The organism is Myceligenerans crystallogenes (assembly GCF_039529775.1).
GTDB lineage: Bacteria > Actinomycetota > Actinomycetes > Actinomycetales > Cellulomonadaceae > Myceligenerans > Myceligenerans crystallogenes.
On sequence record NZ_BAAANL010000006.1, the window covers coordinates 228,740 to 285,268 of the forward strand.

A 56,529-nucleotide genomic window follows, 5' to 3' on the forward strand; every position below is an offset into this window, starting at 1 on the left:
TGCGGGGCGTCCGGCGGCAGCGTCTGCACCGCGGCCACGGTCACCGCGCCGCGCATCCCCGCCCACACGACGACGACGCCGTCCCGCCACCCGAGCGACTCCCGGCGGAAGTACTCGATGTTCGCGAGCCCCCGGGTCAGGCGCGTGGCGAACCGGTCCAGGTCGCGCTCCGACACCTGCCGGCGCGGCGTGCTCACGGCGTCCACCGTCCTGCGCCTGCCCTCGGGGGTACTCAGCTTCTCCTGCAGGTTCTCGAGCCGGGGCTGCAGCCTGTCGTGCCGGCGCCCCTGCGCCGCGAGCGCCGCCAGCAACGGCACGACGTAGGCGGCGCGCACGAGCACGACGAGCACCAGCGCCCCGGCCGCGACGAGCACCGCGGGCCCGACCCCGGCGTGCTCCCGCTCCACCTCGCCGACGATCGCCCGCACCTCCAGCCCCATCATCAGGAACACCGCGCCCTCGAGCACGACCTCGACGGTGCGCCAGTTCTGCGTGTCCGACAGCCGGTGCTGCGGCGACAGGTCGCGCGGTGCGCGGAATCCGGTGACGAGCCCCGCGGCGACGGCCGCGACCAGCCCGGACGCCCCGAGCGCCTCGGCGGGCAGGGACGCGACGAACGGGACCGTGAAGGAGATGACGGTGTTCACGGTGGAGTCGGTGACGCGCCGCCGGACGAACAGGTTCCCGAACCCGGCGGCGACGCCGATCGCGACCGCCACGACGACCGCGTAGGCGAACGTCCCGGCCACGTCCCAGAACGTGACGGCCGCGGCGGTCCCCACGATCGCCGTGCGCAGCAGCACGAGCGCCGTCGCGTCGTTGAGCAGGCCCTCGCCGTCGAGCAGCGCGACGACGCGCGGCGAGACGGGCTGCCGCTTGATGATCGACGTCGCCACGGCGTCCGTCGGGCTGACGACGGCGCCGAGCGCGCAGCCCCAGGCGAACCCGATCCCCGGGAACACCAGCATGAAGAACAGCCCGAGCACCAGGGAGCTGACGACGACGAGCAGCACCGACAGCCCGCTGATCGCCCCGAACTCGCGGCGGAAGTTCATCGTCGGCATGGACACCGCGGCCGAGTAGAGCAGCGGCGGCAGCACGCCCTCGAGGATCAGGTCGGGCTCGATCTCCAGGCCCGAGAACACCGGCAGGAAGCTCGCCCCGACGCCGATCAGCACCAGCAGCAGGGGCGCCGCGACCCCGAGACGCGGCCCGGCGACCGTCGCCCCGGCGATCACCAGGAGCGCGCTCAGGGACACCACGAGGAGTTCGGCCACCCCGTCATCCTGCCAGGGTGTCCGTGATCCTTCGCGGGCGGGCGGGTGGGGGCACCCGAGGGCGCCCGCACCCGCCCGCCTCGCGGCGGATCAGGCGTCGTCGCGCGCCACGGCCGCCGCCCACGAGAGCACGGGAGAGCGGCCGTTGGTCCCGCGCAGCCGGATCGTGACCGGGCCGTCCTGGGCGAGGTCGACGTCGTACGACAGGACCTCCCCGGGATTCGCGGCGTCGAGCGTGACGGTCCCGGCCTTCCGGCTGGTGCCGTCGTGGTCGAGCAGCACGTCGGCGCTGCGCGCGTCGTCCGGCCACCAGGAGTGCGAACCCGCCGCGACGGTGTACCGCCCCGCCGGGAGGGTGAAGGTGTACGACACCTCGGCGCCCACCTGGTTGGCGGTGTAGATCCCAGTGGTCGTCGTCTTGTCGTAGTCACCGGCGACGACGCCCTTGTACCGCAGGTCGCCCGCGCCGGAGGCGGTCCGGCCCCAGTGGCCCCACGTGGCGCCCTCGGTGCGCACCTGATCGGGCGCGTCGTTCACCAGGGCGTCCCCGACGAGCCCGGCGACGGCCGCCCAGGACGGCGAGTCGTACCCGAGCGCGGTCGACCGGGTGGCGTTCACGTCACCGAAGGCGATCGTGCCCGCGGGCACGACCTCCACGTGCGCGGTCGCGGCGACGGGCCCCGCGGACCCCGGGACCTCGACGGCGGCCCAGGCCTCGTCGAACGACACGCCCCGGGTGTCCCACGCGACCGGGACCTCGCGGGTGGTGCCGTCGGTGAGCTCGGCGGTGAGCGTGGCCGGCAGGGCGGGCGCCTGCCCGGCGTAGGTTGCCACGCGCGCGTCCTCGAGCCGCACGACCCGGTTCAGCACCGGGTCGGCCGCCGACTCCAGCCGGGACACCAGGGCCGCCGCCCCCTGGCCGTCGAGGCGGTACGACGCCGGGTCCGCGAGCGCCGCACGGGCGTCGGTGAGGGTGCGCCGCAGCACCGCCCAGTCGGTGTCGGTGAAGTCGCCGGTGCGTTCCACGGCCTCGGCGGCCTCGGCCGCCCGCTCGAGCGCGCGGTCGTCGGCGGCGTCGGACGCGGGGGCGGAGATCACGCCGACGGCGTCGACGTTCAGGGTGCCGGACGTGACCGTGAGCCGTACGGTGTGGCGGCCCCACGGCAGCCCGCGCAGCTCGTACGCCTGCTGGTAGTGACCGGCGGCGCGGACCCGGGCGTTGGTGGCCACGGGTTCGCCGTCGACGTGGACGTCGAGGCGGGCGGATCCGTCGTTCGGGCCCAGCACGTCGAGCCCGGATCCGGTGAACGTGTGGCTCACCGACGCGCCCGCGGCGTCGTTGACCGAGGACGTGCGGTTGTACTCGTACATGCCCTTGCCGTGGTCGTGCGACCAGGCGCCGGCGTAGACGAGCTTGCGCACGGCCGGGTCGCGCGGGTCGCTCATCTGCATGCCGTCGAGGTACTCCCCGTAGTACGGGATCTCGTCGTCGACGCGCTCGATCCTCAGGTCGTCGAACTGGGTCCAGTGGAAGCCGCTGGCGAGGTCGACCCAGCCGGACAGGACGGGCGCGTCGTCGGTCCAGGCGACGACCTGCTCGCCGTCCACGCGTCCGGTGACGCGGTTGCCCGCGACCTGCACGGACAGCTCGTGCCAGGCGCCGGCGTCCCAGCCGTCGCCCGCCACGGTGCCGGAGTCGAGCTCCTTGCCGTAGCGCAGCAGCTGCCAGGTGCCCTCGGAGCTCAGCTTGAGGGCGTAGGGCGTGCCGTTCAGGTGGTGGGAGCTGCCGCCGCCGCTCGACCGGGCGCCGAGCGCGGCGTAGTTGCCGGCCGCGGGCCCCCGTTCGAAGCGGACGTCGACGGTGGCGCGGTAGTTGCTCCAGCGCCGGTCGCCGACGGCGGTGACGGGCTCGCCGTTGTTCCACGCCCCGCCGACGCCGGTGCCCTCACGGTCCACCTGCTGGCGCAGCACCCATTCGCCGTCGGCGGCACGGTAGGCCTCGAAGGATCCGTTGCGGTCCCAGGTGTACAGCGGGATCGCGCCGGTCGCGCCGCCGCGTGAGGCGAGGAAGTCCTCGGTCTCGCGCGTGGGGCGGCCGTCGGCGCCGATGACGGGCACCGTGCGGCCCTCGTAGTCGAAGTCGTCCTCCCAGAGCACGCCGCGTTCCGGGGCGGCGTCGAGCACGGTGCGGGTGCCGCCGGAGGGCAGCGGCGTCGTCCAGCCCGCGTCGCGGGACACGTCGAGGGTCGTGGCGGTCGCGATCGAGAAGGGCGCGACGGTGACGGTGTAGCCGCCGCCGGCGTCGGCCGCGACGTCGCCCGCGTGCCGCTTGTGGCGCGCGTCGAACCGCTCGCCCGGCCCGGCGGCGCGGGTCTCCCAGACGGCGAGCTCCGGGCCCGCGCCCAGGGCCATGTCCCGGGGCGTGATCCGGTAGGTGCGCGGCTTCTCGGAGTCGTTCACCAGGACGGTGGAGAAGCCGGAGCGGTCGGGTGCCGCCAGCGTGAGGTAGTTCGGCCCGCCGTTGCGGCCGTTGACCGGGTTGGTCCCGGACGCGGTGCTGGCCGACGCCTGCGGCACGGCCCGCCAGATCCCGGCGGAGTTGCCGTCGTTCTCCCAGCCGGTGACGGCGAAGCTGGAGAAGTGCTGGAGCACCGCGAGCCCGGCGTCGTACCGGATCCAGCCCGACCACGGGTCGCGCGCGCCGACCAGCTCCTTGTACGAGTACTGCCCGCCCTCGTAGAACGCGCCGATCGCGGGCTGGTAGACGAAGTGGGTGCGGCGCGAGTTCACGAAGCCCTTGACGATGGTGTTGGCCATCTCCAGCGGCCCGCCGGTACCGCCCAGGCCGGTGCCCGCCACGCCCGGGTCGTTGGTGTTGTTGTGCGGCCGGTGCGCCGAGTCGCTGAACGTGGCCTGGGCCTCGCTGTTCCAGATCTCCTCGTCGAACCGGTCGGCGAGGCGCTTGAAGTTCCCGGCGGCGTCGTCGTTCGTGTTGTAGTGGAAGCCCGACGCCGCGACCGCGTCGCGCAGGGCGGCGTCGGCCACCATCTCGTCGCCGAACGTGCCCGTGCCGACCTCGTCGGAGATGACGACGCCGATCCGGTGGAACAGCTCGGCCTCCCCGTCCCGGAAGCCCGCGAGATCCGGGTCGTCGTGGACGTAACCGGTCCGGTCCGTGCGGACGCGCGCGGCGTACTCCTGGACCCAGGCCAGGTCGGCCGTGTGCTCGTTCACGCCCGGGTTGACGTAGTCGACCATGTACCCGTACTCGCGGTACGCGGCCAGGATCGTGTTCTTGTACCAGTCGTAGATCTCGTCGTCCGTGTCGGCCCACGGCACGGCGTTCCAGCGCAGGATCGACACCTTGAGGTCCGGGTTGACCTTCCGCGCGTCGGCGGCAAGCTGGAAGCCCGGGTGGCGGCGCACGTTCGCCGGCTCGTCGGGGGTGCGCATCGTCGCGACGTCCGAGCCGGTCGAGTTGTTGCGGTCGTCGCCCATCTCGATCTTGACGTGGTCCATGACCGGGCGGTCACCGCCGAACAGGACCCGCAGCATCTCCGCGTACCTGTGCGGGTGCCGCGCCTTGTAGTCCATCAGCACCGCGCTGGTGGAGTTGGCGGTGAGCACGCCGAACCCCTTGAACGTCAGGCCGTTGACGTTGTCGGCGCGCACGTCGTCGCCGTCGACGACGATCTGGGTGACCTCCTCGGCGGCCGACGCCGCCGGGAGGGTCGCGAGCGAGGTCGCGACGAGGCCCGTCGCGAGCAGGCCCGCCACGACGGCGCGGGGCAGGTGTGGGTGTCTCATGGATCTCCTTCGATCACGCGAGGCGGTCGTCACCGACGCGCCGTGAACCCTTTGAACGATCAGCTTCGATCATATGAAGCCTCGATCGATCACGTGCCGATTCTTCCCGCGCCGCTCCTGCGATGTCAAGGCGGTTTCTGATTTCTTCTGATCCTTCACGATCAGAACCACGCACCTGCGTCGCGGCGGCGGCGCGTCACACCGGGAACTCGACGCCCGTCAGCTCCTCCGAGACCGCCCAGAGCCGGCGCTGCACCTCCAGGTCGTACGAGGCGGGGCTGGAGGTGACGAGGCGCGGATGTCCCGTCACCTCGCCCCTGCCCCCGGGGCCGTAGTACTGGCCGCCGAGAACAGCCGGGTCCGTCGCGGCGCGCAGGGTGGGCAGGGCGCCCGCCGCGGCCTCCTGGGTCATCAGCGGCGCGAGCCAGGTGATCACGGTGCGCAGGGCCGCCGGGCTGTTGCGCGCGAGCTCGGTCCTGGCCACCCCGGGATGCGCGGCCAGCGCGACGGTGCCGCCGTGGGCCGCGAGCCGTCGCTGCAGCTCGTAGGTGAACATCAGGTTGGCGAGCTTCGACTGCCCGTAGGCACCGACCCTGCTGTACGACTCCTCCCAGTGCAGGTCGTCGAAGTGGATCGCCGCCTGGATGCGGTGCCCCATGCTGCTGACCGTCACGACCCGGGACCCGGGCACCGGCAGCAGCCGGTCCAGCAGCAGCCCGGTGAGCGCGAAGTGCCCCAGGTGGTTGGTGCCGAACTGCAGCTCGAAGCCGTCGGAGGTGGTCCGCCGCGGCGGGTACATCACGCCCGCGTTGTTGACGAGCAGATCGATCCTCGGGTGCCGGCCGCGCACCTCGGCGGCGGCCGCGCGCACCGAGTCCAGCGACGACAGGTCCAGCGGCTGCACCGTGACGTCACCACCCATCCGGGCGGCCGCCTGCTTGCCCTTCTCGATGTCGCGGACGGCCAGCACCACCGACGCGCCCCGCTGGGCCAGCACCCGCGCCGTCTCGTAGCCCAGGCCGGTGTTGGCTCCGGTCACCAGCGCCACACGTCCCCGCTGGTCAGGCACATCCCGCTCGCTCCAGTTCATGACCGCTCCCTAATATCCCATCGGTACATTACGTCGTGGAGCATAGTGGACCGCCGGTACATTGACAAGAGGCCACCGGTCGATTAGCTAGCCTGGGGGCATGACCTTCCAGCGCGCACGCAACGACGAGCAACGCGCGATCCGGCGCCGGGCGATCCTGGACACCGCCGCGACGATGCTCGACGAGATGCCCGTGGCCGACGTGAGCCTCAACGAGCTGAGCCGGCGCGCGGGCCTGGCCAAGTCGGCGCTGGTGCGGTACTTCGAGTCCCGCGAGGCGGTCCTGCTCGAGCTGCTCGACCACTTCCTCGCGACCTGGCTGGAGGAACTACCGGGCGAGCTGGCCTTCGGCGTGAACGCGAACCTGCCCGCCGAACGACGTGCCGCCCGCCTGGCAGAGGTGCTCAGCGCCTCGCTGGCCGCCCGCCCGGTGCTCTGCGACCTGTTCGCGGCGCAGGGCGCCGTGCTGGAGCACAACGTCTCCCTGGAGGTCGCCCTGCGGCACAAGCGCGCGTCGCTCGAGGCCCTGGCGACCCTGACCGGCGTCGTCCGCCGGCACCTGCCCGAACTCGGCGACGACGGCGCCCGGACCTTCTGCCTGCACGCCCTGGTCCTGGCGGGCGCGTTGTCGGCGTACTGCCCGCCGCCCGCCGCCGTGCAAGCCGTCTACGACGCCGATCCGTCGCTCGAGGTGCTGCGCCTCGACCTGCGTGAGGCCCTGCAGCTGGGCCTGGAGTCGGCGCTGCTCGGCACCATGCCGCGGTAGCCGTTCACGCCGGGAGGGACGCCGCGGCCAGCTGCCGCCGGACGGCGAGGGCCGCCGCGCGGCCCGCCCGGTTGCCGCCGATCGTACTGGCCGACGGCCCGTAGCCGACCAGCTGCACCCGCGCGTCCCGTACGGCGGTCACGGAGGTCTGCACGTCGCGCGTACCGGGCAGCAACGGGATGCCGCCGCGTTCGCCGCGCAGGCCGAGCGGTGCCAGGTGCGTGACGGCGGGCCGGAACCCGGTGGCCCACAGGATCGAGTCCACCGGCTCGAAGGCGGGCTCCCCCGGCCGGGTCGCGTCGTCGGCCCACCTGACGCCGCCGGGTTCGATCCGCGCGAACATCGGCCGGCGCCGGTCGTAGACGCCGAGCCGCGCCGCCTCCAGCTCCTGCGGCCGCAGGGCCAGGCCGGTCACGCTCACCACGCTGGCCGGCGGCAGGCCGGCCGCGACGCGTTCCTGCACGTGCGCGACGGCGTCCCGGCCGGCGTCCTCGTCGAACTCCTCCCGCCACACCGGCTCGCGGCGGGTCACCCACAGCACGTCCGTGACGGGCGCGAGCTCGCCGAGGAACTGCACGGCCGACGCGCCTCCGCCCACCACGAGCACCCGCTTGCCCCGGAAATGACCGGCGCCCGGGTAGTCGTGGGTGTGGAACTGCTCCCCGCGGAACGTCCCGATCCCGGGGTAGGCCGGGACGAACGGCCGCTCCCAGGTGCCCGTCGCGTTGACCAGGGTCCGGGTCAGCCACGTCCCGGCGTCGGACCGCACCTCCAGCAGACCACCGCGGTCGCGCACCGATGTCACGCGCACGGGCCGTCGCACCGGCAGACCGTGCTCCGCCTCGTACCGCTCGAACCACGCGGGCACCACCTGGTTGGCACGGTCGCCCGAGCGCCCCGGCGCCGGCCCGTCCGGCAGGTCGGCCACCCCGTGCACGTCCCCCATGGTCAGCGAGTCCCACCGGTGCTGCCACGCCCCGCCCGCACGTGGCGCGCCGTCGAGCACGACGTGCTCGATCCCGAGCCTGACCAGGTGGTACGACGCCGAAAGACCCGCCTGGCCGGCTCCGATCACGATCGACTCGTACACGCTCACGAGAGTCCCAACCACCCGGCCGGGCGTTCCATGCCCGCTGTGACGAACCGGTCAGGGGTAGCTGACCGGCTTGCCGCACTCGGACGGCGTGACGCCGTCGTCCCAGCGGGCCGCGCCGATGCACGCGGTGACCTCGACGCGGTCGATCTGCGGCGAGGGGTACCACGGGCTGTCCGGCGTCAGGGTGAGGGACACCTTGCCGCTGCTGGTGGTCGAGACCAGCTCCCGGTCCACCACCCGCTCGCCGCTGTAGGCGGTGAAGACCGCCACGGCGGTGGGCGCGACGAGGAACGCGCAGATCCCGGGGTCGGAGAGCTTGACGTAGCCCTCCACCCCGACGGCCGACGGCTCCGGCGAGTGGGTCGCGTACCAGTGCAGCGTCCCCTCGGTGGCGCTGACCACACCGCAGACGCCGGTGTGCTCGGCCTGGAAGGGCTGCAGCCGGTCAGGGTGCGTGGCCGACGCCGGGACGGGCGCGGCCAGCAGCGCGGCGGCGAGGGCGAGACTTGCGACGAGGCGTGCAGAAGTGGTTCCCATCGTCCGAGGACTCCCTTGTACTCGTGTGGGTGGAGCGATCACGGCGGGCCGGGAACACCGCCCCGCCAACCGGAGTCTCCCAGCGCGCGGGACCCGGCTCAAGGAAACGGCAGCATCCGAATCGCTTGGGGTCCGACGCCGGCCTCGCGGAGGCTTCCGGCACACGGCAGGTGACGCCCGACCAGCGACCTCGTGGAGGGGCGGCATGCCGTCGCGATCCCTGCATTTGTCACACTCAGCGTTACAATCGCACCATGAGCAGTGCGACGCCACGTAGCACCATCGCCACCCTGGCCGCAGGCCAGTGGGGGCTGTTCAGCGCCGCCCAGGCCACCTCACTCGGCGTGACCCGGATGACGCTCAGCCGCATCGTGTCGTCGGGCGAGCTCGTACGTGTCGTTCACGGCGTGTACGCGACGCCGTCGGCGGTGATGGACGCGCGCGTGGACACCCGGGCGGCATGGCTCGCGACCGATCCGTCCCGGACCACCGACCAGCGTCTGGCTCAGCCGCACCTGAGCGGCGTCATCTCGCACGCCAGCGCTGCCGCGCTGCACCAGATCGGGAACATCCTTGATTCCCGCGTGGACATCACGTTTCCCGGGCGGCACCAGTCCCGGCGCATCGAGGTGCAGCTGCACAGGGCAGAGCTGCGCCGCGACGACGTCACGCACATCGACGGCCTCCCCGTGACGACGCCCGAACGAACCCTCGCCGACCTCGTCGTCGCAGGCCATGACCGCGAGCACATCTCACAGGCCCTGGCCGATGCCGTCGACCAGCACCTCACCTCGCCGGAGCGCGTGCGCTCGGCCCTTGCCCGGCAGATCGGCGACGCCGCCGCCGACGGGGTGATGGACGATCTGCTCCCCTGGGCCGGGCTCGACCAGGAATCGCTGGTCGAAAGGCTCTTCACATCAGCGGTCGTCCAGCGGGCATTCGCCGACGCGTTCGCACTTGGCGTGGAGCGATTCTCGAAGGCTGTCAATTCGAACGACGATCCGCTCGGACAAGAAATGACAGACCGCAGGCAGCGGTCAAGCATGGACGCCGCCACTGTGGCACGCACCCTTGCCTCACCTGCTGTCCGCGACCTCGTCGTCAACCTTGTCTTCAAGCCGACGAAAGACCTGACCGACGACTCCCTGAGACGCGCCCTGCAGACAATGCAGATCGCCTGAGATCAGCCGTCCTGTCGTGAGGCACGCGTGCCGCCACCGGATCTCACAAGGGGACTGCACTCATGACGACGACCAAGCCCTACGCCACCCCTACCGCGATCTGGGCCGCGGCTCGCGACCGCGCCAGGACCGCCGCGCACCTGTACGGCCGCCCTGCCCCGGAGCTGCTGCGACAGTTCACGTTCCAGCGCATGCTTGCCCGCGTTTTCACGGAACCTGAAACACCTTGGGTGCTCAAGGGCGGCAACGCACTGCTCGCACGCATCCAGGATGCCCGGCACTCCAGGGACATCGACCTGCTCGCACGGATCGACGCCGTCGATGACGCGCTGGAGAACTTCCGGAACACGATCTCCTGCGACCTGGGAGACCACTTCGCGTTCGCGGTCACCAAGGTCCGGCAGATCGGCGGAACCGACCAGCAGGCAGAGGTCACGGGACGCAACCTCACGATCACTCCGCGAATCGGCAGCAAAAAGCTCGATCCGTTCCCTGTCGACCTCGTCACGGGATCCCTGATGACGAGCGAGCCGGAGATTCTCACCGCACGCCCGCTCGTCGAACTTCCCGGGCTCGATCTGCCTCCGTTCCGGCTCTACCCCGCCGTCGACCACGTCGCCGACAAGCTCTGCGCGACCGAGACCGTCTACCGCGGGCGGCCCTCCACCCAGATCCGCGATCTCGTCGATCTCGTCGTGATCGCTCGCACCCAGGGCATGGGCCTGTCGGATCTCCGCTCGGCGATCCACCAGGAGCGCGTCCACCGGAACCTTCCGGCCACCGACACGTTCCAGGCCCCTGACGGATGGGCCGCCACCTATCCGGCGGCCGCGGCCGCAACGCCGCTCTGCGACGGACTCACCTTCGACGATGCTGTCGCGCTCGTCTCCCATCTGCTGGCACCCGCATTGACCGACACGACGGACGACGCGAGCTGGAACCCCATCAGCACGACATGGGACAGCGCGGCGGTGAAGGGCCCCTCCGACATGAACACGTCCGACGACGCCGGCGACGAGTTTGAGGGTACGGATCGATCGCGACAAACAGGTCGATGCATGCAGGATGCGTCCCGGTCGTGTCCGTCATGACCTCGGCGCAGTCACCGTGAAGGTCAGCCAGGTGTCGGGGCCCTGGACGCCGCGGCGGCTGTCCTTGTCGAAGGCTTGCGCCAGGCGTGGCCAGAACGCGGCGGCCGCCGCGTTGCTCTCCTGGTAGGCGACCGACCACTCGCCCGGTGCCGCCTCCAGGACGGCGCGGGCGAACGCCGTGCCGAGTCCTCCCCTGCGGACCGGAGCCACGAGGAAGAAACTGCTGAGGACCCGCGTCGGCTCGTCGAGTGCGCGAGTGATCGCCAGACCCACCGGCTGCGGGCCCGCACTGAGCAGCCACGGCTGCCACGACGGCTTCGCCGCATCCAGGGCGGCGTCGAGCCGCTCCGAACGGTACGTGCCGTCCGGACCGGGCAACGTTCCCGTGACGCCGGACATGTCATGCCGGAACAGCAGCCAGAGGTGCCGCAGCGCGGGCTCGTCGGCTGCGGTCGCGATGCGGGCGGCGACCGGCGTCGGAAGGTCGAGGTCGGTGTGCAGGATCGTCATACGCAAGAGCCTCGGAACGCGATGGCGTGCCGAGGCTCTGGTCGAATTCTCTCACGCCTCACGCCTCACGCCGCGCAGCTCGGTCGGCAGTCCGTGCGGTCCGGATCTGGGCCGAGACGCACGTCCCCGACATCCTCGAGGCCCGGGCCCGCATCGAGGCGGCCGATGAACCAGACGGTCACGAACGGGCGTAGCGAGCACGGGCGCCGGCCCAAGGGGTGACGGCGCTCGAATCGATCGGATCCGACGCCGTATCCTCTGCCTGCGGGTGAACGGGATTCACGGACAGGGGTGGCGTATGAGCGAGAACACGGTCGACGACGAGGCGAAGGCCGGGCTCGGCAACGCCCAGGCGGGGCTGCTGGTGCTGGCCTTCTCGGTGTTCGCCGCGGTGGCCACCGAGATGCTTCCGGTGGGGCTCCTCCCGGAGATCGCGGACAGCCTGGAGATCTCCGAGGCGCGGACCGGCCTGCTGGTCTCGCTGTACGCGGGGATGGTCGCCGTGCTCGCCGTCCCGCTGACCATCGCCACCCGGCGGATCCCGCGCAAGCGGCTGCTGCTGATCGGCATGGGCGTCTACGCGGCGAGCAACCTCGTCTCGGCCCTCGCGCCCGGCTTCGCGGCGCTCGCCGTGGGGCGCGCGATCGGCGGGGCGACCCATGCGCTCTTCATCTCCGTGGCCATCGGGTACGCGGCCCGGCTCGTGCCGCCGCGGCTGACGGGGCAGGCGCTCGCGCTGGCCTCGGCCGGGGTGTCGCTGGGCTTCGTGCTCGGGGTGCCGCTCACCACCGCGCTGGGCAACGCCGCCGGGTGGCGGGTCGCGTTCGGGGCGCTCGTCGTGCTCATGGTGGTCGCGCTCGTCCTGATCGCCGTCGTGCTGCCCGACGTCGGCGAGCGGGCCGCCGCCGCGGCCGCCGGGTCCGGGCACCGGCGCAGGATGACCACGGTCATCGCCTCGAACACCCTGGCCTGGATCGGGCACTTCACGCTCTACACCTACATCAGCGTGCTGCTGCTGCGCGCCGGGGCGCCGAGCGGCGCCGTCGGGCCGCTGCTGCTCGTGTTCGGCACGTTCGGGCTGCTCGGGGTCTGGCTGGGTGCGCCCTGGCTGGACCGCGCCCCCCGGCACAGCGCGCTGGTGATCCTCGCCCTCGTCGCGCTCGGCATCGGGGCCGCGGGTGCGGCGTCGGCGCATCTCGGCTGGGTCGTAGCGGCCGGAGTGGTCTGGTCGCTCGCCTGGGGGCCGGTCGCGTCGCTCTACCAGTCGGCCGCCGTCCGCTCCCACGCCACCACCCCCGAGCTGGCCGGCGCATGGATCAACGCCACCTGCAACATCGGCATCGCCGTCGGCGCGGTCCTGGGCGGCCAGGTCCTGGAGGTCGCGGGCATCCGCGAGGTCGCGTGGCTGGCCCTGGCGATCGTCCTCCCGGCGATCGCCGTCATCGCCCTCGGCAGACGGGCGTTCCCCGCGAGGGCGTGAGCGCGGGCGGGTCACAACCAACCCTCCTCCGCCTCGCTCAACGCTGCCATGTGATGCCTCGGGTCTCTCCGGTCTCGATCAGTTCGTCGACGACGTCCAGCAGCCGACGTAGGAACACGTCCAAGCCGGCCGCGACCTCGCCGGGCGGCTCGTCGCCCTGGAGCCAGGTGGTCCCGTGGACCTGTGCTCTCGGCAGGTGCACGATCCGGCCGTCCTCGGGCACCAGTGCGAAGAAGCCCACGCCGTCCGCGCCGAACGGGACCACCGGGAAGGTGCCGGTCCTGGTCCGGACGGCCACGGGAAACCCGCGACGGCCGGCGTCAGCAAGCCAACGGGCAGGATGGATGGCGTAGCCAGTGTGCACATCGGGTAGGGAGACCTCCTGCACGACGACGTAGAACCGAGCGAGCGGCTCCGGCAGATCGGGGCGGGACTCGCGCGGTCCGGCGTCGTGGAAAGGGACGACCGTGTTGGAGCCGAGCTCCGGAACATGGCCGGGACTCTTCTCGAAGGTGGTCTCGAAGCTGCGGGCAGAGGCTGCCATCGCATCGCGCCACCATCCCGGGTCGACCGGAGGAAGATAGCCGAGCGGGACCTCGTCGGGTTCACCTGCCAGTTCGGCGTACTGGTCGAGGTCCAAGGACACACCTGCTCGGGCCATCCAAGCGAGCGCCGCCGGTTCCAGTGCCAGGCCGCACGACCCGATCGGATCCAGCCCGTCCAGCTCCTGGACGATGACGAGGGACGCCTTGTCGCCGGCCTCGACCCGACGGCGGATCCCGTCCGCCATCTCAGCCGGGAGAGCAACAAGGGCACGGTTGATGCCGTCGACTCCGGCGTGGCGGGAGGCCCGCCACGACAGCCTGTGGCGCCAGAAGCTCGACGTGCAGGTCTTCTTGTGCGGAGGCCTGGACCGAGCACGCGGGTGCGCGTCGCCGACGGAGTACCCGCCGTCGGACGGCACCCCGATCGTGGCCTCGACCTCGGCCAGCGGCGCATCGGAGCCGACCTTGAGATAGGCGTACCAGCTCATGCCGCGCTCATCTCCGGGTTCGTGGCGCTACCGGGCCAGGGACCCGCGCAGGCTGGACGCCCGGGGCGTGACCGACGTGCGGCTCGGGATGCCGGCTCATGCCCTAGTCCTGGAAGAAGGTGTCCGGCTTGGCGAGGAATCTGCGCCAGAGGGCCACCGGGACGAGGTCGGCCCACTTGCGCTCCGCGATGCCGTCCTGGGTCAGCTCCAGGATCTGCGCTCCTGGGATCGCGGCGACCAGGGGTGAGTGCGTCGCGTAGATCACCTGGGCGTCATGATCGGCGACCAGGTCCTGGAGCCGGTACAGGAGCTGGAGGGTCGACTCGAACGACAGCGGGCCCTCGGCCTCGTCGAGCAGGTAGAGGCCCGGGCCCGTGAAACGCCCTGCGATCGCCTGGAGATAGGACTCGCCGTGGCTCACCTCCCAGGAGGGCAGGTCGCCGTAGCCGGGAACGCCGTACATGTGCGCGAGCATCCCGTAGGCGGTCTCGGCTCGCAGGAGAAAGCCCTTGGCCTTGCGATGGCCGAGCATGCGAGAGCCCGCGGCCGTGCGGTCGAGGAGGATCGCCTCGCCGAGCTCGCTCCGTTCGACGTTGCTGGCGTACTTCCGGCCGCCGTGCCCGCCGCGGACGTCGATGCCGTAGCCCTCGGCTATCGCCTCGAGCAGGGTGGACTTGCCGCTCCCGTTCGCGCCCACCAGGATCGTGATGCGGCTCGCCAGTTCGATGCCCTCGGCGACCAGGTCGGCGACCGACGGAACCGTCCAGGGCCACCGCCCTTCCTCGACGAGAGACGGGTTCACGCGGATTCGCTCGATGAGCACCGGGCCAGCGTAACGAGATCACCAGGCATGCTGTACCCATGCCGAAGACCTTGCCCACGGGCCCCACCCTGATCCACGACGACAGCGAGGTGCGCTTCGTCGCCGGGACCGACCAGTTCGCGATCCGCCTCAAGGACGGGCACGTGCACGTGCGCGCCATCGACGCCGAGGGCGGCGAGGCGCAGCTCGTGGTGATCCCGACGTCGCGCAGCACCGTCAACCTGCAGATCGAGCACCCGGCCGCGCACGGGCCGGTCGACCTCGAGGGCCCGACGGTCCGCTGAGCCGGGTCGCGGCCCGCCGGGGCGGGCCGCGACGCGGTTCTCACACGAAGCGCCAGAGGTGGTCGTCCGTGCCGTTGTCGTCCCAGAGGAGAACCTGCGCCCCCTGCGTCGTCGACATGTCCCGCACACCGAGCACGCGTCCTCCTGCTGACTGGAGGCGGAACGTGTCGCGCCCGGCGTACCGCAGGCGCCACTGCTGGCTCGTGGCGCCGGTGTCGGTGACCTGCACGGCACGCGTGCCGTTGGCGGTCCCGCCGGACTCGGCCGCCAGCACCTTGCCCGAGTGCTGGTTGCGCAGCCGCAGGTACCCGCCGCTGCCGGTCACCGCGGTCCACAGGTGGTCCGCCGTGCCGGTGTCGCCCCACTGGATCGCGAGCGCGCCGTCGGCGGTCGACATGCCGGTGACCCCGAGGACGAGGCCGCTGTGCACGTTCTGGATCCGCCTCGTGCCGGCCGGCACGAGGCGCCAGCGGTTGCCCGCGGTGCCGTTGTCCGGGTCCATCACGACCGCCGCACCGCGCGCGGTCGAGCCGCCCGCGGTCCCCAGCAGCTTTCCGGTGTGGTTGTTGCGCACCCGGTGCGTGCCGTCGCCGTCGTCCAGGATCGTCCACAGGTGGTCGGCGGTGCCGGTGTCGCCCCACTGCAGCACGCGGGCGCCGTCGGCGGTGGACATGTCCTGCACGCCGAGCACCTTGCCGCTGTTGACGCAGCGCAGCTTGACCGCCGTGCCCGCCACGACGGGCACCCAGTCGTGGTCGGCGGTGCCGTTGTCGTCCCACTGGAGCGCTCCGGCGCCGTCGGCCGACGAGGCGTCCTGGATGCCCAGCACGAGCCCGCTGGCGGCGTTGACCAGGCGGAACGGACCGCTCCCGCCGCCCTGTACCGCACGGGTCGCCCAGTACACCGTGTAGTTGAACCCGTGCGCGTCGTGGAACGGCACGAGGCTCACGGACGCGCCGTTCGCGGTCGCCGTGAAGGCGAGCGCGCTGGTGCTCGTCCGGGTGACCGACGACGGCGCCAGGACCGGCAGGCTCGAGAGCCCGCTGCTGCCGTAGTTCCCGGCCAGGACCACCGGCCCGTAGCAGACGGCGGCCACCGCCGGGTCGTCGTTCGACGGCTCGAGGCGCACCGCCATGGGCAGTCGCACGGTGACGACGTCGCCCGAGGTCCACGACCGGGTCAGGCTCGCGTACGCGCCCGGCGTGGTGGAGATCTGCTGCACCGTGCCGTTCACCGCGACCGTGGCGCCCGTGGCCCAGGCGGGGATGCGCACGCGCATCGTCCACGAGCCGGCCACGGAGCCGGTCACCGTGAGCGTCGTCGTGTCGCTCGCGGGGTACGACGTCGCCTGGGTGACGGTGATCCCCCGCTCGGACCAGCTCAGCACCGACGGCACGAACAGGTTCACCGTCAGCGTCGTGCCCGAGCGGAAGTACACCGAGTCCATCAGCTTGGTGTTCGTCTCCAGGCCGGTGCCCTGGCAGCACCAGAACGACGCGTAGTCGGTGCTCCACGTCCCCCCGCCCCACGCCGGGCCGACGCCGCGCCGGCCGCCCGGCTGCAGCGGCGTGAAATAGGTGATGTGGCCGTGCGCGCTGCCCGGGTCCTGGGCACCGATCAGGTGGTTGAGCAGCGCGCGCTCGTAGTAGTCGAAGTAGGCGGCGTTCGAGGGGTCGAGCAGCCACAGCTCACGGGTGAGCTTGAGCATGTTGTAGGTGTTGCACTGCTCGCAGGTGTCGTTGCGCAGGTAGCCCGAGATCGCGTTCGGGGCACGGAAGTGCTCCGCCTGGCTGTTGCCGCCGATCGCATAGGTGTGCGCGCCGACCGTGAACGCCCACGCGTTGCGGGCGATGTCCCGGTACCTCGTGGTGCCGGTCGCCTTGTACTCGCGGGCCGCGCCGATCCACTTCGGGACCTGCGTGTTCGCGTGCAACCCGTCCAGCCGGTCGAGGTTGCCCGCCAGCGGGTCGAACACGGCGGCGTGGTCGAACCGCTGCGCGACGGTCAGCCACCGCGAGTCGTTCGTCATCAGGTACAGGTCGGTCAGGACCGCGTTCATCCCGCCGAACTCGACCCGCAGCGTCGTCTGCATCTGCGAGTAGGAGAGGCGCGCGGTGCGCGCGTCCACCCACGCTGCCATCCGCAGCAGCACGTCCCTGGCCTGAGTGCTCTCCAGGTAGCGCCACGCGTCCAGCAGCCCCGCGAGGGTCTTGTGCAGCGCGTAGTAGACGACGGTGCCGGAGCCCGTCTCGACGACGTTGAACTCCGACTCGGGGAAGCCCGACAGGTACCCCGCCGCGAAGCCCCGGGAGCCGTTGTTCGCCTGGCATCTGGCCAGTTCGGCGACCATGTACGTGGCCTTGTCCCGGCACACGGTGTCGCCGAGCACGGCCCAGGCCTGCGCCCACGCCGTCAGGAAATGGCCCTGGCTGTGGCTGCGGAACGGGAAGTCGGGCGCCTCCCACCCACCGAGCGGGGCGGCGCCGCCCGTCGACAGGCCGTGGTTCGCCCGGAAGGTGTACAGGAGGCGGTCGACGTCGACGAACCGCAGGTACGCGAGGGTGCGGTCCTGGTTGCCCAGCCAGCGGCCGGCGGTGAGCCGGACCTGACCGAGCGGGAACTCCGACGCCGCGACGCCGATCTCGGTACGGGCGGGCGGGATCACGGCGGACGCCGGTGGCGCCGTCAGGAGGTCGGGGCCGACGGCGGCCGCGGCCGCGGCGAGCGCGGCGCCCTGGAGTACGGTACGGCGCTTCATGAGCGGCTCCACTTCATGTCGTCGGCGGTGCCGCAGGTGCGCTGCTCCAGGGCCGCGCCGGAGGTGGTCGCGGCGCCCGTCACGGCGAGGCACTTGCCGCTGTTGAGGTTGACCAGCTGGTGGTAGCCGTCGCCGGTCGAGCGCCAGGTGAAGACCTGGTTGGGGCGGTCGTGGCACGTGTACTGGATGATCGACGCGCCGTCGGCGACGGAGGCGCCGTTGACGTCGAGGCACTTCCCGCTGCTGACGTTCTGCAGGCGCACGTTCCCGCTCCCGGCGTCGGCGAACCGCCACTGCTGCCAGGCCGCGCCGGTGGACGGCCACTGGATCACGGCCGCGAGGTCGGCGGAACTGCCCTCGGTGACGTCGATGACCTGCCCGCTGTTGCGGTTGGTGATCCGGTACGCCTGCGCGGCGCCGTCGTCCCCGCGACCGAACTGCCACCAGTTGACGTTGAACAGGTTGCCGCTCCCGCCGGTGAAGCGCAGGTACAGGTCGTGCGTGCCGGTCGCCCCGGTGACGGGACACGTCGTCGTCGTCCAGGCCTGCCACCCGCCCGTCCCGCCCACCGTGCACGTCCCGACGACGGGACCGGTGGCGCCGTCCAGGCGTACCTCGATCCGGCCGCCGCTGGTCGCCGAGGCGACCCGCGCGGAGAACGACGCGGCCCCGGTGCCGAACGCGACGCCCTTGACCTTGACGTAGTCACCGTTCTCGATCCACCCGACGTTCATCCCGCCCTCGCCGGACGGCTCCGTCTCGATGCCGGAACCCCAGGCGATCGTCTCGGCCTCCTGCCGCACGTACGGGTCGAGCGTGCCGATCTGGGGCGCGCCCGTCGTCGTCATGTTCATGCTCGGGATGGAGCCGTCGGCGCCGTAGCTGAACTTCTCGACCGCCACGGACCGGGTGTAGCCGCCACCGCCCGGCAGGGCGCCGTTGTGGTAGAAGAAGTAGGAGCCGCCCTTGTAGTCGATGATGCCCGGGTGGTTGGTGAAGCTGCTGCCCTGCGTCGGCATGACCGTCCCGCGGTAGGTCCAGGGTCCGGTGGGGCCGGGAGCGGTCGAGTACCCGATGAACTCCGAGCAGCACCTGGCCGCGAACACGTTGTAGTAGGTGCCGTTGCGCTGGTAGACCCACGGACCTTCCTCGTAGAGGGTCGGGCGGTCCGGGTTGCCGGTGCGCGTGCCGAAACCCGCGGTGGTCAGCGGGATCCTGGTCGGGCTGCCGGAGTAGGAGATCATGTCGGCGTTGAGGCGGACGTACCAGAGGTTGGGGTTGCCCCAGTAGAGGTAGGCCTGGCCGTCGTCGTCGATCATGACGTGCGGGTCGATCTCGCCGTTGCCCACCAGGGGGCGCCCGATCGCGTCCCGGAAGGGCCCGGTCGGGCTGTCCGCGACGCCGACCCCGATGACCCGCTGCCCTGTCGAGCGCTGCCGCACCGGCACGTACCAGTAGAACTTGCCGTTGCGTTCGACGACGTGCCCGGCCCACGCGTCCGCGTCGGCCCAGGCGAAGGTCGACAGGGACATCGGGGTGCCGTGGTCGGTCCAGTTGACCATGTCGGTGGTCGAGAACACGCGCCAGTCGCGCATCGTGAAGTAGGTCGATCCGTCCTCGTCGTGCCCGGTGTAGAGGTAGACGCGGCCGTTGTGCTCCAGGGGCGCGGGATCGGCGGTGTAGATGTGCTGGACGATGGGGTTGTCCGCCCGTGCGGGGGCGGCCAGCAGGGAGACCGCGCAGACGGTCGCGGCCAGCACGGCCAGGGCGGACCTGAGTCTCGCCCAGGTCCTGCGTGCGCTGTGTGACTTCATGTTTCCTCCCAGAAGCTCGGGGGCCGGCCCGCGCGCTGGGGCGTCGGGCGCGCGGGCCGGCCGTCAGGGGGTTACCGGCGCGTCCAGACCTGGTTCGCCGCGCCTGTGCACGTCCAGAGCAGGACGGCGGTGTTGTTGGCGGTGAGGTTGCGGTCGACGTCCAGGCAGAGCCCGGATCGCGTGCCGCGGATGGTGCCGTTGGACTGGAGCGTCCACTGCTGGTTGGTGCCGCCGTTGCAGTCCCAGAGCTGGACGCGGGTGCCCGCCGTGGCGTCGAGCGGGGCGTCGAGGCACTTGCCCAGCGACCGCAGCGTGCCGTCCGTCTGGGTCCACGTCTGGTTCGGCGCCGAGTTGCAGTCCCAGATCACCAGCTGGGTGCCGTTCGCGACGGCGCTGTTGGGCACGTCGAGGCAGCGGCCCGACGCGGAGCTGACGAGCGCGGTCCCGTCCTCCGGAGGCTGGGACCCGCTGCCCGGGGTCACCTTGAACAGCGCGACACCGTGCTGCGCGACCGAGGCGGTGAGCTGGCCCGTGGTCGTGCCCGTGGCGCCGGTCCACAGCTCGCGGTAGTTGTGCGTGCCGGAGCCGAGCCCGATCTGGCCGAGCGTCGTCGAGATCTGCCGGGTGCCGGAACCGCGGTTGAGCAGGGCGACCGCCACGGAGCCGTCGGCCAGCGGCTTGGCCCAGACCTCGGCGTCGCCGTCGTCGCGCACCCGGTCCGCCTGCCGCACCAGCGCGTCCTGGTCGATCGCGAGGACGTCGGGGTTGGTGAGCACGGAGCGCACGTCGGCGCTCATGTTCCGGATGTCGTTGCCCGCGATGAGCGGGGCGGAGAGCATCGCCCACATGCTCTGGTGCGCGCGGTTCTCCGTGAGCGTCAGCGAGTTCCGGACGCCGACCATGAGCATGTCGGGATCGTTGTACTGGCCCGGCTTGGTCCACTCGCGCATCGGCTCGATGATGTCGAGGGCCTCGGTGATCCCGACGAAGCAGTCGGCCGACGGCGAGCAGCCGGTCGACCAGGCGTCGTCCAGGTCCTCCGAGGTGCGCCACATGTCCGAGAACGCGCCCCAGCCGGAGTAGGTCGGCGCGGTGTTCCAGTGCGCGCTGTTCGGGTTGATCGAGTAGACGATCGGGCGGCCGGTGGCCTTGAGCGCGTCGCCGAACTTCTTGAACACCGCCGCCTGCTCGGCCGCGGTGCCGCGGGGGTCGCACCAGTCGTGCTTGACGTAGTCGACGCCCCAGGACGCGAACAGGTTCGCGTCCCGCGTCTCGTTGCCGTACGACGACGTGCCCGGCAGGTTCGAGAAGTACTGGTTGCAGGTCTTCTCGCGCGGGGCGTGGTAGATCCCGAACTTCAGGCCCTTGGAGTGGATGTAGTCGCCCAGGGCCTTCATCCCCGAGGGGAACCGGTCCGTGCGGGCGCGCAGATTGCCGTTGGAGTCCCGGGTGTCCTGCATCCAGCAGTCGTCGACGACGACGTACTGGTACCCGGCCGCCGCCATGCCCGAGCTCACCATGGCATCCGCCGTCTGGCGCACCATCTGCTCGTTGATGTTGCAGTAGAACGTGTTCCAGCTGTTCCAGCCCAGGGGCGGCAGCGGCGCCGGCTCCTCGACGGTCGGGGCGGGCGCGGCGGCCACCGAGGCTGCGGCGGCCGGAGCGGCGGCGGGGGCCGGTGCGGCCGCGGCCGGCCCGGCGGTGAGCACGGAGGTGATCAGGGCGGCCGCGGCGAGCAGCGAGAGCCGGCCGCGACGAGTCAGAGCTTTCACGAGCACTCCTTTGTGCGAGGCGATGAGATGCGGTGGACGGTGCCGGGGGTGCGGGACACGAAACGGCGGACCCGGTCGAACCGAGCCCGCCGTTCGTGGCCCGCCGCGCGTCAGCGCTGCAGGGTCAGCAGCCCCGGCCGGTAGGGCAGGAGGCCGTAGTCGCCCCCGGAGTTCGGGGAGCGGCCCTGGTAGAGCAGCTGGAGGTTGCAGGGGTCGATGGTGTTGGTCTGGTCCGCGCTGGTGCGGATCAGCTCACCGTGGCTGATGTCGTTGGTCCAGGTGGCGCCGCTGTTGGCCTTGCCCGCGAAGGGGTTGGACTCGGTGGCGGCCTGCGGGGTCCACGAACCGGAGAGGCTGGTGGCGGTGAACGAGCGGAAGTAGCGGCCGTTCGCGCCGATGGCCTCGACGATCATCAGGTACTTGTTCTGGTCCTTGAGCTTGTACACCTGGGGGGCCTCGAAGAGGTTGTTGGTGGTGTCGCTCATGATGGTGGTGTAGCTGGAGCCGAAGTTGCCCGGGAAGTTCCCGATCGGCATGCTGGCGCGGTAGATCTTGCCGTTGTCGCCGGCGAAGAACAGGTACATGTTCTGGCCGTCGCCGATGATGGTCTGGTCGATCGGTCCGGTGCCGGAGCCCGAGATGGAACCGGTGAACAGCGGCTGCGGGGCCGACCAGCCGTTGGGGTTGGTGGGGTCGTTCGAGGTGCGGTAGATGAACGGCCACGAGCCCCACTGGTAGGCCAGGACCCAGATGTTCTTCGGCGCGAAGTAGAACAGCGAGGGCGCCACGGTGGAGTTCGACATCGCGTTCTGCGAGGCCGAGCCGAGCTCGGAGAAGTTCGACACGAGGCCGAAGTTCATCGAGCCCCACGAGGTACCGAAGTCGTGGGTGGTCGCGTACACCAGGTGCCTGCCGTTGTACGGGGCGGTCGTGAAGTCCTTCAGCGACGCCCAGCCCGACCGCGGCTGCGCCAGCGCACCCGTGGAGCTCCACCGATAGCTCGACGGCAGATCACAGGTGCCGCCGGTCGGCGAGGGCGTCGGGGTGCCGCCCACCTTGACGAGCTGCCACTGCTGGTTGGAGCCGTTCCAGTCGGAGTACTGGACGATGTTCGCGCCGTCGGCGGTGGAGGCACCCTGCACCTCGACCGCCTTGCCGCTGTGGCGGGCGATCAGCTGGATGTAGCCGTCGATGTCCTGGATGCTGAACTGCTGGTTGGTCGAGTTGTTGTCGGTGTACTGGACGATCGCGGCGCCGTCGGCCGTGGACCGGCCGGAGACGTCCAGGACCTTGCCGGACAGACGCGACTTGAGCCGGTAGTAGCCGCTGCCCGAGTCGACGAACTGCCACTGCTGCTGGTTGCCGTCGTTGCGCGACCACTGGGCGATGCGCGCGCCGTCGTTCAGGCTGAGGTTGTAGACGTCCAGGGCCTTGGCGCTGTTGCGGTTGACCAGCACGTACCACGCCGTCGTGTCGATGGTCGCGGCCGAGGCCGCGGGCGCCGTCGCCACGACGCCCAGGGTGGCGACCAGGCCGGCCAGCAGCGCGGCCACCAGTCCCAGCCGAAGTCGGCTGGCGGGTCTCTTGCTCATGATGTTCCTTCCGGTGAAAAGGACGGCCGGAGATCCGGCCCGGACGATCTGCCACGGTGCAGTCGCCTCGTTCAAGGGGCGCCGCGGGCGGGCCACGACGCGGTAGGTGGGGGTTCTGCTACGGGGCGGTCAGGTCGAAGCGGCGCACGGTGACGGCACCGCCGAGCGAGCTGGTCGCGTAGTTGAAGATGCCGAAGCGGTAGCCCATGAAGAACTGCCAGGCGTTGCCCAGCGTGAAACCGGGTCCGAGCCGGGTGAACGTCACCCCGTCGGTGCTGTAGGAGAACGTGGCCTGGCGGCCGGTGCCCGGCCGGATGTCGGCGGTGGCCCGCAGCCAGATCCGGCCGCCGCTGACGGGGGCGCTCGCGACCTCGGTCCCGGTGCCGGTCGTGTTCCAGCTGCTGTCCATCGTCAGCCCGTTGGTCATCGAGACGCGGGTGACGCCGTTGTCGCGCCGGACGCCGATCCACGCCGAGGAGTCCCGCAGCATCGCCAGCCCCGCCCGGTCGCCGTCGCGCATCGTGCTGTAGTCGAGCTCGATCGTCGCGGTGGACGACGGGCCCTGGATGCGGTGGGTAAGGGTGTTGCGGGCGTTGTAGAGGTCGTTCGTCACGGTGGCGGTCTGCAGCCGCAGCCCGTTGTTCACCGTGAACCTGCTGGTGTCCGGGTTGTGGTTCCATTCCCAGCGGTGGCCGAGCGTGGGCCCGGCGAACGTGTCCGGGCCGATCATCGACGCCACGGTGCGCGACGTGGTGATGTTCGGTTTCGGGTAGGTCGTGCCCCAGGCGCCGTTGACGGTCTGCACGGTGGGCCAGCCGTTGCTCCAGGTGATCGGGGCGAGGGCCGGGACCCGGCCGCCGGGGTAGGCATCGACGAACGCCATGTAGTACCAGTCGCCGTTCTGGGTCTTGACGAGACCGCCCTGGTGCGGCACGCCGCCGCCCGAGATCGGACCCTGCATGTCGAGCAGCACCTGGCGCATCTCGTACGGCCCGAACGGGGAGGTGGACCGCAGCACGTACTGCCCGTTGGCCGGCCGCGTCAGCCAGATGTAGTAGTAGCCGTCCTTCTTGTAGAACCGGGCGCCCTCGAGGGTGCCGACGCTCGACGGCGTGCTGAAGACCTGCTGGCTGCGGACCTGGCTGAACCCGTCCGACGAGAGCTCGGCCACGTGGATCGTGCCGTTGCCGTAGGCGACGTACATCTTGTCGTTGTCGTCGACGAGCAGCCCGGCGTCGTAGTAGCAGCCGGGGATCTCGGCGCGCTTGGTCCAGGTGCCGTCGACCGCCGACGCGGTGTAGACGTACGTGCGGTTGAACTCGATGCAACCGATCCAGTAGTACGTCTTGTTGCTGGGCCGGTAGTTGAGGGTGGAGGCCCAGATCCCCTTGACGTAGGCGCGTCCGCCGCTGAGGTCGTACCGGCTCGACCCGAAGTCGAGCTTCGGAACGGAGTGGCCGGCGTACTCCCAGTTGACGAGGTCGTACGAGCGCAGGATCGGGGCGCCCGGGGAGTAGTGCATCGTGGAGGCGGAGTAGTAGTAGGCGTCGTCGACCCGGATGATGTCGCCGTCCGCGAAGTCCTGCCACACCACGGGGTTGGTGTAGCTCCCGGTGCCCGGATCCGTCCCGCCGCCCACCTTGACGAGCTGCCACTGCTGGTTGGAGCCGTTCCAGTCGGAGTACTGCACGATGTTCCCGCCGTCGGCCGTGGAGGCGTTCTGGACCTCGACGGCCTTGCCGCTGTGGCGGGCGATCAGCTGGATGTGACCGTCGACGTCCTGGACGCTGAACTGCTGGTTGGTCGAGTTGTTGTCGGTCCACTGGACGATCGCGGCGCCGTCGGCGGTGGACCGTCCGGAGACGTCCAGCACCTTGCCGGAGTGCCGCGACTTGAGCCGGTAGTAGCCGCCGCCGGAGTCGACGAACTGCCACTGCTGCTGGTTGCCGTCGTTGCGCGACCACTGCGTGATCCGGGCACCGTCGTTGGTGGCGAGGTTGTAGACGTCCAGGGCCTTGCCGCTGTTGCGGTTGACCAGCACGTAGTACGCCGTGGTGTCGATGGTCGCCGCCGCGGCCGGGGGAACCGGAGCGAGCGCCAGGGTGGCGCCGACGGCGACGGAGGCGGCAGCGGCAACGAGCGCGATGGTGCGACGACCGAACCGGCCGGGTCCTCGGGAAGGCATCGTTGACTTCCTCCTGTCATGTGAGCGCTAACATTTCTCCTAGAGTGCCCCGCGCGTGCCCGTTCCGCAATGGACGGGAGACGGCCGAAACGCTTAAGTTTTATCGATATTCTGGTGGACGGGCGAGGGCACCCGTACCGTCGATGGCGGACCATGGGTTCATGCCCTCCCCCGATCGCCCCGGTCTCGCCGTCACTCCTGCGCTGACGATCCCGCGGGCGGAGCTCCAGCAGCGCTTCTCGCGCTCCTCCGGCCCCGGGGGACAGGGTGTGAACACGACGGACTCGCGTGTCGAGCTGTCCTGGGACATCGCCCGGTCCGCCGTCCTGAGCGACCGGCAGCGCGCCCGGCTCCTCGAGCGGCTCGCGAACCGCCTGGCCGACGGCGTGCTCACCGTCGTGGCCGCGGAGCACCGCGAACAGCGCCGCAACCGTGACGCCGCGGCCCGGCGCCTGGCGACCCTGATCGCCGACGCCCTGTCCCCCGACCCGCCGAGCCGCCGCCCCACGCGCGCCACCCGCGGCTCGCACCAGCGGCGCCTCACCGCCAAGAAACAACGCTCGGAGACGAAGCGCCTCCGCACGTCAAAGCCGAAACGCGACGACTGAGCATCTGCCGGTGCCGTTCAGTCGTCGTAGTTTCCGAACCAGGCAAGAAACAAGGTCAACACCATCCACAGCGCCCCTGCAAGAACTGGGGCAAGGACGACGCTTCGCACGTCGTGGTCCCATGCGCTGGAGCTTCGGAGCAGAGAGACGACGGCTAGGGTTGCAGTGATGGCAAGCAGACCGCCGTCAGCCAGTACCGCGAAACCCTGTACAGCGACAGCCATCTCGTGTCTCACGCCGGCGGGGAACCACAGGACCGGAACCGTTCCGTCACCAGCGGCGGGCCATACTCCAGCCAAAGTCTCGTAAAAAACTGGGTCCAGCGACGCCGCCAGCAGCAACAGCCCGACACCGGCGCCGATGCCCGCAGCAGTGTCCAGGCAACTCCCCCGCCCCGCCCCAGCTCGCCACGCGGTGAATACAGGCCCGAGGGACATCCGGCCTGCATTGTGGGCCAGCGACCACGCATACCCGAGCACCACGATCCCGAAAAGGAACGCCGCCACGGCTAGCACGAAACCCCATGCGAGCAGAACAACGCCAACCCCCACCGCGCCGAGGACGAGGACGAGGACGGTCCTGCTCCCCGTCGCATCGACCAACGCCACGTGAGCGGCAAGCCAGGCGGCGTACAGCCCGGTCAGCACCGCAGCCACCGCCCGCGGATGCGCCTGCACGAACTCCGCAATCTCAGGAACAATCAGCCACAAGGCGCACAGCCCGAGTGTCCCGGCTTCTGCCAGCACCACACCCACACGCACCTGCGCCGCCATGAAAAAGTAGGTCGCCTGAATGCCCAGCACGATAGTCCCGTACACCATCAGGGCCAGTCCCGGATGAGCCACCACGAACTCCCATACCTGAACCGCAAACCACCCGAACCACGCTGCGCCGGGCACGAGCGCCAGCCCCAGCATGCTCCCGCGGACCGCTGTGGCTACTGGCCGCACCGACCTGACCCGCAGCGACCGGACACCGGCCGCGACCCACAGCACAGGCAGCGCCGCGAGCCCGACAGCGATTAGAACATCCCCGAGCGGCGAGTCGCTCCCGGCCCCGGCCGCCGCCGCCAGATTCTTCGCCAGACCGCCCAGCCATTCAAGCACTCCACGCGCGAACTCAGGCATTCCTGGCAGGACCGTTGCGGCACCGAAGACCCCTGGCAGCGTCGCCATCACGTAAACCAGTCCGAGCGACCTCAGGACGACACCGATCACCCACGCCCAGAAAACGCCTCTAAAGCCCCCATCTTGATACGAACTGGCAAGTTCTTCAGGCACATACCTGTTCGCCTCGAGTTCGTCCATGTCTACAACACAGTCATCGTCGCCGATGCGGCCGGGCACGGTCGGTCCTTATCGCTGGTCTGGGTGAAATCAGGACAAGGAGATCATCCCGGGGCCGATCATCTCACTTCCTAAGAAGCGCCGCACGCTTACAGTCGCCTTGCAATGATTCAATTGACCATCCACGCGACCGCTGACACGCTTGCCCGCGTGCGAGCGCTGCGGATCGAGCCGGTGATCGAGGTTCTCGGTGACGCCGAGTTCGACCTGTGGCCCGTCGTCGGGCAGGACGGATTCTGGTACCAGACGCTGCACGGCCCCGCCCGTGCTCACGAACCCTCCGACGCCGTCGCCCGCGCCCTGGAAACCGACGGGTCAGCCTGACCACGAGACGCGAGGCCGCGCTTCCGCGGCGCGGCGGGCCGGGTCCGTGATGCGGTGCATCATCGTGACCGCCGTGCGGCGGGGCAGGAGGCGGGCGGCGGCGGCGCCGGCCCGGTTGGCGGGGCCGTCGACGACGCTCGGGCCCGGGCGGCGTCGGGCCAGGTGGGTCATCGCGGTCGCGACGACGTCGTCCGGCGTGCGCATGCGGGCGCCCGCGGTGGCGTCGTCCGTGCCGACGACGGCGTTGAACTCCGTGCTGGTCGCGCCCGGCGAGAGGGCGAAGACCGTGGCGCCCGTGTCCCGGAGCTCCGCCCAGAGCGACTCGGTGAAGCTCAGGACGAAGGCCTTGGCGGCGCCGTAGACCGCCATGCGGGGCGTGGGGGCGTAGGCCGCCATGCTCGCGACGTTGATCAGGAAGCCGCGCGCCTCCACGATGCCGGGCAGGAACGCGTGGCTGAGCTGGACCGGGGCCGAGACGTCCACGGCGATCTCCTGCGTCAGGCGCTCCGGGTCCTCGTCGCGAAACTCGCCGAACGTGCCGAAACCGGCGTTGTTGATCAGGCTCGTCGCGGTGACGCCCGCCTCGGCGAGGGCGGCCTTCAGCTCGGCGGCGGCCGTCGGGGCGGACAGGTCCAGGGGAACCGTCGTCACGGTGATCGCCCGCCCCTCCCTGAGCTCGGCCGCCAGGCGATCGAGACGCTCGCGCCGGCGGGCCACGAGCACGAGGTTCGCGCCCCGGCTCGCGAGCGCCCGGGCGAACGCGGCCCCGATGCCGGAGCTGGCGCCGGTGACGATGACGGTCTGGCTGCTGAAGTCGTGGCGAGGCATGCGAACTCCTGACGTAGGAACCTGTGCGTGCACGCTATGCCCGTGTGGCACCGAGTGTCAATCAGGCGTCCGGTGTAGGCTCATCGGCATGCCCGACGACGACGGACTCTGGAAGCGCTCGCGACGTGCCGTCTACGCGGAGATCACGCGGGTCGCCATGGAGCTCTTCCTGGACCAGGGGTTCGAGGAGACGACGATCGACCAGATCGCGTCCACGGCCGGGATCTCGCGGCGGTCGTTCTTCCGCTACTTCGGCACCAAGGAGGACATCGTCCTCGGCGACCTCGTCGACCAGGGCTCCCTGGCGCGCGAGGCGCTCGAGGCGATCCCTCTGTCGGTGCCGCCGTGGCAGGCGCTCCAGGACGCGCTGTGGCAGGTCGACCAGCGCACCGACCAGGCCGTCATGCTGGAGGTCGCGAAGATGATGTACGGGACGCCCTCGCTCCGCGCCCGCAGCATCGAGAAGCACCTGCGCTGGCAGGAACAGCTCGTCCCCAACATCCGCCTGCGGCTCGGTGCCGATCCCGGCGACGCGAGCGATCCGGCCGCCGACGCCATCGTGGCCACCGCCATCACGTGCCTCGACGTCGCCGGCCAGATCTGGGTACGCGGCGACGGGAAAGACGACCTCAAGGAGCTGTACCGGCGCGCGGTCGACTCCGTGCGCTCCCCGGGAACCTGATACTCAGGCGGGCACCACCGATCCAGCCGACCCCAGGGCATGGACGTGGCGCCGCCGCGCCCGTAGTGTGTTCATGTCACTGAATACAGGTCGCATCCGTGAACTACGAGGTTCGCGGGAGCGGCAACCCGGAGGGAAGCCCATGCCCAACATCACCGTCGAGCTGCTGCGCGGCCGGACCGTCGAGCAGCGTCGCGAGTTCGCCAAGGCCGTGGCCGACAGCGCCGTCGAGATCCTCGGAGCCCGCCGCCAGGACGTCCGGATGGTCTTCCAGGAGATCACCCCCGACATCGTCGCCAACGGCGGCGTGCTCGCCAGCGAGGACGACAGCCGCGCCGGCGTGGTCGCGGCGCTCGCCGACAACTGAGCGGTACCCAGGCAGCGCCGTCGGCCCGGAGGACGCATCCTCCGGGCCGACGGCGCTCTCACTCCCCCGGGCCGGCTACGTGACCTTGACCGTCACCTTCGTCTCGGCCGCGAGCGCCAGCTCGCTCCCGAGGTACGACGCCGTCACCGTGAGCCCGCCCTTCTTCGGCGCCGGCACCGCGAACCGCACCCGGCCGTCCTCGACGGTCCCGAGCTGGGTCGGCCCGCCCTGCACCGCGAGCCGCACCTGCCCGGAGACCGGGACGTCGTTCGCGGCCGCGAGCGCCACCTCCACCACGGCCTGCCGCCCCGAGCGTGCGGCGGTGATCTCCATGGTCGGCACCACCTTCTCCACGACGAACCGCACCGTGGACGACGACGCCCGGTGGTCGGCGTCGCCCAGGTACCGGAGGGTCAGGTCGTGGGTCCCCGGCCGGAGCGACCGGGCGGGCACCACGAGGGTCCCTCGCCCGTCGGCGACCGTGGCCCGCACGGCGAGCTCTCCGCCGTCGCTCAGCTCGACCTCGCCGGTCGCGGTGCCGGGCGACACCGCCACGGACACGCTGCCCGCTGTCCCGTACGTGACCGGCAGGGAAACCCCCGCCACCGCCGTCACGGCGGGTGACCGCACGGTGATCGTCACGGTCGCGGGCTCCGAACGGCTCTGCCCGTCGTCGGCCCGGTAGGTGAACACGTCCTTGCCGGAGAACCCGGCGTCGGAGGTGTAGGTGAAGGATCCGTCCGCCGCCAGGGTGACCGTCCCGTTGGCGGGCTGGGTCACCCCGGTCGCGGTCAGGACGTTGCCGTCCGCATCGGTGTCGTTGGTCAGGACGCCGGGCGCCGGCAGCGTCAGCGGCTCCCCGCCCACGGCCGACCACGCGTCGTCCCGCGCCACCGGGGCGGTGTTGACGGGCTGCTGCGCCTCCTCCACGGTGATCCGCACGGTCGTGTCCGACGACGTCGCGGCGCCGTCGGACACCTTGTAGGTGAAGGTGTCCAGGCCGGAGAACCCGGCGTCGGGCGTGTACGTGAACGACCCGTCGGCGTGCAGGACGACGTCGCCGTGGGCCGGCTGCACCGCCCCGGTCGCCGTCAGGTCGTCCCCGTCCGCGTCGGTGTCGTTGGCCAGCACACCCGGCGCGGCCACGGTCAGCGGCTCGCCCTCCACGGTGCCGTAGGCGTCGGCGGCCCCTACCGGCGCCGCGTTCACCGCCGTCCCCGCGGCCAGCTCGCCCACCTGCTCGGCGGTGAGCTCGTACCCGAACATCCGGAAGTCGTCGACCATCCCGTCCCAGCGGGCGTCGGGCCAGCTCGTCCCGCCGATGAGGTTGGCCGTGGTCCGGCCGTCCACCCCGATGTCGCCGATGTCGAGGGTGAAGTCGTTCCGGGTGGCCTGGAGCACGCCGTCGAAGTAGATCTTCCCGACGGAGCCGCTCTGCGTGAACACGACGTGCGTCCACTGGTTCAGCGGCAGATCCTTGCCCTGGCCGAGGACCAGGCGCTCCTGCGCGCTGCCCGGTGTCCCCGGCGCCTTGAACGTCGCCGCGAAGCCGGTGGCGCCGCTGGTCTGGGTGTTGGACTGGAGCAGGAAGAACGTGTCCGTGCTGCTGCCGATCTGCAGCAGCGGCACCCAGGTGGGCAGGCTGTCCGGCCGGGCCCACAGCGAGACGCTGAACTGGTCGTCCATGCCCGCCTCGACGTCGTCGGGCAGCTCGGCCTGGTTGCCCGTGCCGGCCGCCCCGCCGGGGAGGTGCAGCGCGGACCCGAACCGGCCGTCCGGTGTCCAGCCGGCCGCCCCGGTGAGCGTGGCCGCCCCGATGGAGCCGTCCAGCCCGGTGTTGGCCGCCGTCGTGCCCTGGCCCTCGTCGAAGGTGTAGTGGACCGGCGTCCCCTCGCCGGGCGGCGGCCGCTCGACGGTGTGCCGCACCGTGTGCTCCGAGTCCCGCCAGCCGTCGTCGGCGAGGAAGCGAACCGTGACCTCGTGCTCCCCCGGGGAGAGCGCGACGCCGGTGAACCGCGCCGCCCCGTCGGCGACGTCGGCCTGGCCGCCGACGCGTGAGCCGTCGGCCCACAGCTCGGCGACGCCCGACGGCGCCGGGCCCGTCGCGGCCGAGACCGCGGCGGAGACCGTGACGGGTTCGCCGAACGGCGACGGGGAGCCCGGCGTGACCGTGACCGCGGTGGTCGTGGCGAGCGCCGTCCCGTCGGCGTGCAGCGCCGCGATGTCCGCGTCGCCGAGCGCGGTGGTGTAGAGCCGCACGTCGTCCATCAGGCCGTCGAAGGCCGGATCCGGGAACCCGTTGCGCCCCAGCCAGTTGTCCGACGTCGGCCCGACGTCCGCCATGTCGATCGTCAGGTCGGAGCGGGACGCGATCGGCCTGCCGTCGAGGTAGAGCGTGCCGGTCGCACCCTGCCGCGTGAACGCGACGTGGTTCCACCGGCCCGTCGTCACGTCCTGGGCGGGCGTGGCGTAGACGCGTTCCTGCAGCGCGGCGCCCTTGGCCTTGAACGTGGCCGCGAGCCCGGTCGCGCCCGCGGCGTTGGTCCGCATCTGGAGCTGGAAGAAGCTGCCCGCGTCCCCCGTCCCGTCCCCGAGGTGGAGCAGGCCGGTCCAGTCGGTCAGCGTGTCGGGCCGCACCCAGAACGAGGTGGTGAAGTCCGTCTCGCCCTGGAGCAGGTTGTCGGGGAGGTCGACGGCGTTCGCGTTGCTCCCGCCGGGCAGGTCGAGGGCGTGTCCGACGACGCCGTCCTCGCTCCACCCGGTCGCGCCCGTGAGGGTGGCGTGCCCGGCCGACAGGTCCGTCCCGCTGTTCTCCGTTCTCGTGCCGGTGCCCTCGTCGAGCTCGTAGTGCACGGCGACGTCCGACGTGCCGGGGTCGGAGCTGACCACGACGAGGTCGTCGACCATCACCCCCGCGCCGGAGTCCCCGGCGGAGATCATGAGGTCCTGCGAGCGGGCGCCCGCGACGAAGGTGCCGGCGTACGTGCCGAACTTCGTCTGCGACGACAGGTCCGCCCCGGCGCTCAGCGTCGTGGACAGGTCGCCGACCGAGAGCCGCGCCGTTCCGGGTGCGGTGCCGGACGACCGGCTGTCGCGGGCGTAGCGGAGCGAGATCCGGTACTCCCGGCCCGGGTCGAGCCCCTTGACCGTGCGGGTCAGGCTGCCCTGCGCCCCCACGCCGAGGTGATAGCCGGTCGCGCCGAGGCCGCCCTGGCTCGCGGCGGCCGCCCGGACGAGCTGGACGGCGTCGTCCACCTCCCACGGGGACATGCGGCCGTCGCCCGGCGCGACGTCCACGACCGCCGGCGGGTTGGCCGACCGCCACTCGGCCGGGATGCGCGGGTACTCGAACTGGTCCACCAGGTGCGGGGTGCGGGCGTCCGTCTCGACCGTGGGGTCGATCTCGACGATGTCGGCGACCGACGGCGTGCCGTCCTCGTCGAACACGAACAGCATGTACGCGCCGGGCGGGGCGTAGGTGCCGTCGGCCGGGGTCTCGATCCGCAGCGTGCCGCCGTCCTGCACGAACGCGAGGTCCTGGAAGTTCTGGTCGTTGTTGAAACCGTGCGTCACCGAGCCGTTGCGGACCAGCGTGACGCGGGAGACGGGGCCGTCCGCCTGGACGTCGAACGTGCCGTCGTAGCCGACCTTCCTCGGGACGCCCGAGACCTGCGGGCGCACCGCGGGCTCGTCGCCGTCGAACAGGTAGGCCGGGGAGTAGAACTCCACGTCCGTGTAGTTGCGCGGGCCCGGCGTGCCGCCGCCGCCCACCATCACGCGGCCGTCCGGCAGGAGCAGGGCCGTGGAGTGGTAGAGGCGGGCGTGCTCGTAGGGCACGTCGACGGCGGTCCACTCGCCGGTGTCCGGGTCCCAGATCTCGGCGGTGGTGACGTAACCGCCGTTGCCGTTGTTGTCGCGCGCGCCGCCGGTGACGATGACGTCGCCGTCGGGCAGCACGGTGGAGGTGGCCCAGTGCCGGGCGTACCGCATCGGGCGGGTCCGCTCGACGACGGGCGACGCCGTACCGCCGGTGATGTCGACCGTGAAACCGGCGCGGGCGCCGTCCGGGCCGCCGCCGTTGGCCCACCAGCCGCCGCCCACCTGCAGGATCTTGCCGGGACGGTACATCGTCGCCGTCGAGGTGGCGCCCACAGGGTTACCGAGGGTGCCCTGGTTCGCGACGTCGTCGGGCAGCCTGCCGCGCAGCGTCACGCTGCCGTCGCCCGACGGGTCGAGCTCGAACATCTGCGTGCCGGTGATCGTGAAGACGTTGCCGTTGCCCGGCGCGACGAACGCGCGCGGGTACCACCAGCGGTTCTCGTCGGGGCCGAGGTCTCCCCCGCCGTCGCCCCAGGCCGCGGCGCTGGTGGCGCCGTCCAGGAGGCGCCACGAGCTGCCCTCGTCGGGGGTGTAGAGCTCCGGGGTGAGCACGCCCGGGCCGCCGGGGCCGCCCTCGAGGCTGCCGCCCTGGACCACGATCGAGCCGTCGGGGAGCGTGGTGCCCGTGGGATACCAGCGGGGGTGGTTCAGCGGGGCCTCGGTGCGCAGGCCCTGGTTGGTCGTGTAGCTGGTGACGCCGATGGCGGCGTCGTTGGGCGCGTTGCCGCCCAGACCGTCGTCGCCGCCGACGGTCATCGTGGCGTGCTTGTGCGGCATCTGGACCTGCATCGAGCAGAACAGGTCGGTGTACGTGGAGTTCTCGACGATCCCCGAGCGGACGTTGGCCACGGTCCGGGGCTCGGCCGGGTCCCAGACGTCGGTCTCCATCTGGCCGCCCTGGGTGACGCACGAGTTGCCGCCGAAGTCGTACGGCGTGGCGTCGGTGCAGCCCGAGGAGACGCTGCCGAAGCTCTGGACGCGGCCGTCGGACGTCAGGGCCGCGTTGATCGGGACCAGCGGCCACGGCGTGACACCGCTCCACGAGCCGTGCTCGGCCTTGTCCGGCGGGGAGCAGTCGGCGGGCAGCAGGCCGGCCGCGTACGCGAGGCCGTTCTTCAGCTGGGTGCGGATCGGGGCCTCGGAGTAGGCGGTGCCCTCGTGGCCCATGCCGGTGTACCAGGAGCGGCCCGCGTCGATCTCCTGGCACCAGGTGATCGGGTGGCTGGTGCCGTTGCGGCCCATGCCGTAGGAGGTCTCGTCGGCCTCCAGCAGCGTGCGGACGTTCGGGGCCGGGTTGACGACCCAGTCGTACCACTCGTCGCTGCGGGTGAAGTCGGCGGGCAGGCCCTGGGTGAGCGGGTGCGCGGTGTCCTTGACCACGACCCGGCCCGGGCGGACCGCCGGGTTCTCGGGGTGACCCTCCGAGACCGCGCCGACGAGCCGGGCGTAGAACGGGTTGACGTCGTGCTCGCTCTGGCCGACCGACCAGCCCGCGTAGTGCATGCCGAGGTAGCCGCCACCTGCGCGGATGTACGCCTCCAGCGCCGCGCGCTGGTTCGCGTCGAAGAGGATGCCGCCGGTCTGGGCGAAGACGACGGCGTCCTTCGTGGCCAGGTTCGCCGTGGTGAAGGCGCCGGCGTCCTCGGTCTCCTGGATCTCGACCGGCTGGGAGTACTGGGTGCCGAGCTGCGTGGCGAGGTCGCGCACGGCCTCGCGGGCCTGGACGTGGGAGGCGTGGAAGTTGGGCTTGTAGAAGAGCAGGACCCGCAGGACGCCGTCGTCGGCCGCGGCCGCCTGCGCGGGCAGCGCGGCGGCGGGGAGGGGAACCGCGATCGTCAGGGCGGCCAGCACGGCCACCAGGCGGGTCCGGGAGAAGCGGCGCGCGGGGCGCCTCCGGTCTGGTCTGCGCAACAGGTTCATCGTTGAATCCCTTTTCGCATGTGGTTCTTGAGGTGTCTTGCGGGCGCGCCCGCGCAGGCCCGGCCGCCCGGATCGCGGAGATCCGGGTGGCCGGGGGCAGTTCAGCGGAGCTCGGCGACGACCGTCTTGAGCTCGGTGTAGTCCTCCAGGCCGAACGAGCCCAGCTCGCGGCCCCAGCCGGACTGCTTGTAGCCGCCCCGCGGGAGGGTGACGTCGTCGGCGTGCCACGTGTTGAGCCACACCGTGCCGGCCCGCAGCCGGCCGCCGACGCGGTGGGCGGTGCCGAGGTCGCGCGACCAGACGCCGGCCGCCAGGCCGTAGACGGTGTTGTTGGCCGCCGCGACCACCTCGTCCTCGGTGTCGAACGGCACGGCGGTGATCACCGGGCCGAAGATCTCGTCGGTCTGCACGGCCATCTGCTCGGTGACGTCCGTGACGAGCGTCGGGGCGAAGAAGTAGCCGCGGTCGGCGGCCGGGTCCCCGCTGCCCGCCACGAGCGTGGCGCCGTCGGCCACCGCCCCGCGCACGTAGCCCATGACCTTCTCGTGCTGCTCGGCCGAGACCAGCGGCCCCATCGTGGTCGCCGGGTCGAAGGCGTCGCCCACGCGGATCGCCTTGGCGGCCGCGGCCACGCCCTCGACCACCTGGTCGAAGACCGCCCGCTGCACGTAGAGGCGCGAGCCGTTGACGCAGCACTGGCCCTCGTTGAAGTAGCCCGCGAGCGCCGCACCGGCGATCGCGGCGTCGAGGTCGGCGTCGGCGAAGACGATGTTGGGCGCCTTGCCGCCGAGCTCCAGCGACACCTTCTTGAGGTTCTTCGACGCGCCCGCGGCGATCTTCTTGCCGACCTCGGTGCTGCCGGTGAAGGCGACCTTGTCGACGCCCGGGTGGTCGACGAGGGCCGCGCCCGCGTCCCCGAAGCCGGGCAGGACGTTGACGACCCCGGCCGGGACGCCGGCCTCCAGCAGCAGCTCGCCGAGCCGGAGCGCGGTGAGCGGGGTCTGCTCGGCGGGCTTGAGCACGACGGTGTTGCCGGCCGTGATCGCCGGGATCACCTTGAACGCGGCCATCGTCAGCGGGAAGTTCCACGGCACGATGCCGGCGACGACGCCGATCGGCTCGCGGCGCGTGTAGGCGTGGAAGTCGCGGCCGGGCACCGACATCGGGATGGTGGTGCCTTCCATCTTCGTGGCCCAGCCCGCGAAGTAGCGGAACAGCTCCGCGGCCACGCCGACGTCGCCGCGCGCGGACGTGAGGCTCTTGCCGTTGTCGAGCGACTCGAGCTGCGCGAACTCCTCGGTGCGCTCGTCGATCAGGTCGCCGATGCGCCACAGCAGGTGGGATCGCTCGCGCGGCGTCATGCGCGACCACGGGGAGCGGTCCTCGAACGCCTTGCGGGCGGCGGCGACGGCGCGGTCGGCGTCGTCCGCCGAGGCGCGGGCCACCTGGACGAGGGTCTCCTCGGTCGCGGGGTTCACCGTCGCGAAGGTCCGGCCGTCCGCGGCGTCGGCCCATTCGCCGTCGATCAGGAGCTGCTTGGGCGAGGAGAGGAACGAGGTGACGGCGGGCAGGAGGTGCGAGTTCTCGGACATGAGGCCTTCCTTGTGGGTGGGGGACGACGACGGCGGGTTGACGAGGGTTACTTCACGACCAGCACCTTGGACCGGTCGAGGGTGAGCGCGACGGCGGCGACGATGATCGCGCCGTACAGGATCTGCTCGTAGGCGGACGGGACGCCGACGATCGGCAGGCCGACGCGCAGCAGCGTCACCACGAGGGCTCCCGCCAGGCTCCGCCACAGCGAGCCGTGCCCGCCGGTGATGGCCGTGCCGCCGACGACGACGGCCGCCACCGCGGGCAGCAGCAGGTTGTCGGCCATGGTGGGGCTGCCGCTGAAGTTGCGGGACACGAGCATGACGGCGGCCAGGCCCGCGCACGCGCCGGAGACGGTGAAGGCGGCGATCTTGACCCGGTCGACCGGGGCGCCGGCCAGGCGGGCCGCCGCCTCGGAGTAGCCGGTGGCGCGGACCCAGCTCTCCAGCGGGGTGAACCGCAGGACGAGCGAGACCGCCACGACGACGAGCAGCGCGACGACGAACGCCGTCGGCAGCACGCCGGCGAGGTACAGGTTGAGCCAGTGGGTGGCCTCGCGGTCGGCCACCCGCACCGGGCCGGCGCCGGAGATCACCAGCGCGACCGCGGCGAAGACGCTCATCCCGCCGAGCGTGACGACGAACGACGGGATGCGCAGCAGGACGTGCGCGACGCCCTGCAGCGCGCCCGCCGCGCCGGCCACCGCGACCACGGCGAGCAGGGTGAGCCCGCCGAGGTCGGGCAGCCACAGCGCGAACAGGACCGTGGACAGCGAGCAGAGCGCGGCGATCGACAGGTCGATGCCGCCGCACAGGACCACGAGCGTGGCGCCGGCGGCGAGCACGACCAGCGGCGCCGCGGTGCGCACGACGGCGGTGAGGCTGTTCAGGGTCAGGAAGCCGGGATCCGCGATCGTCAGCGCCGCGAGCAGCACGACGAGCGCGACGACCGGCATGGCGTTCGTGAGCCGCCGGGTCAGGCGCGCCGGGGCCGACGCCGCCTGCTCGGGGGCCGGTTCCGCGAGGGCCGGTTCTGCGACAGGGACGGACATCCTCAGACCATCTCCTTCACGAGGTCGAGCGGGGTCGGTTTGGCCCCGGCCGGAGCCGCGACCTGCGTGGTCGCACGGCCGTCGCTCATCACGACGATCCGGTCGGACATGCCGATCGCCTCCTCCAGGCTGTCGGCGAGCAGCACCGTGGCCACGCCGGTCGCCGCAAGCTCGCGCATGAGCCGGTACACCTCCGAGCGGGCGCCGACGTCGAGCCCGCGCGTCGGGTGGTCGAGCAGCAGGAGGCGGACGTCGTCGGACACGAGCCAGCGGGCCAGCACCACCTTCTGCTGGTTGCCGCCGGACAGGCGCTGGATCGCGGTGGCCCGGTGCGGCGTGCGGATCGAGAGGCGCTCGATCCAGGTGTCCACCAGCGTGGCCTGCTTGCGCGGGCGGACCACGGGACCCGTGGTCCGGGCGTGCTGCTTGGCCAGGGTCATGTTGTCGGCCACCGACATCGGGCCGACCATGCCCTCGGTCTTGCGCTCCGCGGGCACGTACCCGATCCCGGCCGCGCACGCCGCGCGGGTTCCGGACAGGTCGAGGCGCTCGCCGTCGAGCAGCACCTCGCCGGCCGTGACCGGCTCGGCGCCGAACAGCGCCCGGCACACGTCCTCGCGCCCGGAACCGTGCACCCCGACGATGCCGACGATCTCGCCGGCGCGCACGTCGAGGTCGACGTCGCGGAAGGCGCGGCCGGTGAGGCCGCGGACGACGAGGCGGGCGTGGGCCGGCTCGCTCCCGGCAGGCGACTCGCCCGCCCCGCCGTGGTAGTGGTCGTCCGATCCGGTGGACCCGATCATCATCCGGTGCAGGTCCGCGGGAGCGGCGCCCGCCGCGGGCAGCTCCCCCACCGACTTCCCGCCGCGCAGCACGGCGACCCGGTCGCAGACCTCGAGCACCTCGTCCAGCCGGTGCGAGACGAAGACGACGGACGCGAACTCGCGCAGCCGCCGCACCTGCGTGAACAGGGTCTCGATCTCCTGCGGCTCCAGCACCGACGTCGGCTCGTCGAGGATGATCACCGGCGGGTGCGACGTGCGCTCCTCGATACGGAGCACCTTGGCGATCTCGACCATCTGCCGGTCGGCGAAGCTCAGGGTGTCGGTGCGCGCGAGGGGGTCGATGTGCGACCCGATCTTGTCGAGCTGCTCCTGCGCGAGCCTGCGCATCGTGCGCCACCGGTACAGGCCGCCGCGCACGCCCGGACCCTCGCTGCCGAGCACGATGTTCTCGGCGGCGGTGAGGTTGGGCACGAGGGACTGCTCCTGGAAGACCATCCCGATGCCGTGGTCGGCGGCGTCGACGACGCCGCGGAGTCGCACCGCCCGGCCGCGCACGAGAATCTCCCCGGCGTCGGGCCGTACCAGCCCGGCCAGCACCTTGAGCAGCGTGGACTTGCCGGCCCCGTTCTCGCCCGCCAGCCCCAGCACCTCGCCCGGCCGGACGGCGAGGTCGACGCCGTCGAGCGCCTTGACGCCCGGGTAGTGCTTGACCAGGCCGCGCACCTCGAGCGCGTGTTCCGTCGTGGTCATTTCGTCACCTGGTTCCTGTGCCGCTGCGGGAGCACCGCGGCCGCGACGGCCGCGACGACGATGAGGCCCTGGACGCCACCCTGCCAGTACGGGCTCACCCCGGCCTGCACGAGGCCGTTGGTCAGGACCGTCACCAGCAGGACGCCGACCGTGGAGTGCAGGACGCCGCCGCGGCCCCCGGTGAGCAGGGTCCCGCCGACGACGGCGGCCGTGATCGCCGAGAAGTCGTAGCCGCGGCCCGCCTGCACGAGGCCGGCGCCGAGCTGGCTCGTGACCATCACGCCGGCCAGCCCGTAGAACGCGCCGGCCATGGTGAAGACCGCCACCTTGTACGGCGCGACCCGCACCCCGGACAACCCCAGCACCTCCTCGGCGCCGCCGATCGCCAGGGCACGCCGGCCCAGGCGGGACCAGCGCTGCACGATCCAGCCCAGCACCACGCAGCCGACGGCGATCCAGGTCAGGTGCGCCAGGCCCGCGAACCGCTGGACGGCCCAGCCGCCCACCACGGCGTCGGTGATGTTGGGCTGCACGCCCCCGAACAGGAGGGTGGCCACGCCGAGCCCGACGGCGGAGACGCCGAGGGTGGCCATGAACGACGGCACCCTCAGCACCACCAGCGCGAGCCCGCCCAGCCCGCCGAGCACCGCCCCGAGCAGGACGGCCACGGCGACGCCGAGCAGCCCGAGGTCGTTGTCGTTGCGGTTGTTGGCGACCAGGAGGGCGACCGTGATCGCGGACGCCCCCATGATCCCCGGCGCGGACAGGTCGATCGACCCGGTCAGCAGCACGAAGCTGACGCCGCAGGTCACCACGGCCAGCACGGCCGCCGCGTCGAGGATGTTCTGCACGTTGGACAGGGTGCGGAAGCCGGGGCTGAGCGCGGCGAAGACCGCGAACACCACGACCAGGGCGATCGGCGGCCCGGCGTCCCGCAGTGACAGCGCGCGCGGAGCCAGGCCCCGCAGCGACACCCCCCGCCGAGGCCGGGGGCGCGGTGCGGGCGCGGCGTCGGTGCCGGCCTCGGCGGAGGAGGTCATGGTCACGACATCGCACCCTGCGAACGGCTGAAGAGGTTCTCGCAGGCGAAGTCCTCCGCGCTGGTCTCCGGGGAGAGGAACTCGGCGACGTTGTCCTGCTGGATGAGGAACTGCTCGGCGTACCAGGCGCGGTTCTCGTCGGCGATGTCCGCGGCGGCGAGCTCACCCGTGGCCACGCAGTACCCGATGGCCAGGCCGATGCCGCCCTGCCACGGGCCGTCGCTGGAGACGGTGGCCGTCATGGTGCCGTCCTCGATCGCGGCGAGCGCGTCCGGCACGGCGTCGATACCGACGACGGCGACGTCGTCGCGCCCCGCCTGCTCCAGCGCCTCGAGCGCGCCGAGCGCCATGTCGTCGTTGGCGGCCCAGATGCCCGTGACGTGGTCGCCGTGCTTGGTGAGCAGCGTCTTGGTGACCTCCAGGGCCTCCGCGCGGGAGAAGTTGGCGGTCTGCTCGTCGAGCAGCTGGACGCCCGGGTTGGCCGCGAGGGACTCCTCGAGCCCGGCGAAGCGGTCCTTCGCGGCGCCGGTGTCGAGGATGCCCTGGAGGGCGATGATGCCGCCCGATCCGCCGATGGCCTCGGCGAGCGCGTCACCGATCTGCTTGCCCGACTCGACGCCGTCGTACGTGATGTGCGAGAGCCAGCGCTCGTAGTCGGTGACCGCCAGGTCGGCGGGCTTGTTCCACTGCGTCACGACGTAGGCGCTCGACGCCTCGACGCCCTCGACGACGGGCGGGGTGTCGGAGTCGCCGTTGGGCAGGACGTTCAGGACCAGGCACTCCGTGTCCCCGGCGAGGAGCTGGCTGATCTGCTCCTGCTGGCGCGTGGAGTCGCCGTCGTACGTGAGGCGTTCCTGGGTGAGGCCGACCTGCTCGGCGAAGGCGTCGCCGCCGTCGAGCCAGGCGGCCTCGTACGGGTTGGACTCGTTGCGGACCTGGCCGACCAGCTTGACGTTCGCGGGATCGCACGCGGCGCCCTCGACGGGCGCACCGCCGTCGGTGCCCGCGGTGGTCTCGGTGCAGCCGGTGAGGGTGGCGACCGCCAGGCCGGCGCCGAGGACGGCGGCCACGGGTCGTGAGGTGAACTTCATTGTTGCTCCTCGTGTGTTCTGTGCCGGGGTCCGGCGCTGCTTGCTGTGGTGCTGCGAACTGTCGATGAGGGGTCAGCGGGCCAGCCAGCCGCCGTCGACCACGAGGACGTGGCCGTTGACGTAGTCGGCGGCGGGAGAGCTGAGGAAGACCGCCGCTCCGGCGATGTCCTCGGGCGTGCCCCAGCGGCCGGCCGGGATGCGCTCGAGGATCGAGCGGGCCCGGTCGGGGTCGTCGCGGAGCGCGGCGGTGTTGTCGGTGACCATGTAGCCCGGCGCGATCGCGTTGACCTGGACGCCGTGCGGGCCCCACTCGTTGGCCAGCGCCTTGGTCAGGCCGGCCACGGCGTGCTTGCTGGCCGCGTAGGACGCCACGCGCAGGCCGCCCTGGAAGGACAGCAGGCTCGCGATGCTGACGACCTTGCCGTGGCCGCGCTCGACCATCGGGCGGCCGAGCTGCTGGGTGAGGAAGAAGAGGCCGTTGAGGTTGACGTCGAGGACGCGGTGCCAGGCCTCGCGGGTGACGTCGGCGGAGTCGGCGCGGTCGATGACACCGGCGTTGTTGATCAGCACGTCGATCCGGCGGGTCGCGTTGAGCTCGGCGGCGACCTGTTCGACCGCGTCGAGGTCGCCGACGTCCAGGTCGACGACGTCGACGCGGGCGCCGGTCGCGGCCACCAGGTCGCGGGTCGTGTCCTGGTTGCCCTTGCGGCCGAGCAGGACGACGTCGGCCCCCGCATCGGCGAGGCCGAGCGCGATCGCCTGGCCGAGGCCCCGGCCCGCGCCGGTGACGGCCGCGCAGCGGCCGGACAGGTCGAAGGGAGAGCTGTGGGCGGCGGTGCTCACAGGTCCTCCGTCGGCACGGGGGTCAGGTCGGTGTACCGGTTGTTCTCGCCGGCCATCGCCCAGATGAACGCGTACGAGCCGGTGCCCGCGCCCGAGTGGATCGACCACGGCGGGTTGATCACGGCCTCGCGGTTGCGCAGCACGAGGTGGCGGGTCGCGCCGGGCCGGCCGAGGAAGTGGAAGACGCGGTCGTCCTCGGCGAGGTCGACGTAGCAGTAGACCTCCGTGCGGCGGTCGTGCAGGTGCGGCGGGAAGGTGTTCCAGACCGAGCCGCGGGCGATGACCGTCACGCCGAACTGGAGCACCGACGTCTGGACCTCCTCGCCCCAGGCGTAGCGGAAGAGCCGGCGCTCGTTGGCGGCGTCGGGCGAGCCGAGCGCGACCGGCTCCACGTCGCGGTGGGCCAGCGCGCGGGCCGGGTAGGTCGCGTGGGCCGGGGCGGAGACGAAGTAGAAGGCGGCGTCCTCGCCGCCGAAGGTCACGTCGCTCCCCCGGCCGACGAACAGGCCGTCGAGGTGCTCCAGCTCGAACTTCTCGCCGTCGACGACGACGTGGCCGGCGTCCCCGACGTTGACGACGCCGAGCTCGCGGCGCTCGAGGTGGCTCTGGGTGCCGAGCACCTCGGACCACGCGGGCAGGGCGACGTCGTCGTCCCCGGGAACGGCCCCGCCGACGAGCAGCCGGTCGTCGTGCGTGTACGTGCCCCTGACCTCGCCGCGTACGAAGAGGTCGCCGACCAGAAGGCTCGCCCTCAGGTCCGCGGTCGTGGCCGTCTCCGCACCGGACGGAGGTATCGAGTATCGAACCTGGATCATCAACTCACCCTCGGGTTGTGAACTGCGTTCGCCTATGTGAACGCGACTGACGATAGACCCGCCTCGATCAGAAGGTCAAGGGGTTGAAGTCAGTCCATGTATGCGAACTGGCGGTAGGATGAGTTCCGCCCGCGGACGGTCCCGGGCGGGGTTGACGCGGTCAGAGTCAGAGGAGAGCGTTCATGCAGCTACAGCGAGGAACGTCCGGCGCGACGGAGACCGGGGCGGTGAAGTCCGCGGCCCGTGCGCTCGACCTGCTGGACGACATCGCGACCCACGGCCCCGGCACCCAGCTGCAGCTCTCCACGCGGCTGGGCATCCCCAAGAGCAGCCTGCACGCGCTGCTGCGCACGATGACCGACCGGGGCTGGCTGCAGACCGACCCGACCGGGAGCGTCTACCAGCTCGGCATTCACAGCCTCGTCGTGAGCTCGGCCTACCTGGACGGCGACCCCGTGCTGGCCCAGGCCACGGCGGTGCTCGACGAGGTGGCCGCCGCAACGCAGGAGACGGTCCACCTCGGCCGCCTCGACGGCGGCGACGTCATCTACACCGCCAAGCGCGAGTCCGTGCACCCGTTGCGCATGCACTCCGCCGTCGGACGCCGCCTGCCCGCCTACGCCACCTCCCTGGGCCGCGCCCTGCTCGCCGAGATGCCGGCCGAGAACCGCCGCGACCTGGTCCCCGAGTCGATCGCCGCGATCACCCCGCACACCACCACCGACAAGGAGGCCGTCCTGGAGATCATCGACACGGCGGCCTACCAGGGCTACGCCACCGAGAGCGAGGAGTCCTGCCTGGGCGTGCGCTGCTTCGGCGTCACGCTGCCCCTGAGCAACCGCGCGGTCGACGCCATGAGCGTGGCGGTGCCGATCAGCCGCCTGGGCGACGGCCGGGAGGACCTCATCATCGAGACGCTGCTCAGCGTGAAGTCCCGCCTGGCCGCCGTCCAGGGCAACAGCCTGGTGCGGTGAAGGTTGCCGGCAAGGGCAGCGGCGTCGTGCAGCCACTCACCCCCGTCGGCGGTCAGAGGTCCTGGGCGACGGGCCCAGCTGCTCCAGGAGGCCGCCGATCCGGCGCAGTTGCACGCCGGACACCAGGCCCAGATCGACGGCGAGTGGACCACCAGCGTAGAGTATGAAACTAACTAGGTAGTTGGAAGGGGCGTCCTCATGTCTGTCGTCACCGCGAGCCAGTTCAACCAGAAGCCCAGCGAGGTCAAGGCCCTCAGCGAGCACGAGCCCGTGTTCGTCACCGACCGCGGCCACACCACCACGGTCGTCCTGTCGATCGCCGAGTACGAGCGCCTCCGGAACCCGCAGAAGGGCATCTCGCTGTTCGACATGATCGCTCCCGCCGACGTCGAGGACGACGGCGACCTCGAGATCCACCGCGACCGCTCCCTCGGCAGAATCCCGGACCTGGGGGACTGACACACCGTGCCCCTGTACCTCCTGGACACCAACGTCATCTCGGAACTGCGCAAGAAACCGCACCGTCGAGACGACCGGTTCAACACCTGGCTGCAATCCGTCACCGGCCACGACACCTACCTGTCCGTCATCACCGTCGGCGAACTGACCGCCGGCGTCCTCGCCATGGAACGCAAGGATCCCGCACAAGGTGCCCTGCTCAGATCCTGGCTCGAGGACGAGGTGCTCCCCGACTTCACCGGCCGGATCCTCCCGGTGACCCGCGAGATCGCCGAACGCGAGGCCCGCCTCCAGGTCCCCGACCCCCGGCCGAAGGCGGACGCGCTCATCGCCGCCACCGCCCTGACCCACAACATGACGATGGTCACGCGGAACACCGCAGACTTCAGCGGAACCGGAACAGACCTCGTGAACCCCTGGGACGCAGCGACACACTGATCGGGGAACCGGCTGGCTACTCGTCGGCCGTGCACCTGAACCATTGCCGTGGGCCGGTCCTGCACGCCCTCACGACTCAGGGCCTGAGGGCACCGTCGTTCGCCGAAGACCTCGGAAGGACCTCAGGTCCGCACGCATGACATGCAGTGGCCTGACGGCACTCGCCGGGATACCGGTGCAGTTGGTCGCCTTGAGGTCGATCGCCCGCACCAGGAGCGCCCGCCCGTCGTCGTCGATCCGGCCCGCGAGCCGAAGCAATGTCAAGCCAGCGCCGATCAGCACGTCCACCAGGTCTACGTCGATCTGGTCGAGATCGACCACGGGCAGGTCCGCGGAGGCTCGAAGATCGGCGAGCTCGTTGGACCACTGCGGGATCAGGTCGGCGACCGTGGTCGACCCGTCGATCTCGTCGCGCCGCGCGATCCAGTCGTGGAGGACGTCGAAGCCCGCGTCGTTCCCGAACGGCGCGAAGTCGTCACCGGCGTCGTCGTAGATCGGATCACGGAAGTGTGCCGCGAAGACGGGGTGCTTCGGCCCCAGGTCATCATCGCCCGGAGCGACGTCGTGCTCATCGTTCACGGGCCGATCCTGCCACCTCACGGACCCGGCCCGGCCGGTGTGCCGCGCGGTGCGGCGCGCCGGCCGGGTCACGGGCCGGGTCAGCCGGCGACGACGAGGTCGGCCTCGTTCAGCGCGATGAACTCCTCCGCGGCGGCGAGGACCCCGTCGAGCTCGGCGCGGAACGCCGTCAGCTCCTCCTGGTGCCTCGCGATCACGGCCTCCTGGCGCGTCGCGACCAGGCCGGCGAGCCGGTCCACGTACCCCGTCCGCTCCTTGCAGCCCACGACGTGCAGCGCCAGGTCGATCTGCGGCTGGCTGCGGTCGGAGACCTCCATCCCCGTGGCGCCGCCGCGCACGTCGGCGGAGGGCTCGACGCCCACCGTCTCCAGGCACGCCTCGTACTCCTTCTCGACGGCGCGGAAGTCCTTGCCCTGCTCCAGGCCGAGCCAGATCTGCTCGATCTCGCCCCGCCAGTCCTGGGCGGGCTCGCCCATGCTGGTCACGAGCATCGGGTCGAACCGCGCCACCTCGGCCGACTCCCAGCACTCGTCCAGCACCGCCTGGTCGGCCTCCTTCTTCGCCACCCCCGCAGCCGAGACCGACCCGCCCACATACCACTCCAGGGCCGGCTGGAGGTCCGGGCCGGACGAGAACGCCCACTGCTCGGCCACCGGCCGCGCCCAGGCGCCGAACGGCATGAACGGCGTGTCGTAGACCGCCAGGTCCTGCTGCACGACCCGCACGTCCAGGCCGTCGAGCCGGGCGCACGCGGCCACGCCGATCGCGCGCGCGTAGTCGAGCGTCACGAGCTCGCGGTACGAGTCCTGGTAGGCGTCGATCGGGAAACGGATGTGGCCGGTGGTCTCGTCGGCCTCGAACGTGCCGGCGGCGGCCGGGTCGAGGCCGGCCTCGGGGCTGTCAGCCGCGGCCGACGTCGTCGGCTCCGTGTCCGACGACGTCGCCGCATTGCCCGACGCCGTCTGCTCGGGCGACGGACCGGCACCGGGGTCGCTCACGTCCTCGCACGCGGACAGCGTGAACGCCGCGGCAGCCGCGAGGACGAGGCCGACAAGACGCGCTCGGTGCGAGCGGTCGAGCCGGCCGTTACGGGGGTAGTACTCCACAAGCATCTCCTGGGAATGAGGTGGTCCGCGGACGGACCGATCGGTACGGGCTACAAGGCCCGACAACCAGGAGTGCCATGACCCGGATTCGTGACGCTTCACCGGGGGTGAAGTGCACGAACCCGTCGGCTGCAGGATGAAAGGCTCTCCCTGACGCGGCCCGGCCCGGGCCGTGGTGGGCGGCCGTGGCGGGCGGTTCGGCGACGAATCGTTTGTCGCTCTTGTCCGCCCCAGGGATCGTCGGCATGGTCGGCGGACGACGGGCCGCTCCCCTGCCCGTTCCCTGATCGTGCGGGCTCACCAGGAGGAATCATGGATCTGTCGTCGCACCCCGTACCCCGCCCCGGCCGCCGCCTGCTCACCGGTGTCTCGCTCGTGGCGGGGGTGGCGCTCGCCGCGGGCCTCGGCCTGACCGCCGTCCCGAGCATGGCGGCCACGACGTCCCCCACCCCGACACCCACGCCTTCCTGCACCGCACAACTGCGGACGATCGCCACCTGGGAAGGCGGCTACGCGACCGAGGTGGCGGTCACCGCCGGTTCCACGCCGATCACCCGCTGGGAGACGGTCCTGCCCGGCGACCTGAACGTCTACTACGTCTGGGGCGGCACGCTCACCGACAGGACCGTGTCCAGCTGGGGCGAGCCGATGGCCGCCGGGACGACGACCTACTTCGGCTTCACCGCCGGCGGCTCCCTCGCCACACCGCCCCCGCTGGCCTGCCGGGCGTTCGACTGAACCGCAACGGGCGACCCGGTCAGCTCGGCGGCCCCACCAGCGGTTCAGGCGAGGCGCGGGGTCGTGATCGCCGGGGTCGATGCCACTCGTCAGCGGCTGTCGGACACCATCAGCGACATCCCCATCAGCAGGTCGGTCTGGAGGTCCGAGCCGAACTGGAAGTGATGCGTCCCGACCTGCCGCAGCCCGATCCGCTCGTAGAACGCGATGGCCGGCGGGTTCCGCTCCCACACGCCCAGCCACAGGTAGTCGCAGCCGAGCCCCCGAGCGTGTGCCGCACCCGCGTCCACGAGAGCCCGGCCGATCCCGCGACCCTTCTGACCCGAGTCCACGTAGAGCTGGCTGATCTCCGCCGGACGATCGGCCTCGATCCCCTCCTCGTGGCTCGGCACCACCACCTTGGCGAAGCCGGCGAGACGGCCGCCGTCGTCGTCGACCACGAGGTAGGTGACCGACGGGTCGCGCAGCGCCGCGCCGACCAGTTCCTCGGAGTAGGTCGCCGCGACCTGGGCCTCCACGTCGGCGGGGTCGTTCGCGGCGGCATAGGTGTCGACGAACGTCCGCACGCCGAGCGCAACGAGGCCGGGGACATCCGGCAGGTCGGCGACACGAACCGTCACAGGCAGAGCGGGCACGCCGTCAGGGTAGCCGCACGGCAGCCGGCCTCCGCCCACGAGCGAGAACGCGGCGCTCACCGCGACCGTCCGGGCGGACGAGGACCTTGAGGTTGTCCAGCCCCGCCGCGGCGGCGTCGAACGCGGCGGCGACGTCGTCCAGGCCGAACTCCACGACGGGCAGGCGCTCCAGCCCGAGCTCCCCGGACGCGACCAGACGGACCGCCTCCGCGACGTCGTCGCGCGTGTACACGCGCACCCCCACGAGGGTCTGCTCCTTGAAGCAGACCGCCTGCAGGTCAACGGGGACGGGCTGCTTGTGCACGCCCACGACGACGATCCGTCCCAGGACGCGTGTCACGGCGGGCAGCGCAGCGGCGACCGCGGGGTGCCCCGCGGCGTCGAACGTGACGTCGGCGCCCTCGCCCGCGGTGAGGGCGGCGAGGTGGGCGGCCGGGTCCACGCCGTCGGGCACGACGTCCGCACCCAGCCCGGCGACGACGTCGCGCCGCCAGGCACGCGGCTCACCGACGACGACCCGGCCGGCGCCGGCGTGCCCGGCGACGAGGGCGGTCAGGACGCCGACGGGGCCGCCGCCGAGCACGGCGACGGTGTCGCCTTCCTTCAGGCCCGAGAGCGCGACCGCGTGCACCGCAACGGCCAGCGGCTCGACCAGCGCGGCCTGCCGGGCCGGGACCCCCGCCGGGACGACGTGCAGCGCCGCGGCCGGCAGCGCCACGTACCGGGCCAGGGAGCCGGGCGCGTCGATCCCGAAGAGCCTCAGGTCACGGCAGACGTGCGTGCTGCCCGAGCGGCACGCCAGGCAGTCCCCGCAGGAGACGAGCGGCTCGGCCACGACACGGACGCCGGGTGTGAGCCCGGTCGTCCCGGCGTCGGCGATCACGCCGACGATCTCGTGGCCCGGCACGAGACCTGGCCGGGCGCGCGGGTGCGTACCGTGCAGGATCGACAGGTCGGTGCCGCAGATGCCCGTGTACTCGACCTCGACCAGCGCCCACCCCTCGGGTACCTCAGGGAAGGGGACCTCCTGGACCGTGATCACGTCCGGCCCCCGCCACACGGCGGCCCGCATCGTCGCCGTCATCGCGCCGCCTCCGTCACGACGTGCCGGGGTGCCCTCCCGGCGATCACGTCCACCGCGTTCTGGACGGTGCGCCGCTTGAGCTCGGTGTAGGACTCCTCCGTGTACCAGGCCAGGTGAGGGGTGAGCACCACGTTCTCCAGCCGGGTCAGGGGGTGGCCCGCCGGCACGGGCTCCTTCTCGTGGACGTCGATCCCCGCCGCCCGCAGGCGCCCCTCCCCCAGCGCTGCGACCAGCGCGTCGGTGTCGACGACGCCGCCCCGGCTGGTGTTGACCAGGACCGCCGTCGGCTTCATCAGGGCCAGTTCCCGTTCCCCGATCAGGTGGTGGGTCACGGCCGTCAGCGGGGTGTGCAGCGAGACGACGTCAGACCGGCGCAGCACCTCGTCCAGGGGCGCGACGGGCACCCCGTGGAACTCGCCGTCGGTGCCGGGCGCGCGCACGTCGCACCCGACCACCTCGTACCCCAGCCCGCGCGCCTTGGCCGCCGTCGCTTGCCCGATACGGCCGAGGCCGACGACGCCGAGCACCGAGCCGCGGACCTGACCCACGGGCCGGATCGCCCGGAGGTCGAACCGCCCCGCGCGGACGGCGCGGTCCAGCCGGGCCACGCCACGTGAGGCGGCCAGGGCCAGCGTGATCGCGTGGTCGGCAACAGCCTCCGTGCCGTAGTCGGGCACGTTGCACACCGTGATCCCCCGCGCGGTGGCGGCGACGACGTCGACCGAGTCGACCCCCACCCCGTACCGGGAGACGACCCGCAGCCCGGGCAGGGCGTCCAGCACCGCCGCGCTGATCCGGGCGTACTGCACCACCAGGCCGGCGGCACCTGCGGCTGCGGCGACCACCTCCTGCGCCGTGCGCGCCTGCGCCAGCCGCAGCTCCACCCCGGCCTGCCGTGCGACGGCGATCTCGGCGTCGAAGGTGTCGTGGTCGCAGTCGGTGATCAGCAGCACCGGGGAACCCGGGTCTCCCGGCGCCAGTACCGTGCTCGACTTCGCGGGGATGGACGTCCTGGGCAAGGGTGCCTCCTGGGTCGGTCGGGTGACGCCTCGGCGCGCCGCCTCGGACAGGGTAGCGGGACTTGGAGTAAACGTCACATGTATGATCTACTCGGCGCGTAGCCGTGCCTGCGCGGCGCTGGTCGTTTCTCCGAGGAAGAAGGAACACAGCCATGACTACGCACACTCGCGAACGGTCGACGAGGCCAACCCGGCGTGCCGTCGCAACCGTCGCCGCGCTCGGGGTCTCGATGCTCGCCCTGGGCGCCTGCACGCCCGGCGCCTCGACGGACAGCGAAGCGGCGGACTCGCCGTACGGCTTCGCGGCGGTCGAGCAACAGGCGGACGCCCCCCTCACCGTCTGGGTCGACGCCTCGCGCCAGCCGGCCGCGGACGCCTTCGTGAAGGCCAACCCGGACGTCCCCGTCACGATCGAGACCTACGACGGCGGGGCGGACGGCTCCGGCTCGTTCCAGACCAAGGTCCAGGCCTTCGACCAGGCCGGGAGCGGCTGGCCCGACGTCGTGTTCTCGACGCAGAACAACGACGCGGCGTGGGCCAGCCAGGGCGACGACCCCTTCGCCGCGCCGCTGGACAAGGGCTACTTCGAGCAGTCGTTCCTGGACGGGTTCACCGAGGGCGCCCTCGCGCCGCTCACCGTGGACGGCACCGTGTACGGCCTGCGCAACGACCTCGCGCCGACGGTGACGTGGTACGACGAGAGCCTCATGGAGAGATTCGGCTACACGGTGCCCACGACGTGGGAGGAGTACCAGGCGCTGGGCGAGAAGGTCGCGGCCGAGCATCCCGGGTACATCGTCGGCACCGTCGGCGACGCGTTCGCCGAGGAGATCTACTTCTGGGGCGGCAAGGCGCCCGTGAACACGGTCGTGGACTCGGGCACCTTCAGCACCGACACGTCCGACCCGCACGCGCAGGACATGGCGGCAATGATCGACGAACTGCTCGACGCGGGTGTCCTGGCACAGGAGAGCGTCTTCACCCCGGAGTTCGTGCAGAAGTACACCGGCAAGGTGCTGATGCTCCCCGGTCCGGTCTGGTACTCCGGCGCGCTCTTCGACAACCCGGACTCCCTGGCCGCCGAGCCCGGCACCGTCGCCGCGGGGCTGCCGCTCGCGTGGGAGGGTGAGGAGCCGGCCGCGGGCAACGTCGGTGGCGGGACATGGTTCGTCTCGCGGCACTCGGCGAACCTGGAGGCCGCCGAGAAGTTCCTCGAGTTCGTGACGAGCGACGAGCGCTACCAGGTCGACCTGGCACCCGGACTGCCGGCGTACGAGGCCGCGGCCGACAAGTGGCTCGCGAAGCAGGCCGAGAGCGGGTTCTTCGCCGGTGACTTCAGGGCGAACGTCTCGACCGCGGCCACCCAGATCTGGGACGGCTGGGGCTACCCGCGGTTCAGCCAGGAGGCCGTCTGGGCCAAGACCGTCACCCCGAGGCTGGCCGCCGGGGAGAGCCTCGTCGACCTCCTGCCCCAGTGGCAGGAGGCCATCGAGAACGAGGCCCAGGTGAACGGGTACACGATCAAGTGACCGCGCCGACAACCGAGGGCCCCCCGGCCCGTGGCGCCGCCACCGGTTCCTCCGGGAGCCGGCGGCACCACCCGCCGCGGAGCAAGCGGACGACGGTCGCCGGGCGACGGTCACGGATCGGCTACCTCTTCGTCTCGGGGTACGTCCTGTTCGCCGTCGCCTTCGGGGTGCTGCCCGCGCTGTACGCGGTGTTCATCGCGTTCCTGGACGGCGAGGGGCGGTTCAGCGGGGTCGCGAGCTTCACCCGCGTGCTCCAGGACTTCCGGTTCTGGCCCGGGGCCCTGCACGTGGGTGCCTTCCTCCTGTCGTGGCTCGTCGCCCTCCTGGTGCTCGTGACGCTCCTGGCCCTGCTGGTCCACGGCATCGGGCGGCGATGGCTGAGCTCCGGCATCCGGTTCGTCTACTACATCCCTGGCGCGCTGGCCGGGGCGTCGTCGGTGGTGCTGTGGCTCTTCGTGCTCAACCCGACGGTGAGCCCGGTCTCCGCCGTCCTGCGCGCCTTCGGGTTCGAGACGTTCGTCCAGACGATCTCACCGGGAAACCTGCCGGTCGTCCTCGCGATCATCGCCTTCTGGACCGGGGCCGGCGGCTGGATCGTCGTCATGTACGGCGCGCTCAACTCGATCCCGCACGAGGTGCTGGAGGCCGCCCGCATGGACGGGGCCGGACCGGTCCGCACGGCGCTGCACATCCAGCTGCCGATGCTGCGCAAGTGGATCTCCTACATGGCCGTCATGTCCCTCGCGTCCGGCACCCAGCTGTTCGTGGAGCCGCGGGTGCTCTCCCAGGCGAGCCACGCCGTCGTGCCCGCGGACTGGTCGCTGAACCAGCTCGCGTACCTGTACGCGTTCAAGCAGCAGGACCTCAACGGCTCCGCCGCGATCGCCGTGATCCTGCTGGTGGTGTCGCTCGGCCTGAGCACGTTCTTCGTCGTGAGGGGAGGTCTCTTTGAGCGCGACTGACACCGTCGAGCGAACTCGCAGACCGGCTCGCCACGAGCTCGGTCCGGCGGCCTGGCTCGGCCGGGCGTTCGCCGTCCTGGTCACCGTCTTCTTCGTCGTCTTCTTCGTCGTGCCGATCCTCTGGCTGCTGATCGCCTCGGGGAAGTCGCCGCACGACCTGATCACGACGGGACCGTTCACGCCGGGCACGGCGGGCGACCTCGTGGCGAACTGGGACGCGCTGGTCCGGTTCCAGGACGGCATCGTCTTCCGGTGGCTCGGGAACTCGGCGTACTACTCGCTCGCGGCCCTGGCGATCACCCTGGTGACCACCATCCCGGCCGGGTACGCGCTGGCACTCGGCGACTTCCGCGGGCGGAAGGTCCTGCTGACCACGACCCTGGTCGTGATGCTGATCCCGAACACCGCGCTGGTCCTGCCGATCTTCCTCGAGCTCTCCGCCGCGAACCTGATCGGGACACCTCTGGCGGCGATCCTGCCGTTCTCGTTCTACCCGTTCGGCGTGTACCTGACGTACATCTACTTCTCGACGAGCGTCCCTCGCGACCTGCTCGACGCCGCACGGATCGACGGGTGCGGGGAGGTGGCGGTCTTCCTGCGGATCGGGTTGCCGCTGGCGCTCCCGGTGATCGCGCTGGTCGGGTTCTTCAGCTTCGTGGCGAACTGGAACAACTTCTTCCTGCCGTTCCTGACCGTGCCCGGGCAGGCGGCCCCCGTCCAGGTGGGCCTGACGGAGCTGCTCAGCAGCGTGCCGGCCTTCAACCCGACCGCCGCGGGCGTGACCTCGATCGAGCTGCCGACGCTGGCCGTGGCGACCTTGCTGTCGATCACCCCCGTGCTGCTGATCTTCCTGTTCTCACAACGATTCCTCGTCGCGGGCCTGACCGCCGGCGGGACGAAGGAATGAAGGAGTGACCGTGCAACGCTTCGCATTCGTCGTGGACGTGGTACCCGAACGCCGGGAGGAGTACCTGCGGCTGCACGCCGCGGTCTGGCCGGAGATCGAGGCGGCGCTGTCCGCGCACCACGTCACCAACTACTCGATCTTCCTGATCGAGGACACCCTGTTCGGCTACTACGAGTACACGGGCGACGACTACCAGGCCGACCTGGCCGCGGTGGACGCCGACCCGGTCACCAAGGAATGGCTCGCCCGCACCGACCCGTGCCAGGTCGCCTTCGGGCGCGACGCCCGGCCCGGCGACGGCTGGCGGCGGCTCACGGAGGTCTGGCACCTGGCATGAGGCAGATCCTGGACGCCCACCTGCACGTGTGGGAACGCGCGAGGCATCCGCAGCCCTGGATCGACCCGCGCACGATGGCGGCCATCGACAGGGACTTCCCCCCGGCCTCGGCCGCGGCCGAGCTGAGCCGGAACGACGTGGGCGGCTCCGTCGTGGTGCAGGCCGTCAACGACCTCACGGAGACGGTCGACCTCCTGTCCGGCACCCGGGACCTGGACGCCGTGGCCGGGGTGGTCGGCTGGATCGACCTCACCGGTGACGTGGACGCGCAGGTCACCATGCTGCGGTCGGGACCGGGGGGCGAGAAGCTCGTCGGGGTCCGGCACGTCACGTTCGCCGAGGAGGACGAACGCTGGCTCTCGCGGGCCGACGTCGGCCACGGGCTGGACGCCCTCGCTCGGCTCGGGCTGACGTTCGACGTCCTGGTGGGCCACCACCAGCTGGCCCAGGTCGCCGACGTCGTGGGCGACCACCCGCGGACCGCCTTCGTCCTGGACCATCTGGGGAAGGTGCCGCTGCGCGGCACGGAGCTGGTCGACTGGGCGGCGGACCTCGCCCTGGTCGCGCGCCGGCCGAACGTCGTCGCCAAGGTCTCCGGGCTGGTGACCGAGGACGAGGCGGGCCGCTGGTCCACCGAGCGGCTGCGCCCCGTCGTCCGCCACGCGCTGCGCACCTTCGGTCCCGGACGCCTGCTCTACGGCTCGGACTGGCCGCTCGCTGAGCTCGAGGGCGGTTACGGGGCATGGCTGCGGGCCTACCTCGAGCTCACCGGTCACCTCCCGGCGGCCGACCAGGCCGCCGTCGACGGACGGAACGCCGCCCGGATCTACGGGATCTCGCGACGACCGGGACGCCGTCCTCGCTGACGAGGCGCCGGGCTCACTCCGCGACCAGGCGCAGGCCGGCGCGGGCGGGCCGGACGTGCGGGCCGTCCGCCCGGGACCACGCCTCGCGGACGCGCACCGTGGCGATCCGCTCCTCGTCGATCGAGAGACCGTTGCCCGGCTCGTCACCGAGGACGACGCCGCCGTCGGCCACCTCGTGATCGGTGCGCAGACCGATGGGATCGGTCAGGCTCTGCAGCTCGACCGCGAGGTGGTTCGGGACGGCGGCGACGGCGTGCCAGACAGGGCTGGCGAGCGAGCCCACGGGGCTGACGGAGAGGTCGTGCGCGTGAGCCACGACGGCGACGCGGAGGAAGTGCGTCACCCCCCACATGCTGCCCACCTGCACGATGTCGACGGCACCTGCGGCCAGCAGAGGCCGCAGCTGCTCGAGTCCGGTCAGGTTCTCGCCGGTCGCGACGGCGGCGCGGACCGAGCGCGTGAGCATCGCCATCCCCTCGGCGTCCCAGCGGCGCAGCGGCTCCTCGACCCACGTGAGATCGAGCTCGCGCTCGAGCTCACTGATGTGCCGGACCGCCTGCTTACGGCTCCACGACTCGTTCACGTCGAGCATCAGCGCAGGTCTCGCGGTGTTCCGCCGGAACAGATCCCGGACGAGGCGCAATCGGGCGGCGTCGCGGTTGAGATCGAGGCCGCCCTTGATCTTCACGCTCGTGAAGCCCCGATCGAGCCAGCCCTGGAACAGCGCCTCGAGGTCCTCGTCCGGGACGGCGACCTCGAGAGCGGAGGCGTAGGCAGGGACGAAGCGGTCGGCGGCACCGAGCGTGCGCCAGAGAGGCTCCTCGGCCATCTTGGCCTTCAGGTCCCACAGCGCCATGTCGAACGCCCCGACCCCGCCGAAGGTCGCGCCCGCGTGCCCGCTCTTGAAGACGTGGGCCAGCATGCGGTCGTGGAGCGCCGAGGTGGCCCGCGGGTCCTGGCCCTCGAGGGCGGGGAAGAGACGGTCCAGGTCCGCGTGCGAGCCCACGCCGACCCCGAGCAGCCCGCCGTCGGTCTCGAGCACGACGACGGGCACCTCGGTGATCCCGTCGTCGATGAGACCGTTGGCGTCCCCCACGGGGCGCCCCCACTCCTGGAGCGTGGTGAGCGTGCGGAAGCCAGTGATCTTCATGGTTGGTGTCCTTGAGCCCGGGCCCGTCACCGGGCAACGGCGCCGCCATGGCGCCCTAAACAGCATACATCACATGTCTGCTGATCGCCGTCCGCTTGGTTATAGTCCCCTCATGAGGGGACACGCCGGCACTGACGACGAGACGACCGGGGTGCTGTCGCTGCCCCTGCGGACCCCGGCCAAGCGGCTCGGGGTGGCCGTGGTCGAGGCACTGGTGGACCTGATCGTGTCCGGGGAGTTCGAACCCGGCGACACCCTCCCGCCGGAGCTGCCCCTCAGCCGGCAGTTCGGCGTGAGCCGGACCGTGCTGCGGGAGTCCGTCAAGAGGCTCGAGGAGAAGGGTCTCGTGACCGTCAGCCAGGGCCGCGGCACGGTCATCCAGCCCACCCGGTCCTGGAACATGCTCGACCGCGTGGTGCTCGAGTCGCTGATCGCCCACGATCGCTCGCTCGGCGTCCTCGACGAGCTCACGGTGGTCAGGGCACAGCTGGAGTCCGCGATGGCACGGGAGACGGCGACCATGCGCTCGCGCTCCGAGCTCGACGCGCTGCGGGACGCGCTGGAGGAGATGCGGACCTCCCTCGCCGACACCCCCCGATTCCAGGCCGCCGACGTGACCTTCCACGAGACGGTGATGGCCTTGTCGCGCAACCGCCTCGCGGAGAGCATCGCGCGATCGCTGTTCGAGCGGGCACGGGAGAGCAGCCGGTACTCGATCGACGTGCCGG

General features: G+C 71.6%; 48 protein-coding genes (2 of these 48 only partly in view). 19 read left to right on the plus strand and 29 right to left on the minus strand.

Annotated features, from left to right (window positions below; all coding sequences use genetic code 11):
* The 3 genes from ABD208_RS15605 to ABD208_RS15615 all read right to left on the minus strand — a co-directional run.
* Positions 1–1,277: the 5' portion of a cation:proton antiporter gene (locus tag ABD208_RS15605; protein WP_344104600.1), read on the minus strand. It extends 412 nt beyond the left edge of the window; the window shows 1,277 of its 1,689 coding nt (coding positions 1–1,277); the start codon lies at positions 1,275–1,277; its stop codon lies beyond the left edge, outside the window.
* Positions 1,278–1,367: 90 nt separating this feature from the next.
* Entirely contained in the window at positions 1,368–5,084 is a 3,717-nt protein-coding gene (locus tag ABD208_RS15610; protein WP_344104602.1) for an Ig-like domain-containing protein, read from the minus strand.
* 196 nt (positions 5,085–5,280) lie between these two features.
* Complete coding sequence (locus ABD208_RS15615) at positions 5,281–6,174, minus strand: SDR family NAD(P)-dependent oxidoreductase (RefSeq protein ID WP_344104604.1); 894 nt, start codon at positions 6,172–6,174, stop codon at positions 5,281–5,283.
* 100 nt (positions 6,175–6,274) lie between these two features.
* On the opposite strand from ABD208_RS15615, the gene ABD208_RS15620 reads away from it, so the two are divergent.
* Positions 6,275–6,940 (plus strand): TetR/AcrR family transcriptional regulator, encoded by a 666-nt coding sequence (locus ABD208_RS15620; RefSeq protein WP_344104606.1) that lies wholly within the window; start codon positions 6,275–6,277, stop codon positions 6,938–6,940.
* Between the two features lie 4 nt (positions 6,941–6,944).
* Here ABD208_RS15620 and ABD208_RS15625 read toward each other — a convergent pair whose 3' ends face one another.
* Positions 6,945–8,036 carry an NAD(P)-binding domain-containing protein gene (locus ABD208_RS15625; protein WP_344104608.1) on the minus strand — a complete coding sequence of 364 codons (1,092 nt, stop codon included), beginning with the start codon at positions 8,034–8,036 and terminating at the stop codon, positions 6,945–6,947.
* Positions 8,037–8,087: 51 nt separating this feature from the next.
* Entirely contained in the window at positions 8,088–8,573 is a 486-nt protein-coding gene (locus ABD208_RS15630) for a hypothetical protein (RefSeq protein WP_344104610.1), read from the minus strand.
* A 254-nt stretch (positions 8,574–8,827) separates the two neighbouring features.
* Here ABD208_RS15630 and ABD208_RS15635 point away from each other — a divergent pair, with 254 nt between their 5' ends.
* Together ABD208_RS15635 and ABD208_RS15640 are read left to right on the plus strand one after the other, a co-directional pair.
* The gene (locus tag ABD208_RS15635) at positions 8,828–9,754 is read left to right on the plus strand and encodes a type IV toxin-antitoxin system AbiEi family antitoxin domain-containing protein (RefSeq protein WP_344104612.1); all 927 of its coding nucleotides are present in this window, start codon (positions 8,828–8,830) and stop codon (positions 9,752–9,754) included.
* 62 nt (positions 9,755–9,816) lie between these two features.
* Positions 9,817–10,845 carry a nucleotidyl transferase AbiEii/AbiGii toxin family protein gene (locus ABD208_RS15640; protein ID WP_344104614.1) on the plus strand — a complete coding sequence of 343 codons (1,029 nt, stop codon included), beginning with the start codon at positions 9,817–9,819 and terminating at the stop codon, positions 10,843–10,845.
* Here ABD208_RS15640 and ABD208_RS15645 read toward each other — a convergent pair.
* On the minus strand, positions 10,840–11,355 hold the full coding sequence (locus ABD208_RS15645; protein WP_344104616.1) for a GNAT family N-acetyltransferase: 516 nt from the start codon (positions 11,353–11,355) through the stop codon (positions 10,840–10,842). The genes ABD208_RS15640 and ABD208_RS15645 overlap by 6 nt on opposite strands.
* Positions 11,356–11,653: 298 nt before the next feature.
* Between ABD208_RS15645 and ABD208_RS15650 the strand changes: the two genes are divergently transcribed.
* The gene (locus ABD208_RS15650; protein WP_344104619.1) at positions 11,654–12,835 is read left to right on the plus strand and encodes an MFS transporter; all 1,182 of its coding nucleotides are present in this window, start codon (positions 11,654–11,656) and stop codon (positions 12,833–12,835) included.
* A gap of 37 nt (positions 12,836–12,872) precedes the next feature.
* Here ABD208_RS15650 and ABD208_RS15655 read toward each other — a convergent pair whose 3' ends face one another.
* Together ABD208_RS15655 and ABD208_RS15660 are read right to left on the minus strand one after the other, a co-directional pair.
* Positions 12,873–13,868, minus strand: coding sequence for a hypothetical protein (locus tag ABD208_RS15655; protein ID WP_344104623.1), 996 nt, complete (start codon positions 13,866–13,868; stop codon positions 12,873–12,875).
* Positions 13,869–13,971: 103 nt separating this feature from the next.
* Positions 13,972–14,691 carry an AAA family ATPase gene (locus ABD208_RS15660; protein WP_344104625.1) on the minus strand — a complete coding sequence of 240 codons (720 nt, stop codon included), beginning with the start codon at positions 14,689–14,691 and terminating at the stop codon, positions 13,972–13,974.
* 38 nt (positions 14,692–14,729) lie between these two features.
* Here ABD208_RS15660 and ABD208_RS15665 point away from each other — a divergent pair, with 38 nt between their 5' ends.
* On the plus strand, positions 14,730–14,975 hold the full coding sequence (locus tag ABD208_RS15665; RefSeq protein WP_344104627.1) for a cupin domain-containing protein: 246 nt from the start codon (positions 14,730–14,732) through the stop codon (positions 14,973–14,975).
* A gap of 40 nt (positions 14,976–15,015) precedes the next feature.
* Here the strand turns inward: ABD208_RS15665 and ABD208_RS15670 are convergent, their stop codons facing one another.
* The 5 genes from ABD208_RS15670 to ABD208_RS15690 all read right to left on the minus strand — a co-directional run bounded on the left by ABD208_RS15670 (position 15,016) and on the right by ABD208_RS15690 (position 25,096).
* Positions 15,016–17,733 carry a beta-L-arabinofuranosidase domain-containing protein gene (locus ABD208_RS15670; protein WP_344104629.1) on the minus strand — a complete coding sequence of 906 codons (2,718 nt, stop codon included), beginning with the start codon at positions 17,731–17,733 and terminating at the stop codon, positions 15,016–15,018.
* Entirely contained in the window at positions 17,730–19,547 is a 1,818-nt protein-coding gene (locus tag ABD208_RS15675; RefSeq protein ID WP_344104631.1) for a family 43 glycosylhydrolase, read from the minus strand. Before ABD208_RS15675 ends, ABD208_RS15670 begins: the two co-directional genes overlap by 4 nt.
* Positions 19,548–19,618: 71 nt before the next feature.
* Complete coding sequence (locus ABD208_RS15680; RefSeq protein ID WP_344104633.1) at positions 19,619–21,319, minus strand: glycoside hydrolase family 27 protein; 1,701 nt, start codon at positions 21,317–21,319, stop codon at positions 19,619–19,621.
* 110 nt (positions 21,320–21,429) lie between these two features.
* Positions 21,430–22,911 (minus strand): non-reducing end alpha-L-arabinofuranosidase family hydrolase, encoded by a 1,482-nt coding sequence (locus tag ABD208_RS15685; protein ID WP_344104635.1) that lies wholly within the window; start codon positions 22,909–22,911, stop codon positions 21,430–21,432.
* Between the two features lie 118 nt (positions 22,912–23,029).
* Positions 23,030–25,096 carry a family 43 glycosylhydrolase gene (locus tag ABD208_RS15690; RefSeq protein WP_344104637.1) on the minus strand — a complete coding sequence of 689 codons (2,067 nt, stop codon included), beginning with the start codon at positions 25,094–25,096 and terminating at the stop codon, positions 23,030–23,032.
* Positions 25,097–25,257: 161 nt separating this feature from the next.
* Here ABD208_RS15690 and arfB point away from each other — a divergent pair, with 161 nt between their 5' ends.
* Positions 25,258–25,704: an alternative ribosome rescue aminoacyl-tRNA hydrolase ArfB gene (gene arfB / locus ABD208_RS15695; RefSeq protein WP_344104639.1), complete on the plus strand. Its 447-nt coding sequence runs from the start codon at positions 25,258–25,260 to the stop codon at positions 25,702–25,704.
* A 17-nt stretch (positions 25,705–25,721) separates the two neighbouring features.
* Here the strand turns inward: arfB and ABD208_RS15700 are convergent, their stop codons facing one another.
* The gene (locus ABD208_RS15700) at positions 25,722–27,050 is read right to left on the minus strand and encodes a hypothetical protein (protein WP_344104641.1); all 1,329 of its coding nucleotides are present in this window, start codon (positions 27,048–27,050) and stop codon (positions 25,722–25,724) included.
* 105 nt (positions 27,051–27,155) lie between these two features.
* Between ABD208_RS15700 and ABD208_RS15705 the strand changes: the two genes are divergently transcribed.
* Positions 27,156–27,374, plus strand: a complete 219-nt coding sequence (locus tag ABD208_RS15705; protein WP_344104643.1) for a hypothetical protein — start codon at positions 27,156–27,158, stop codon at positions 27,372–27,374.
* On the opposite strand, the gene ABD208_RS15710 is transcribed toward ABD208_RS15705, so the two are convergent.
* Positions 27,366–28,202 (minus strand): SDR family NAD(P)-dependent oxidoreductase, encoded by an 837-nt coding sequence (locus ABD208_RS15710; RefSeq protein ID WP_344104644.1) that lies wholly within the window; start codon positions 28,200–28,202, stop codon positions 27,366–27,368. The two genes, ABD208_RS15705 and ABD208_RS15710, sit on opposite strands and share 9 nt — an antisense overlap.
* Before the next feature lie 88 nt (positions 28,203–28,290).
* Here ABD208_RS15710 and ABD208_RS15715 point away from each other — a divergent pair, with 88 nt between their 5' ends.
* A complete protein-coding gene (locus ABD208_RS15715) occupies positions 28,291–28,884 on the plus strand; it encodes a TetR/AcrR family transcriptional regulator (protein ID WP_344104646.1) in 594 nt (197 codons plus the stop codon).
* Positions 28,885–29,026: 142 nt separating this feature from the next.
* Positions 29,027–29,251, plus strand: coding sequence for a tautomerase family protein (locus ABD208_RS15720; RefSeq protein ID WP_344104649.1), 225 nt, complete (start codon positions 29,027–29,029; stop codon positions 29,249–29,251).
* A gap of 75 nt (positions 29,252–29,326) precedes the next feature.
* Here the strand turns inward: ABD208_RS15720 and ABD208_RS15725 are convergent, their stop codons facing one another.
* The 8 genes from ABD208_RS15725 to kduI form a co-directional block, all read right to left on the minus strand.
* Positions 29,327–35,050 carry a LamG-like jellyroll fold domain-containing protein gene (locus tag ABD208_RS15725; protein WP_344104651.1) on the minus strand — a complete coding sequence of 1,908 codons (5,724 nt, stop codon included), beginning with the start codon at positions 35,048–35,050 and terminating at the stop codon, positions 29,327–29,329.
* Positions 35,051–35,151: 101 nt separating this feature from the next.
* Positions 35,152–36,642, minus strand: a complete 1,491-nt coding sequence (locus tag ABD208_RS15730) for an aldehyde dehydrogenase family protein (RefSeq protein ID WP_344104653.1) — start codon at positions 36,640–36,642, stop codon at positions 35,152–35,154.
* A 47-nt stretch (positions 36,643–36,689) separates the two neighbouring features.
* Positions 36,690–37,694 (minus strand): ABC transporter permease, encoded by a 1,005-nt coding sequence (locus ABD208_RS15735; RefSeq protein ID WP_344104655.1) that lies wholly within the window; start codon positions 37,692–37,694, stop codon positions 36,690–36,692.
* A 2-nt stretch (positions 37,695–37,696) separates the two neighbouring features.
* On the minus strand, positions 37,697–39,229 hold the full coding sequence (locus ABD208_RS15740; protein ID WP_344104657.1) for a sugar ABC transporter ATP-binding protein: 1,533 nt from the start codon (positions 39,227–39,229) through the stop codon (positions 37,697–37,699).
* Positions 39,226–40,269, minus strand: coding sequence for an ABC transporter permease (locus ABD208_RS15745; protein WP_344104819.1), 1,044 nt, complete (start codon positions 40,267–40,269; stop codon positions 39,226–39,228). Before ABD208_RS15745 ends, ABD208_RS15740 begins: the two co-directional genes overlap by 4 nt.
* A gap of 2 nt (positions 40,270–40,271) precedes the next feature.
* Positions 40,272–41,360, minus strand: a complete 1,089-nt coding sequence (locus tag ABD208_RS15750) for a sugar ABC transporter substrate-binding protein (RefSeq protein WP_344104659.1) — start codon at positions 41,358–41,360, stop codon at positions 40,272–40,274.
* A 72-nt stretch (positions 41,361–41,432) separates the two neighbouring features.
* Entirely contained in the window at positions 41,433–42,203 is a 771-nt protein-coding gene (gene kduD / locus ABD208_RS15755) for a 2-dehydro-3-deoxy-D-gluconate 5-dehydrogenase KduD (RefSeq protein ID WP_344104661.1), read from the minus strand.
* Entirely contained in the window at positions 42,200–43,018 is an 819-nt protein-coding gene (gene kduI, locus ABD208_RS15760; protein WP_344104663.1) for a 5-dehydro-4-deoxy-D-glucuronate isomerase, read from the minus strand. The genes kduD and kduI overlap by 4 nt, the downstream gene beginning before the upstream one ends.
* Before the next feature lie 182 nt (positions 43,019–43,200).
* On the opposite strand from kduI, the gene ABD208_RS15765 reads away from it, so the two are divergent.
* The 3 genes from ABD208_RS15765 to ABD208_RS15775 all read left to right on the plus strand — a co-directional run bounded on the left by ABD208_RS15765 (position 43,201) and on the right by ABD208_RS15775 (position 44,889).
* Complete coding sequence (locus ABD208_RS15765; RefSeq protein WP_344104665.1) at positions 43,201–43,992, plus strand: IclR family transcriptional regulator; 792 nt, start codon at positions 43,201–43,203, stop codon at positions 43,990–43,992.
* Between the two features lie 198 nt (positions 43,993–44,190).
* Positions 44,191–44,451: a type II toxin-antitoxin system Phd/YefM family antitoxin gene (locus tag ABD208_RS15770; protein ID WP_344104667.1), complete on the plus strand. Its 261-nt coding sequence runs from the start codon at positions 44,191–44,193 to the stop codon at positions 44,449–44,451.
* A 6-nt stretch (positions 44,452–44,457) separates the two neighbouring features.
* A complete protein-coding gene (locus ABD208_RS15775) occupies positions 44,458–44,889 on the plus strand; it encodes a type II toxin-antitoxin system VapC family toxin (RefSeq protein WP_344104669.1) in 432 nt (143 codons plus the stop codon).
* A 69-nt stretch (positions 44,890–44,958) separates the two neighbouring features.
* Here ABD208_RS15775 and ABD208_RS15780 read toward each other — a convergent pair whose 3' ends face one another.
* Together ABD208_RS15780 and ABD208_RS15785 are read right to left on the minus strand one after the other, a co-directional pair.
* A complete protein-coding gene (locus ABD208_RS15780) occupies positions 44,959–45,468 on the minus strand; it encodes a hypothetical protein (protein ID WP_344104671.1) in 510 nt (169 codons plus the stop codon).
* Between the two features lie 80 nt (positions 45,469–45,548).
* Positions 45,549–46,574, minus strand: coding sequence for a hypothetical protein (locus tag ABD208_RS15785; RefSeq protein WP_344104673.1), 1,026 nt, complete (start codon positions 46,572–46,574; stop codon positions 45,549–45,551).
* Positions 46,575–46,886: 312 nt separating this feature from the next.
* Between ABD208_RS15785 and ABD208_RS15790 the strand changes: the two genes are divergently transcribed.
* On the plus strand, positions 46,887–47,312 hold the full coding sequence (locus ABD208_RS15790; protein ID WP_344104675.1) for a cellulose binding domain-containing protein: 426 nt from the start codon (positions 46,887–46,889) through the stop codon (positions 47,310–47,312).
* An 89-nt stretch (positions 47,313–47,401) separates the two neighbouring features.
* Here the strand turns inward: ABD208_RS15790 and ABD208_RS15795 are convergent, their stop codons facing one another.
* The 3 genes from ABD208_RS15795 to ABD208_RS15805 are packed head-to-tail and all read right to left on the minus strand — an operon-like array spanning position 47,402 to position 50,050.
* Positions 47,402–47,947: a GNAT family N-acetyltransferase gene (locus ABD208_RS15795; protein ID WP_344104678.1), complete on the minus strand. Its 546-nt coding sequence runs from the start codon at positions 47,945–47,947 to the stop codon at positions 47,402–47,404.
* A 4-nt stretch (positions 47,948–47,951) separates the two neighbouring features.
* The gene (locus ABD208_RS15800; protein ID WP_344104680.1) at positions 47,952–49,031 is read right to left on the minus strand and encodes a zinc-dependent alcohol dehydrogenase; all 1,080 of its coding nucleotides are present in this window, start codon (positions 49,029–49,031) and stop codon (positions 47,952–47,954) included.
* Positions 49,028–50,050 carry a C-terminal binding protein gene (locus ABD208_RS15805; RefSeq protein ID WP_344104682.1) on the minus strand — a complete coding sequence of 341 codons (1,023 nt, stop codon included), beginning with the start codon at positions 50,048–50,050 and terminating at the stop codon, positions 49,028–49,030. Before ABD208_RS15805 ends, ABD208_RS15800 begins: the two co-directional genes overlap by 4 nt.
* 152 nt (positions 50,051–50,202) lie before the next feature.
* Between ABD208_RS15805 and ABD208_RS15810 the strand changes: the two genes are divergently transcribed.
* The 5 genes from ABD208_RS15810 to ABD208_RS15830 are packed head-to-tail and all read left to right on the plus strand — an operon-like array spanning position 50,203 to position 54,651.
* On the plus strand, positions 50,203–51,579 hold the full coding sequence (locus ABD208_RS15810) for an ABC transporter substrate-binding protein (RefSeq protein ID WP_344104684.1): 1,377 nt from the start codon (positions 50,203–50,205) through the stop codon (positions 51,577–51,579).
* A complete protein-coding gene (locus ABD208_RS15815; RefSeq protein WP_344104686.1) occupies positions 51,576–52,541 on the plus strand; it encodes a carbohydrate ABC transporter permease in 966 nt (321 codons plus the stop codon). Before ABD208_RS15810 ends, ABD208_RS15815 begins: the two co-directional genes overlap by 4 nt.
* Positions 52,528–53,448: a carbohydrate ABC transporter permease gene (locus ABD208_RS15820; protein ID WP_344104688.1), complete on the plus strand. Its 921-nt coding sequence runs from the start codon at positions 52,528–52,530 to the stop codon at positions 53,446–53,448. Before ABD208_RS15815 ends, ABD208_RS15820 begins: the two co-directional genes overlap by 14 nt.
* Positions 53,449–53,458: 10 nt before the next feature.
* A complete protein-coding gene (locus tag ABD208_RS15825) occupies positions 53,459–53,785 on the plus strand; it encodes an L-rhamnose mutarotase (protein ID WP_344104690.1) in 327 nt (108 codons plus the stop codon).
* Positions 53,782–54,651 carry an amidohydrolase family protein gene (locus ABD208_RS15830; RefSeq protein WP_344104693.1) on the plus strand — a complete coding sequence of 290 codons (870 nt, stop codon included), beginning with the start codon at positions 53,782–53,784 and terminating at the stop codon, positions 54,649–54,651. Before ABD208_RS15825 ends, ABD208_RS15830 begins: the two co-directional genes overlap by 4 nt.
* A 13-nt stretch (positions 54,652–54,664) precedes the next feature.
* Here ABD208_RS15830 and ABD208_RS15835 read toward each other — a convergent pair whose 3' ends face one another.
* On the minus strand, positions 54,665–55,801 hold the full coding sequence (locus ABD208_RS15835; protein WP_344104696.1) for a mandelate racemase/muconate lactonizing enzyme family protein: 1,137 nt from the start codon (positions 55,799–55,801) through the stop codon (positions 54,665–54,667).
* Positions 55,802–55,913: 112 nt separating this feature from the next.
* On the opposite strand from ABD208_RS15835, the gene ABD208_RS15840 reads away from it, so the two are divergent.
* Positions 55,914–56,529, plus strand: partial view of a FadR/GntR family transcriptional regulator gene (locus ABD208_RS15840; RefSeq protein ID WP_344104699.1) — the 5' portion only. 161 nt of this gene lie beyond the right edge of the window; the window shows 616 of its 777 coding nt (coding positions 1–616); it begins with the start codon at positions 55,914–55,916; the stop codon falls past the right edge of the window.

Excerpts from the sequence above, each read along its gene's own strand:
- ABD208_RS15665 (WP_344104627.1), top strand. The coding sequence starts at position 14,730 with ATGCCGAAGACCTTGCCCACGGGCCCCACCCTGATCCACGACGACAGC.
- ABD208_RS15770 (WP_344104667.1), top strand. The coding sequence starts at position 44,191 with ATGTCTGTCGTCACCGCGAGCCAGTTCAACCAGAAGCCCAGCGAGGTC.
- ABD208_RS15720 (WP_344104649.1), top strand. The coding sequence starts at position 29,027 with ATGCCCAACATCACCGTCGAGCTGCTGCGCGGCCGGACCGTCGAGCAG.
- ABD208_RS15835 (WP_344104696.1), bottom strand. The coding sequence starts at position 55,801 with ATGAAGATCACTGGCTTCCGCACGCTCACCACGCTCCAGGAGTGGGGG.
- ABD208_RS15730 (WP_344104653.1), bottom strand. The coding sequence starts at position 36,642 with ATGTCCGAGAACTCGCACCTCCTGCCCGCCGTCACCTCGTTCCTCTCC.
- ABD208_RS15750 (WP_344104659.1), bottom strand. The coding sequence starts at position 41,360 with ATGAAGTTCACCTCACGACCCGTGGCCGCCGTCCTCGGCGCCGGCCTG.
- ABD208_RS15690 (WP_344104637.1), bottom strand. The coding sequence starts at position 25,096 with ATGCCTTCCCGAGGACCCGGCCGGTTCGGTCGTCGCACCATCGCGCTC.
- ABD208_RS15715 (WP_344104646.1), top strand. The coding sequence starts at position 28,291 with ATGCCCGACGACGACGGACTCTGGAAGCGCTCGCGACGTGCCGTCTAC.
- ABD208_RS15610 (WP_344104602.1), bottom strand. The coding sequence starts at position 5,084 with ATGAGACACCCACACCTGCCCCGCGCCGTCGTGGCGGGCCTGCTCGCG.
- ABD208_RS15615 (WP_344104604.1), bottom strand. The coding sequence starts at position 6,174 with ATGAACTGGAGCGAGCGGGATGTGCCTGACCAGCGGGGACGTGTGGCG.
- ABD208_RS15710 (WP_344104644.1), bottom strand. The coding sequence starts at position 28,202 with ATGCCTCGCCACGACTTCAGCAGCCAGACCGTCATCGTCACCGGCGCC.
- ABD208_RS15800 (WP_344104680.1), bottom strand. The coding sequence starts at position 49,031 with ATGACGGCGACGATGCGGGCCGCCGTGTGGCGGGGGCCGGACGTGATC.
- ABD208_RS15655 (WP_344104623.1), bottom strand. The coding sequence starts at position 13,868 with ATGAGCTGGTACGCCTATCTCAAGGTCGGCTCCGATGCGCCGCTGGCC.
- ABD208_RS15620 (WP_344104606.1), top strand. The coding sequence starts at position 6,275 with ATGACCTTCCAGCGCGCACGCAACGACGAGCAACGCGCGATCCGGCGC.
- ABD208_RS15765 (WP_344104665.1), top strand. The coding sequence starts at position 43,201 with ATGCAGCTACAGCGAGGAACGTCCGGCGCGACGGAGACCGGGGCGGTG.
- ABD208_RS15675 (WP_344104631.1), bottom strand. The coding sequence starts at position 19,547 with ATGAAGTCACACAGCGCACGCAGGACCTGGGCGAGACTCAGGTCCGCC.
- ABD208_RS15630 (WP_344104610.1), bottom strand. The coding sequence starts at position 8,573 with ATGGGAACCACTTCTGCACGCCTCGTCGCAAGTCTCGCCCTCGCCGCC.
- ABD208_RS15735 (WP_344104655.1), bottom strand. The coding sequence starts at position 37,694 with ATGTCCGTCCCTGTCGCAGAACCGGCCCTCGCGGAACCGGCCCCCGAG.
- ABD208_RS15740 (WP_344104657.1), bottom strand. The coding sequence starts at position 39,229 with ATGACCACGACGGAACACGCGCTCGAGGTGCGCGGCCTGGTCAAGCAC.
- ABD208_RS15650 (WP_344104619.1), top strand. The coding sequence starts at position 11,654 with ATGAGCGAGAACACGGTCGACGACGAGGCGAAGGCCGGGCTCGGCAAC.
- ABD208_RS15745 (WP_344104819.1), bottom strand. The coding sequence starts at position 40,269 with ATGACCTCCTCCGCCGAGGCCGGCACCGACGCCGCGCCCGCACCGCGC.
- ABD208_RS15635 (WP_344104612.1), top strand. The coding sequence starts at position 8,828 with ATGAGCAGTGCGACGCCACGTAGCACCATCGCCACCCTGGCCGCAGGC.
- ABD208_RS15670 (WP_344104629.1), bottom strand. The coding sequence starts at position 17,733 with ATGAAGCGCCGTACCGTACTCCAGGGCGCCGCGCTCGCCGCGGCCGCG.
- ABD208_RS15810 (WP_344104684.1), top strand. The coding sequence starts at position 50,203 with ATGACTACGCACACTCGCGAACGGTCGACGAGGCCAACCCGGCGTGCC.
- ABD208_RS15830 (WP_344104693.1), top strand. The coding sequence starts at position 53,782 with ATGAGGCAGATCCTGGACGCCCACCTGCACGTGTGGGAACGCGCGAGG.
- ABD208_RS15790 (WP_344104675.1), top strand. The coding sequence starts at position 46,887 with ATGGATCTGTCGTCGCACCCCGTACCCCGCCCCGGCCGCCGCCTGCTC.
- ABD208_RS15725 (WP_344104651.1), bottom strand. The coding sequence starts at position 35,050 with ATGAACCTGTTGCGCAGACCAGACCGGAGGCGCCCCGCGCGCCGCTTC.
- ABD208_RS15640 (WP_344104614.1), top strand. The coding sequence starts at position 9,817 with ATGACGACGACCAAGCCCTACGCCACCCCTACCGCGATCTGGGCCGCG.
- arfB (WP_344104639.1), top strand. The coding sequence starts at position 25,258 with ATGCCCTCCCCCGATCGCCCCGGTCTCGCCGTCACTCCTGCGCTGACG.
- kduI (WP_344104663.1), bottom strand. The coding sequence starts at position 43,018 with ATGATCCAGGTTCGATACTCGATACCTCCGTCCGGTGCGGAGACGGCC.
- ABD208_RS15685 (WP_344104635.1), bottom strand. The coding sequence starts at position 22,911 with ATGAGCAAGAGACCCGCCAGCCGACTTCGGCTGGGACTGGTGGCCGCG.
- ABD208_RS15705 (WP_344104643.1), top strand. The coding sequence starts at position 27,156 with ATGATTCAATTGACCATCCACGCGACCGCTGACACGCTTGCCCGCGTG.
- ABD208_RS15645 (WP_344104616.1), bottom strand. The coding sequence starts at position 11,355 with ATGACGATCCTGCACACCGACCTCGACCTTCCGACGCCGGTCGCCGCC.